The following is a 57,671-nucleotide window of genomic DNA, read 5'->3' as shown; positions in this document are numbered from 1 at the left end:
CCGGCCCAGGAATCGAAAATCTGCACCGCATCGGCCCCGGCATCAATCTGCGCCACAAGGTAGTCGGCGGAAACCTCAGCCAGCAAGGCAAGAAGCTTTTCCATGGCTGCCGGCTCCCGATAACCGAACAACCGCGCCGGCGCCTGATCAGGCGTTCCGTGGCCGGCAATCATGTAGGTTGCAACCGTCCAGGGCGCACCGCAAAAACCGAGAAGCGTCGTCTCATCCGGTAAGGTCTGGCGCAAGCGTGAGACGGTTTCGAAAACGGGCGAAAGATGCGCAATGACATTGCTCGCATCCAGCCTGTCGATGCCATCCGCGTCGATCGGATCCATGGCCGGACCCTTTCCCTCGCTGAAGGAAACATTGCGATCAAGCCCATCCGGTATCACCAGAATATCGGAAAAGAGGATAGCGGCATCAAGACCGAACCGGCGAATGGGCTGAAGGGTCACTTCGGTTGCCAGTTCGGGATTATAACAGAGATCGAGGAAACTGCCGGCGTTCTTTCGCGTTTCCCTGTACTCCGGAAGGTAACGCCCTGCCTGCCGCATCAGCCATATGGGCGGAGGTGTGACCGTCTGCCCGTTCAACACCTTTAAAACCTTACGCTCGCTCATGCCACCCAACTTCCAAAAAATAAAATCTAAGAGATTTAAAAGATTTTCTATTTCTTAGAGTCGGTGAGTAGCAAGGATTAAAATCTTTCCAGTCGATATGCCGCAGTCGGGTGTAAGCGCCAAGACCTAAACACGACATTTCATCACTTCATCGCAATAAATGGGATAATAGATATTTATATAATTTTTTCAGCTATTTAAGTTCTATCCTCTGAAGCCGTTGCCTGTGGATCATCTGTGGACAGTTTTGAACAAGTTCAGAGTTTCCAGACAATTCACAGGCATGCCTGATAGCAAGGACGCCACTTGCGGATTGTGGAAAAAACCCACTTTATCCACGAGGCGGCTCGGCCCGCGGAACAATTCGGAAGTTTGTCCCGGTTTATCAACAGCGAGAGAAAAACAGCGTGGAGAACAAAAAAAGTTTCTTCCATTTGCACCTGATTTCGGACTCAACCGGAGAGACTCTCATGTCGGCCGGTCGTGCCGTCTCGGCGCAGTTCCACGCTTCGATGCCGGTGGAACATGTTTATCCGATGATCAGGAACCAGAAGCAGCTCGCCCAGGTGGTGGATCTGATCGACAAGGAACCGGGCATCGTTCTTTATACGATCGTGGATCAGCAGCTGGCCGAGTTCCTGGATTTGCGCTGTCACGCGATCGGGGTGCCCTGCGTCAACGTCCTCGAGCCGATCATCGGCATTTTCCAGACCTATCTCGGCGCACCTTCGAGACGGCGGGTCGGGGCGCAGCACGCGCTGAACGCGGATTATTTCGCGCGGATCGAAGCGCTCAATTTTGCGATGGACCATGATGACGGGCAAATGCCGGAAAGCTATGACGAAGCCGATATCGTCATCATTGGGATCAGTCGAACGTCGAAAACACCGACAAGCATCTATCTCGCCAACAGAGGCATAAAGACCGCCAATATACCGGTCGTTCCAAACGTGCCGTTGCCGGAAAGCCTTTATGCCGCCACCCGTCCTTTGATCGTTGGTCTCGTCGCGACATCGGACCGCATATCGCAGGTACGTGAAAACCGGGAACTCGGCACGACCGGTGGATTTGACAGCGGGCGCTACACGGATCGCGCCACCATCATGGAAGAGCTGAAATATGCGCGTGCGCTCTGTGCCCGTAACAATTGGCCGCTGATCGATGTTACACGCCGCTCCATAGAGGAAACGGCCGCGGCAATCCTTGCCCTTCGCCCGAGGACACGATAATCCGGATCGCACCATTCGGAGCAGATAGTCGATGAAACAAGAGTTGATCCTCGCCTCGTCCAGCGCATCCCGTCAGATTTTGATGCGCAATGCGGGGCTGACCTTTTCGGCGATCCCGGCGGATATTGACGAGCGCGCGCTCGACGAGCAGCTGGAAAAAAATGGTGCAAAGCCGGAAGAGGTTGCGCTGGAACTGGCCAAGGCCAAGGCGCTCGCGGTAAGTGCCCTGCATCCGCAAGCACTCGTTCTTGGATGCGACCAGACGATGGCGCTCGGTGCCCGGGTGTACCACAAGCCAAAAACCATGGCCGAAGCCGAAGGACATCTGCTCTCATTATCCGGCAAGGTTCATCGATTGAACAGTGCAGCCGTTCTTGCCCGCAGGGGTGATGTCGTATGGCAGACGATCTCCAGTGCCGAACTTTCGGTGCGAAATTTGAGCGCCGAATTCGTCTCTCGCCACCTGCAACGCGTGGGTGAAAAGGCCTTGAGCAGTGTTGGTGCCTATCAGCTCGAGGGCGAAGGAATCCAGCTATTTACTTCGATAGAGGGGGATTATTTCACCATTCTCGGCCTGCCGCTTCTGCCTCTCTTAATGAAACTGCGCGACATGGATGTCATCGATGGCTGATTCACGTGAAACATTAACTATAAACGCCTTCGTTGTCGGTTATCCGATCAAGCACTCCCGGTCGCCGATCATCCATTCCTACTGGCTGAAGAAATTCGGGATACCCGGCTCCTATAGGGCAATAGAGGTTGCCCCCGATGACTTCCCCGATTTCATCACGGCACTAAAGAAACAGGGACGTGGTGCAGCGGTGGGTGGCAATGTCACCATTCCGCACAAGGAAGCGGCCTTTAAGTTGGCGGATAGTCCCGACGAGCTGGCGGAGGAACTGGGTGCAGCCAATACCGTCTGGATGGAAGAGGGCAGGCTGCATGCCACCAACACGGATGGCTATGGCTTCGTTTCCAATCTCGATGAGCGCCATCCTGGATGGGAGAAAACCGACCGGGCGGTGGTGTTCGGAGCCGGCGGTGCAAGCAGGGCCGTCGTTCAGTCGCTGCGGGACCGAGGCATTGCCGAAATCCATGTCCTGAACCGCACGGTCGAACGTGCCCGTGAAATGGCCGACCGTTTCGGTGCACGGGTTTTTTCTCATCCTCAGGGCGCGCTTCATGAAGTCATGCAGGACGCCGGGTTGTTTGTGAACACGACATCACTGGGTATGGACGGAACGGAAGCGCCCGAGATTGATTTTTCGCCGCTCGCTGCAAGTGCTGTTGTAACCGATATCGTCTATGTGCCGTTGAGAACCCCCATCCTCCAGATGGCGCAGACACAGGGTATTGCGACGGTCGATGGGCTTGGCATGCTCCTTCATCAGGCAAAACCCGGCTTTAAAAAATGGTTCGGCAAAACGCCGGAAGTTGATGACACTCTTCGTTCCCTCATCATTGAGGATATGGAGAAACATTGATGATCGTCATCGGTCTCACCGGCTCGATCGGAATGGGAAAAACGACCACGGCGAAACTGTTTGCCGCGGAAGGGATACCGGTTCTCGATTCTGATGCGGTTGTGCACGACCTCTATTCAGCAGAAGCCGTGCCGATGATCGAAGCCGCCTTTCCGGGCACGACCATTTCCGGCACGGTCGACCGTCTTGAACTCGGTAACATCCTCAGGGAGAATCCGGATAATTTTAGAAAGCTGGAAGCAATCGTCCATCCGCTTGTTCGTGAAAGACAGGAAGCTTTTCTCCGTAAGGCGAGAGAGGAAAATCAAAATTTCGCCGTTCTCGATATCCCGCTGCTGTTTGAAACCGGCGCGGAAACGAGGGTCGATAAAATAGTCGTTGTTAGTTGCGCGCCGGAAATACAGCGCCAGCGGGTTTTGTCCCGTCCCGGCATGACGGAAGAGAAATTCGAAATGATATTGGCCCGGCAAATGCCCGATGCCGAAAAGCGCCGGCGCGCCGATTTTATCATCGATAGCGGAAATGGTGTCGAAGCTGCACGGGATCAGGTAAGAGAAATTCTGCAGAGACTAAGTGCCGGTTCGGGCAACGGAGAGAAAAATGCGTGAGATCATTTTCGATACGGAAACCACAGGCCTTGAATCGAAACTGGACCGCGTGATCGAAATCGGCGGAATCGAGCTCAACAACCATTTTCCGACCGGCCGCACGTTGCATATTTATATCAACCCGGAAGATCGCAAGGTTCACCCGGACGCGCTTGCGGTGCACGGCATCACCGACGACTTCCTGAAAGACAAGCCGAAATTCGCCGAAGTCGTCGACGAAATCCGCGAATTTTTTGAAGGTGCCCGCTGGGTGGCGCATAATGCGACATTCGACATGGGTTTCATCAATGCGGAATTTGCCCGCCTCGGCATTGCGCCGGTCTCATCTGAATTGGTGACGGATACGCTTTCGCTTGCACGCCGCAAGCACCCGATGGGTCCGAATTCCCTCGACGCACTTTGCCGGCGTTACGGGATCGACAACTCCCACCGCACCAAACACGGCGCGCTTCTCGACTCCGAACTGCTCGCCGAAGTCTACATAGAAATGATTGGTGGGCGCCAGACAGCGCTCGGTTTCGGTTCCGGCTCCAAACAGCAAGCGGTCACTATCGAGGATGATGATGTCCCGCATGAGCCGTTGCAAAGGCCGCATCCTCTACCATCAAGACTGGATGCGGAGACCATCGCGGCACACGGCAAGCTCGTTCTCGGCATGGGCGACAAGGCGATCTGGAACCGTTACCAGAATTAAGCGCGCCTGGCGCTTAGATGCGCCGTTGAAAACTGACGAGAACCGTCAAATAAATAACCCGGGCGATGAACCCGGGTTGTGTTTTGTCTGAACTCTAAAAAGAGCGGCGTCGCGTGCAATTCAGTTCGGTACGGCCTGAACCTTGGCTCTGGCCTGTTCCTCGGCAACGCGCTGCGAAAACATCTGCGCGAAATCGATCGGATCGATCATCAGCGGCGGGAAGCCACCATTGCGAGTGACATCGGCGATGATCTGGCGTGCGAAGGGGAACAGCAGGCGCGGGCACTCAATGAACAGCACCGGCAGCATATGTTCCTGCGGGAAACCGGCAATGCGGAACACGCCGCCATAAACCAGCTCGGCTGCAAACAGAACCTTGTCGCCATCCTTGGCTTCGGCATTCAGCGTCAGCACAACGTCGAAATCCGAACCAGAAATCGGGTTTGCGTTGACATTGACATTGATGTTGATCGACGGCGCATTGTCACGAGCCTGAAGCGAACGAGGAGCACCCGGATTTTCGAAAGAAAGATCCTTGATGTACTGGGTAAGAATGTTGAGGGAAGGACTAACTGCGCCCTGTGCGCCATTTTCAGCGGTCATTACGTTTCCTCGCGGCGTGATTTCGTGGAAGGCGGTCTATCATTTCGACTTGAGCCTTACAACCCTCGTGCTCTCGCCTCTCTAACCCTTTGCCGTGCTTCAGGGTTTGGGCAGGTTGCGATCATCCGGCTTTTGGGACCAGGGAGAATCCTTGGGCCCTTCGCGGTGAAACTCTTCTTCGTCGAGGTCCACGACCTTGGAGCTACCCTTATTTCTCTGACCGTTGCTGAACCCGGAAAAGTCACCGGGTTGCGGCCCGGTCTGGCCGCCGGGTTGACCCGACTGGCGAAAAGAACCGGCCACGACGACGCGGGGTCCGAGGATATTCCAGAAAAAACGTCTCACCGTTTTCGACAGAAGCAGGAGACCGAGGATATCGGTGATGAAACCCGGGATGATCAGCAGGATGCCCGCCACGACACGCATGGCGCCATTGACCAGCTCATCGGCAGGCTGGGCGCCGGTACGACCTGCGGCCTGAAGATTTCTCACCATGCCGATGCCGCCGAGCCGCAGGATCAGCAACCCCAGAAACGACGTGAACAGGACGAGCGCCAATGTCAGCCACAGACCGATTGTCTTGCCGACGATGATGAAACCGGCAATTTCCAGGATTGGCATCATCAGGATGACAATGGGGAGAAAGGAAAAACGCATCTTCTAGCCTTGCGTGTGCATCTCTGGCAGATTGCCGGTCCCCGAGAACACCGATGATTGAATCTGCACATTTGAATGATGATAAGATGCAGACTATATGATGTTCAGGTTTTTGAATTTAAATGGCGGTTTTGGTAAAAGATGGGCTTTAGCGACTTTATCACATTGTTTTTTCTCGTTGCAGCGGTGCTGATCTTTCTTCAGCTGCGCAGCGTTCTTGGTCGCCGAACCGGCAATGAGAAGCCGCCATTCGACCCTTACACGCCGCGCGATGTCGCGAAAGGCCCCGTCACGGACGATAACAAGGTCGTGACCCTGCCCAAACGCTCTGAGGCGGAGGACGAAAACCGCTTTGCCGAGGCGGATGCTCTGGCACCCGTCGATACTGCCTTGAATACATCCCTGCGCGAGCTGATGACCAAGGACCCGACCTTCCGCCCCAAGGAATTCCTGAACGGCGCCCGCATGGCCTATGAGATGATCGTCATGGGTTTTGCCGATGGTGACCGCAAGACGTTGAAGAACCTTCTGTCGAAGGAAGTTTTCGACGGGTTCGAGGCGGCCATTTCCGAGCGGGAAAGTCGCGGCGAGGTGGTCAAGTCCACTTTCGTGGGAATAGAGAAGGCCGATATCACCCAGGCCGGTATCCGCGATTCCGAAGAGCAGATCACGCTCAGAATAGTCAGCCAGCTGATTTCGGCCACCTATGACAAGGATGGCAAGCTGGTGGACGGCGATCCCGATGCGGTTGCGGAAGTGGACGACATCTGGACCTTCTCGCGTGATGTCCGCTCGCGCGATCCCAACTGGAAGCTGATCGCCACTGAATCCGAGCAATGAATACGCCCTTTTCGTTCGAAGAAGTTTCTTTCGGTGATCTGCCGGGATGGCAGGAGGACGATCCGCGTAAGCTGTTTCCGGCGATGCGGACGATCCTGTCACATCTTCGGAATTCAAAACCCTACAGGACCGGCGCGCTGGGTCTCACCGCCGGCGAACTGGCCTCGCTTCTAGAACTGGCCGATGAGGAACAAGCGGATAGTCCCCAGCAGGCCCGCCGGTTTTTCGAGACGAATTGTGTACCTTTCAAAATTTCACCACCCGGCGGAAAACGCGGTTTTGTAACTGCCTTTTATGAACCGGAGCTTGAGGTATCGTCAGTCCGCGACGATGTCTGGAAGTATCCGGTCTACCGCCGCCCACCGGAGCTGGTGGATATCGATGACGAAAATCGCCCGAGCGGTTTTGATCCGTCCTATGCTTTTGGCAGAGAGGGCGAGGACGGCATTTCCTATTTTCCCGATCGCCGCGCGATCGACGAAGGATATCTGCAGGGCAGGGGGCTTGAGATTGCCTGGGCGAGATCGAAGGTCGATCTGTTTTTCGTCCACGTTCAGGGTGCTGCCCGTCTTCTGTTTCCTGATGGAGAGGTGAAACGCATCACCTATGCCGCCAAGGCCGGGCATCCGTTCTCGCCGATCGGTCGGTTGCTTCTGGATCGTGGGGAACTGGATCCGAAAACGATCTCGATGCAGACAATTCGCAAATGGCTCGCCGACCATCCGGATGAGGTGGATGGGGTGCTATGGCATAATCGCTCCTATATTTTTTTCCGGGAGGCTGATGTTGCCGGCCTGGATATGGGACCGATCGCCGCCGCCAAGGTGCCGCTGGTCGCCGGGCGGGCGCTTGCGGTGGACAGGCTCATCCACACCTTCGGTTTTCCCTTCTTTATCCATGCGCCGTCATTGACCCACCTGGATAATGGCAAGCCCTTCGCGCGGTTGATGCTGGCGCTAGATACCGGCTCGGCCATCGTTGGCCCGGCACGCGGCGACATTTTCACCGGCTCGGGTTTTGAAGCCGGGGAACTTGCAGGCACAGTGCGCAACGACGCCGATTTCTATATGCTGCTGCCGCATGTTGCTGCGAAAAGGTATCGGCGATGAAGGGCAGTCGAAAGCTTGGCAAGGAAGAACGCATTCTGTGGGGTAAGGTCGCAAGAACAGCCCGACCCATCTCCGGCAGGCTGGAGGATTTGCTGGCTTTCGACGATATCGAGGAAGCCGCGGCGGAACCTGTCGTCCCGCAAACGGCAAACGCCGTCTTCCCAAGGATGCTCGCGGAGCCGGTGGACGTTTCGCCCTTTACGCCGGACAAGAAGCCAAAAATTCATCAACCGATGGAAAAGCCGGTTAAGCGCAAGTTGACGCGCGGGCGGTTGCCGCTGGAAGGCCGTATCGATCTGCATGGCATGTTTCAGAGCGAAGCCCATGCGGTTCTGCTCGATTTTCTATTGCGGGCGCACGAACGGGGCCTCCGGCACGTGCTCGTCATCACCGGCAAGGGTCGCTCCATCGGCAGCGATGGTGCGCTGAAAAGGGCCGTGCCCATGTGGTTCGCCAAACCGGAATATCGTTACTTGATTTCATCCTACGAGGACGCATCCGCCAATCACGGCGGCGATGGCGCTCTCTATGTCCGGTTGGCGCGCCGCAAGGGTGAAAAATCATGACGCCCTTTGCAGAAGCCGTGCGGCTGCTTCGTGAGCGCAAGGGCGTGACTCAGAAGGAGATGGCAGCGGCAATCGGCGTTTCCCCCGCTTATCTCTCGGCACTGGAGCACGGCAAACGCGGCAAACCGAGCTTCGATCTCCTCCAGCGCATCGCCGGATATTTCAACATCATCTGGGATGAGGCGGAGGAATTGTTCTTTCTCGCCGGCTCCTCCGACCCCAAGGTGGCGATCGACACGGTCGGTCTGCCGCCGCAATATACGGCTTTTGCCAATCGGCTGGCGCGGGATATTCGCAAGCTGCCGCTGAGTGTGATAGAGGAACTGTCAGCGGTGCTACAAAAAAGCCGTTCTTGCGATTGAAACCCCTCTATCCCCTGCTTTATGCAGCGTTCTGAGGCATGTGGCCTTTGGGATTGAGTGTAGAATTTCTATAGTCGTATGTCGGATTTGAGTGATTCGCGGGCTTCAGGCCTTCTCACTGAAAACTTGGCCAGGAAATTTTGGAAAGAGTACTTATGACCGAAACATCGTCAAGCGAAGTCGGCGCCAACACTGAATACGGAGCCGATTCGATCAAGGTCCTGAAGGGTCTTGATGCTGTGCGCAAACGGCCCGGCATGTATATCGGCGATACCGATGACGGCTCCGGTCTGCATCACATGGTCTACGAGGTGGTTGACAACGCCATCGACGAGGCGCTTGCGGGTCATGCCGATCTGGTGACGGTGACGCTCAACGCCGATGGTTCGGTGACGGTAACGGACAACGGACGCGGCATTCCGACTGATATCCATTCTTCCGAAGGCGTTTCCGCCGCGGAAGTCATCATGACCCAGCTTCATGCGGGTGGAAAATTCGACCAGAACTCCTACAAGGTTTCCGGCGGTCTGCATGGCGTGGGCGTTTCGGTCGTAAATGCGCTCTCGGTTTGGCTGAAGCTCAGAATCCGCCGCAATGGCAAGCTGCACGAAATCGGCTTCACCCATGGGGTTGCCGATGCTCCGCTCTCGGTCATTGGCGAATATGAAGGCCGCTCTGGCACGGAAGTCACCTTCCTGGCGAGCCCCGACACCTTCACCATGACGGATTATGATTTTGGTACGCTGGAGCATCGCCTGCGCGAACTGGCGTTTTTGAATTCCGGTGTTCGTATCGTGCTCACCGACAAGCGTCATTCTGATATCAAACAGGAAGAGTTGCTCTACGATGGTGGTCTTGAAGCCTTCGTGCGTTATCTCGACCGGGCCAAGAAACCGCTGGTGGACAAGCCGGTCGCCATTCATGGCGAAAAGGACGGCATCACGGTTGAGGTCGCGCTCTGGTGGAACGACAGCTACCATGAAAATGTGCTCTGCTTCACCAACAACATTCCGCAGCGCGATGGCGGCACCCATATGGCTGGCTTCCGCGCGGCGCTCACGCGTCAGATGACATCCTATGCCGAGACTTCCGGCATCATGAAAAGGGAAAAGGTCAGCTTGCAGGGTGAGGACTGCCGCGAAGGACTGACTGCAATTCTTTCCGTCAAGGTTCCCGACCCCAAGTTTTCTTCGCAGACGAAGGACAAGCTCGTTTCGTCCGAAGTGCGCCCTGTCGTGGAAAGTCTCGTCAATGAGGCCCTGTCCACCTGGCTAGAGGAACATCCGTCCGACGCCAAGATTCTTGTCGGCAAGGTGGTGGAAGCGGCCATTGCCCGTGAAGCCGCCCGCAAGGCGCGCGAACTGACGCGCCGCAAGGGTGCGCTCGATATCGCCTCTCTGCCCGGCAAGCTCGCCGATTGTTCCGAACGCGATCCGGCGAAATCCGAACTCTTCCTCGTCGAGGGTGACTCCGCAGGCGGTTCGGCCAAGCAGGGCCGCTCGCGCGAAACGCAGGCCATCCTGCCGCTACGCGGTAAGATCCTGAACGTTGAGCGCGCCCGTTTCGACAAGATGCTGTCCAGCCAGGAAATAGGCACGCTGATTACCGCGCTCGGCACGTCGATTGGCAAGGACGAATTCAACGCAGACAAGCTGCGCTACCACAAGATCATCATCATGACGGATGCTGACGTTGATGGCGCCCACATTCGTACCCTGCTGTTGACCTTCTTCTTCCGCCAGATGCCGGAACTGATCGAGCGTGGCCATCTCTATATCGCCCAGCCGCCGCTTTATAAGGTGACGCGCGGCAAATCCGTGCAGTATCTCAAGGATGAGAAGGCGCTGGAAGAATATCTGATCTCGATGGGCATCGAGGATACGTCGCTGACGCTCGGCTCCGGCGAAGTACGCATCGGCGCTGACCTTCGTGAGGTCATTCTCGATGCGGTGCGCATGCGCACGCTGATCGACGGTCTGCATTCCCGCTACAGCCGTTCCATCGTGGAACAGGCCGCCATTGCCGGCGCCCTGAACCCCGAGCTTTCGGCCGATGCTGCCCGTGCCCAGGAAACCGTTGCCGAAGTGGCCCGGCGTCTGGACATGATCGCGGAAGAAACCGAACGCGGCTGGTCCGGCATGGTGCTCGAAGATGGCGGCTTGCGCTTCGAGCGCATGGTACGCGGTGTCAAGGAAATCTCGACGCTCGATATGGGCCTGATCGGTTCGGTCGATGCCCGTCATATCGATCAGCTCGCGGCCCGCACGCGCGATATTTACGTCACTCCGCCGGTTCTGCAACGCAAGGACGGCACTATGGAACTGGCCGGACCGCGTGCGCTTCTGGATGCTATTTTCGCCGCCGGCCGCAAGGGTCTTTCCATGCAGCGTTACAAGGGTCTCGGTGAAATGAACGCCGAGCAGCTGTGGGAAACCACACTCGACGCCAATGTACGTTCGCTGCTGCAGGTCAAGGTCAACGATGCGACGGATGCCGATGGTCTGTTTTCGCGCCTGATGGGCGATGAGGTGGAACCGCGCCGCGACTTCATTCAGGAAAATGCGCTCAGCGTTGCCAATCTCGACATTTAATCCTGTGGGACGTCTCGCGTGACGATTCACGTGAAACGAAACTTTAACGAAAGGCCCGGCGGTCAATTTCCGCCGGGCCTTTTGTCATCTGTGTTGTCGGATATCAATCGGCCTTGCCGGTGAACCGCCCCTTGAAAGCTACGTCCGAAAGGGGGAGGCGCTTGCTGGGTACTTCCCGTTCTGCCAGATCGTCAGGAAGAACAGCCTTGTCGGTCAATGTGCCGATAGCAACTGCGGCCTCCACCTTATATCCATCCGGAACATCAAGCTTTTCCACGATCTGGTCTTTAAATATGCCTGCCATGCCATGGGCGTGGTAACCGAGCAGATGCGCCTGCATGGCGAGTGAAAACCATGCCGCACCGGCATCGAAGGAATGGGTCGCTGAAGGCTTTTTCTCACCCTCTCGTGAAATATTGTAGTCGCGGGAAAGGACGAAGAGTAGGACCGAGGCATTTTTTGCCCAGCGCTGGTTTCCTTCCATCAGCAGTTCCACGAAGAGCGGCCAATCCTCGCTATCCTTGTGCGCGTAGACAAACCGCCACGGCTGCTGGTTGGATGCCGATGGCGCCCAATGCGCGGCATCGAGAATGGTCAGCAGATGCTCGTTTGGCATCGCATCTCCATCGAATGCGCGCGGAGACCAGCGATCGAGGAAGAGTGGATCGACGGGATATTCGGATTGCCGGGAATTGCTATTTGTCACGGGCGTGTCCTTTTGATTGTCGGGAGGGAAAAGGTATTTTTCGAAAGTCGAAGCAGTCAAGGGGTGACAAGTATGAATGTATCGTTCATATATGCATCACCTTGTCTGACAACCGGGAGAGAGTTCCATGAAATTGATGCGCGTTGGCCAGCCTGGCCAGGAAAAACCTGCGATCCTCGACGCGGAAGGAAAAGTCCGCGATCTGTCTGCTCATGTCAAAGACATCGGCGGTGAAGCCATTTCTCCGGAAGGCCTGAAGAAGATTGCCGCCATCGACCTCGGCACTCTTCCCGTTATCTCCGAAGAGCGCATTGGCGCTTGCGTTGCCGGAACCGGAAAATTCATCTGCATCGGCCTCAATTTCTCTGACCACGCCGCTGAAACCGGTGCGACCGTACCGCCGGAACCGGTCATTTTCATGAAGGCGACCTCGGCAATCGTCGGTCCGAACGATGACGTTGTCATTCCGCGCGGTTCTGAGAAGACCGACTGGGAAGTCGAACTCGGCGTCGTCATCGGCAAGACCGCGAAATATGTATCTGAGGCCGATGCTCTCGACTACGTCGCCGGTTATTGCGTTTCGCACGATGTTTCTGAGCGCGCGTTCCAGACGGAGCGTGCAGGACAGTGGACCAAGGGTAAATCCTGCGACACCTTCGGTCCGATCGGCCCCTGGCTGGTCACGAAGGACGAAATCACCGATCCGCAGAACCTCGGAATGTGGCTGAAGGTCAACGGCCAGACAATGCAGGACGGCTCCAGCAAGACCATGGTTTACGGCGTCGCGCATGTCGTTTCCTATCTCAGCCAGTTCATGTCTCTGCATCCCGGCGACGTCATTTCCACCGGCACGCCTCCGGGCGTCGGCATGGGCCAGAAGCCCCCGCGTTACCTCAAGACCGGCGATGTCGTTGAACTCGGCATTGAAGGCCTCGGTTCCCAGAAACAGACCTTCGTTGCCGACATCTGATTATCAACAAACGTTCAACTGAAATTGAGGCGCCGGAGGGAAACCACCGGCGCCTTCGATTTTGTGCAGTTGCGAAAAGCTGCTATGGTCAAAAAAAGAGCTTGATCCGCGAGGAGGCGTAATCAGTGTTCTACCACCTCTATGAAATGAACCATGCGGCGATGGCGCCACTGCGCGCCGGTGCAGATATGATGCGCCAGGCATGCAGCAATCCTTTGAACCCGCTTTCCAGCACCGCCTTCGGGCGAAGCCTCGATGCAGGCTTTGAGGTATTCGAGCGCCTGACGCGCCGTTACATCAAGCCGGAGTTCGGTCTGGCGACTACCACCGTCGATGACCGGACCGTTGCCGTCACTGAAGAGATCATCTGGTCGCGTCCCTTCTGCAATCTCGTTCATTTCAAAAAAGAACTCGATGCGGCCCGCAAACCAGATCCGAAGGTGCTGCTGGTGGCGCCTATGTCAGGCCACTACGCCACATTGCTGCGGGGAACGGTCGAGGCGTTGCTGCCATCGGCGGATATCTATATCACCGATTGGATCGATGCCCGCATGGTGCCAGTTACCGAAGGGACATTCGATCTTGACGATTACATCAGCTACGTCATCGATATGCTGCGCGAGATCGGGCCCGGCGCCCATGTGGTCGCCGTTTGTCAGCCCTCGGTTCCGGTTCTGGCCGCAGTGTCCCTGATGGAAGCCGATGGTGACGGTTTTGCGCCTGCATCCATGACGCTGATGGGCGGTCCGATCGATACGCGCATCAATCCCACGGCTGTCAACGGTCTGGCCACGGCCAAGCCAATCGAATGGTTCCGCGACAATGTCGTCATGCAGGTGCCGTGGCCGCAGCCGGCTTTTGGCCGGAATGTCTATCCCGGCTTCCTGCAATTATCCGGCTTCATGTCCATGAACCTCGACAAGCACATGACGGCACACAAGGATTTCTACCTGAACCTCGTCAAGAACGACGGCGATTCCGCTGAGAAGCATCGCGATTTTTACGATGAATATCTGGCCGTGATGGATTTGACGGCGGAGTTCTACCTGCAGACAGTGGAAACCGTCTTCATCGAACACGCGCTTCCCAAGGGAAACATGCAGCATAGGGGCAGGGCGGTCGATCCCGCTGCCATTCGTAACGTCGCGCTGTTCACCGTGGAAGGCGAAAACGACGATATTTCCGGTGTGGGCCAGACCAAAGCCGCACACGATCTTTGCCGGAACATCCCCGATGAAAAGCGTGGGCACTACATGCAGCCCGACGTCGGTCACTACGGCGTTTTCAACGGGTCGCGTTTCCGCAAGGAGATTGTGCCGCGCATGGTGGAATTCATCCGCAAGAACCAAACTGTCTAGCGCTGGAAGCTAGGCGATGCCGCGCATTTGCGTGGCCAAGCCGGTGTCGAATCGGCTATGAACAGTCCATGTTTTCGTTCCTCAGAAAATCCGTGAAGTCGCCGGCGCCGAAAAAGGTAGCGCCCAGCCAGCGCACCGTCGAGGTGGCTGGCCGTCATGTGCCCATTACGGTGAAGGAAAATCCGCGCGCCACGCGCATCACCTTGCGCATCGAACCCGGCGGCCGGGCCATGAAGCTGACGATCCCGATGGGGCTTCACCATGGCCAGGTGGATGATTTTCTCGAAAGGCATCAGGGTTGGATTGAAGGCAAGCTTTCGAAAATCACCCCAGATGACGGTTTGTGTCATGGTGCGTCGGTTGATATTCGCGGCGTATCCCATCGTATCCATCACACTGGCAGCCTGCGTGGCCTGACTCATATCTCCAAAGACGAGGACGGCACGGCGGTATTGAAAGTCAGCGGAGCGCCCGAACACCTGCGCAGACGGGTGGCCATGTTTTTGAAAAAGGAAGCGAAGGCTGATCTGGAGAGGCTTGTTGCGGTTCACGCGAGCGCGGCCGGAAAGCCAGTGCGATCCATCAGCATGAAGGACACCCGCAGCCGCTGGGGTTCGTGTTCCCATGATGGAAATCTGAGTTTCTCGTGGCGTATCGTCATGGCTCCGGAAAAGGTCATCGATTATCTCGCAGCCCACGAGGTTGCGCATCTGCGGGAAATGAACCACGGCCCGAAATTCTGGGCCCTGTGCGAAAAACTCTGCCCGCATACGCAGGAAGCCAAGGAATGGCTGAAGCGTCACGGCTCTAAACTCCACGCCATCGATTTTGATTGAAAGTGGAGGCGTGCATCGCCATCTGGATTCACGTGAAACATTCCATGGAAAACGGGTGCGATTTGGCTCGACTCTTGTCGCATTTCGTGTCAGGTCGCGGGTATGAAACCGGATATCAAGATTTGCGGATTGAAGACACCGGAAGCGCTGGAGCGTGCCGTCAGGCGCGGCGCCTCCCATGTCGGCTTTATTTTCTTTGAAAAGAGCCCCCGCAACATCGAGCCCGATATCGCCGGCAGGCTGGCAGAAGCCGCCCGTGGCGCCGCAAAGGTTGTCGCCGTTACCGTCAATGCCGACAATGATGATCTGGACGAGATCGTTGATCTGCTGAGACCGGATATTCTGCAATTGCACGGCAGTGAAAGCCCGGAGAGGGTGCTGAACATCAAAGCACTCTACGGCCTTCCGGTAATGAAGGCGCTTTCCGTTCGCGACGCCGCTGATCTTGCCAAGATTGATCCCTATATAGGTATAGCCGACCGTTTCCTGCTGGATGCCAAGGCGCCTGCGGGTTCCGATTTGCCGGGCGGCAACGGAGTATCCTTCGACTGGACCATCCTGCGCTCTCTTGACGGAAGTATCGATTACATGCTTTCCGGGGGATTGAACAAGGACAATGTCGCGGAGGCTCTGGCCGAAACCGGAGCTGGCGGACTGGATTTGTCGTCCGGTGTGGAGAGCGCGCCGGGCGTCAAGGATCTTGCGATGATTGATGCATTCTTCGATGTGGTGAATGATTGGTCGAAAGGCCCAAAGGGAGCTTGAAGTGAACGACGCGCCAACACCCAATTCTTTCCGCGCCGGTCCCGATGAGGACGGCCGTTTTGGCATTTACGGAGGCCGCTTCGTTGCCGAAACGCTGATGCCGCTCATTCTGGATTTGCAGGCGGAGTGGGACAAGGCAAAGACCGATCCCGAATTTCAGGCAGAACTCAAATATCTCGGCGCTCATTACACTGGCCGCCCGAGCCCGCTTTATTTCGCGGAACGCCTGACGGCCGAACTGGGCGGCGCCAAGATCTATTTCAAGCGCGAAGAGCTGAATCACACCGGCTCGCACAAGATCAACAATTGCCTTGGCCAGATCCTGCTTGCCAAGCGCATGGGCAAGACCCGTATCATTGCCGAAACCGGTGCCGGCCAGCACGGCGTTGCCTCGGCGACCGTCGCCGCACGCTTCGGCCTGCCCTGCGTCGTTTATATGGGCGCGACGGATGTTGCCCGTCAGGCGCCGAATGTTTTCCGCATGAAGCTTCTGGGCGCTGAGGTAAAGCCGGTAACGGCTGGCCACGGCACTCTGAAAGACGCCATGAACGAGGCGCTGCGCGATTGGGTTACCAATGTCGATGACACCTATTACCTGATCGGCACAGCTGCCGGCCCGCATCCCTATCCGGAAATGGTTCGCGATTTCCAGGCCGTCATCGGTGAGGAAGCAAAGGCACAGATGCTGGAGGCGGAGGGCCGTCTTCCGGATATGGTCATTGCGGCTGTTGGCGGTGGCTCGAATGCCATCGGCATCTTCCATCCTTTCCTTGATGACAAGAGTGTCCGTATCGTCGGCGTCGAGGCTGGCGGCAGGGGTCTTTCGGGTGAGGAGCATTGCGCTTCGATCACGGCCGGTTCGCCGGGGGTTCTGCACGGAAACCGCACCTACCTTCTTCAGGATGCGGATGGCCAGATCAAGGAAGGCCATTCCATCTCCGCAGGTCTCGATTATCCCGGCATCGGCCCTGAGCATTCCTGGCTGAACGATATCGGCCGCGTGGAATATGTACCGATCATGGACCACGAGGCGCTGGACGCCTTCCAGATGCTGACCCGCCTCGAAGGCATCATTCCCGCTCTGGAGCCAAGCCACGCGCTGGCAGAAGTCATCAAGCGCGCACCGAAGATGGGCAAGGATGAGATCATCCTGATGAATCTTTCGGGTCGTGGGGACAAGGATGTCCACACCGTCAGCAAGTTCCTCGGAATGGAAATGTAAGACCATGACTGCACGTATGGACAAGCGCTTTGCCGATCTGCGCGCTGAAAACCGCCCGGCTCTGATTACCTATTTCATGGGCGGCGACCCGGATTTCGAAACCTCGCTCGGCATCATGAAGGCACTGCCGGAAGCAGGCGCCGACGTTATCGAGCTCGGCATGCCGTTTTCCGACCCCATGGCGGATGGCCCGGCGATTCAGCTGGCAGGACAGCGCGCGCTGAAAGGCGGCCAGACGCTGAAAACCACGCTCGATCTCGCCCGCGAGTTCCGCAAGGAAGACGACGCGACCCCGATCGTGATGATGGGATATTACAATCCGATCTACATTTACGGCGTCGACAAATTTCTGGACGATGCGTTGGCGGCTGGCGTCGATGGTCTGATCGTGGTCGATCTGCCGCCTGAAATGGATGATGAGCTCTGCGTGCCCGCCTTGGCGCGCGGCGTGAATTTCATCCGTCTCGCCACGCCGACGACGGATGGCAAGCGCTTGCCGACCGTTCTTAAAAATACCTCAGGTTTCGTTTATTACGTATCGATGAACGGTATTACCGGTTCCGCACTGCCCGATCCCTCGTTGATCTCTGGCGCGGTCGGTCGTATCAAGGCGCATACGGAACTGCCGGTTTGCGTCGGTTTTGGTGTCAAGACGGCCGATCATGCCAAAGCGATCGGTGCCGTGGCGGATGGCGTGGTGGTCGGTTCGGCCATCGTCAACCAGATTGCCGGCAGTCTGACGAAGGACGGGCAGGCAACCGCCGATACCGTGCCATCCGTCACGACGCTGGTAAAAGGACTTTCAACGGGCGTGCGTGCGTCGCGCCTTGCCGCTGCGGAATAAGCGCGCGGCCCAGTCAGGAGTAGTCAGTTGAACTGGATCACCAATTACGTACGGCCCCGGATCAATTCCATGCTTGGCCGCCGCCCGGAGGTTCCTGAGAACCTGTGGATCAAGTGCCCGGAAACGGGCGAGATGGTCTTCCACAAGGATCTGGAAGATAACAAGTGGGTCATTCCCGCTTCCGGTTACCACATGAAGATGCCGGCAAAGGCGCGTCTCGTCGATCTTTTCGATGGTGGCGTCTATGAGGCCTTGCCGCAGCCGAAGGTAGCGCAGGATCCGCTGAAGTTCCGCGATTCCAAGAAATACACCGACCGTCTGCGCGACAGCCGCACGAAGACCGAGCAAGAAGATACCATCCTTGCCGGCGTTGGCCTCCTGAAAGGCCTGAAGATCGTTGCCGTTGTGCATGAATTCCAGTTCATGGGCGGTTCTCTCGGCATCGCGGCCGGAGAAGCCATCGTCAAGGCATTCGAGCGCGCCATTTCAGAGCGTTGCCCGCTGGTCATGTTCCCGGCCTCCGGTGGCGCCCGCATGCAGGAAGGCATTCTGTCGCTGATGCAGCTGCCGCGCACCACGGTTGCTGTCAATATGCTGAAAGAAGCAGGCATGCCCTACATCGTGGTTCTGACGAACCCGACGACGGGTGGTGTCACTGCTTCCTACGCCATGCTGGGCGACGTGCATATTGCCGAGCCGGGCGCCGAAATCTGCTTTGCGGGCAAGCGCGTGATCGAACAGACCATTCGCGAAAAGCTGCCTGAAGGCTTCCAGACATCGGAATACCTGCTGGAGCACGGCATGGTGGATATGGTGATCGATCGCCGCGAAATTCCCGATACGCTGGCAAGCCTTCTCAAGATCATGACGAAGGCTCCGGCAGAAGCAAACGCGGTCATTCCGCTTGCGGCTTCGGCCTGACGGAAAAATATGTCGCCCGGAGGCAGGAAGCGCCTTCGGGATGACGTTACACGTTGCATGATTTCATCTCGGGTGCGGCGGACAAATGGCTAATACAACGCCTGAAAGGCGAACAGAAGATATGACGAAGCCCGCAATCGGCGAGGCCGAACAGATCATCGAAAAGCTGATGCAGCTTCACCCCAAGGGTTTTGATCTTTCACTGGACAGAATTTCCCGTCTTCTGGAAAAACTAGGCAGCCCTCAGAAAAGGTTACCGCCGGTTATTCATGTCGCAGGCACCAACGGCAAGGGTTCGGTTACGGCCTTTTGCCGCGCATTACTGGAGGCGGCAGGACTTTCCGTGCACGTTCACACCTCTCCGCATCTCGTGAACTGGCATGAACGTTATCGCATCAGCGTTTCCGGCGAAAAAGGCCGTTATGTCGATGATGCCGTCTTTGCGGATGCGCTGCGCCGCATCGAAGCTGCCAACGGCGGCCAGATGATAACGGTTTTCGAAATTCTGACCGCCGCGATGTTTCTGCTCTTCGCGGAGCATCCGGCAGATGCTGCCGTGGTCGAGGTTGGGCTCGGTGGGCGCTTCGATGCGACCAATGTGATCAACAACCCGGCCGTTTCCGTTATCATGCCGATATCGCTCGATCATCAGGCCTATCTCGGCGACCGGGTGGAACTGATTGCCGCTGAAAAGGCCGGCATCATGAAGTCGGGTTCCCCTGTCGTTATTGGTCATCAGCAGTATGATGCGGCGCTGGATACCCTCGTTTCCACGGCTGAGCGTCTTGGTTGCCCGGCATCAGTCTATGGGCAGGATTTTTCCGCCCATGAAGAATTCGGCCGTATGGTCTACCAGGATGAATTCGGCCTGACCGACGCGCCGCTGCCACGTCTTCCCGGTCGACACCAGCTTGCCAATGCCGCTGCCGCGATCCGGGCCGTCAAGGCTGCCGGTTTTGAGGTGACGGAGCGGATGATCGAAAAGGCCATGACAACAGTGGAATGGCCCGGCCGTCTTCAGCGTGTCCTAACCGGAAAAATCGCTGAAATCGCTCCGAAGGATGCGGAAATCTGGATCGATGGTGGTCACAACCCAGGCGCGGGCGAAGTCATTGCCGAGGCAATGGCGGGGTTTGAAGAAAAGACACCGCGCCCGCTCTTCATCATTGCCGGCATGATCAACACCAAGGATCCGGTGGGCTATTTCAAGGCTTTCGCCGATATCGCGGAGTATGTCTTCACGGTTCCAATCGGCGGTACAGATGCCGCGATCGATCCCGTCGTGCTTGCCCATGCGGCCTTTGATGCCGGTCTGGTTGCGGCGCCTACATCTTCGCTGACCGAGGCGCTGGACGAGCTATCGCGTCGCTTCGATCCCGAAGGGCCGCCGCCGCGCATCCTGATCGGCGGCTCGCTTTATCTTGCCGGAAACGCGCTTGCATTGAACGGTACGGCTCCCGAATAAAAAAGCCCGGCATCGCTGCCGGGCTTTTCTTTATTCCACGGAAAATCGCTTACGCGGCGCCGGAAATCCAGGCCGAAAGCGCTGTCTTGGGCGCAGCGCCGACCTTGATGTCAGCCACTTCGCCGCTCTTGAAGATGGCAAGAGTCGGGATGGAGCGAACGCCGAACTGGGCAGCCAGTTCCGGGTTTTCGTCGATGTTGAGCTTCGCGACCTTGACCTTGCCGGCAAGCTCGGACGAAATTTCTTCGAGGCTCGGCGCGATCATTTTGCACGGGCCGCACCATTCGGCCCAGAAATCCACCACGACTGGTTCGGAGGATTCGAGGACTTCGGACTGGAAGTTGGCGGCGTCGACTTTTACGGTAGCCATATCTGGCTCTCCTTTCAGTGAATCTTTTCCACTATCGATGTGATGCGGGCGCGTCGAAATTTCAATGCCCCGGTATCTCACTTTGTCTTTATTGCGGCAAGGGCTTGCATCATGGCATCGTCACCAACCGCCATAAAAGCGGCATTTTCCGTATAAATCAGCGCGCAGACAAATTCCTTGCCGGGATAAAGCGGTGACAGAATTTCGCGATAGATGGCAAGCTGTGCCGTGTGGGAGAAGGGTATCTCGTGCGCGTCGCGCGGCGGAACTCGGTTCGTCTTGTAATCGACCAGAATGACGCGGTCGCCATCCACTGCCAGCCGGTCGATACGGCCGGAAACCGCATAATGCTGCCTGCCGATCGTCATGGTCCCCATAATGGAAACTTCTGCGCGGCTATTGGGCGAAAATGCCGGCTGTACAGATGGTTCGGACATGACCCGCAAAACCGCCCGTATCAGATGTTCGCGCTCGGCAGACGGCCAGAACCGTGCGGCACGTTCGGCATAACGGCGGGCTGCCTCTTCCCGCTCACTCTCGGCAAAATCCGGCAGGGCCTGCAGCATGCGATGCACCAACCGACCGCGTTGCAATGCCAGCGAGGAGACATCGGCTTTTTCGCCGAAAAGCGGCGAACGCACGGCAAGATCGTCCGCACCGTCATCAATGATGGTGCCCGCGCCGGAAGGGCTGAGTGGCCTCGGCAATGATGGCGGGGCGGGCAAGGGGGTAAGAAGCCCCGCCGGGAGAGCATATTCTTCTTGCGTCTGTGGTTCAGGCAGCCTTTTCGGAGCGGGGGTCGAACGAGCATCGGACTTGCGCCAGACAAGCCCCTGCCACTCTTCACCATCGGCCATAAACTGTTGCGGCTGGCAGTGCTTTTCATTGTCGGCAAGTGCTGCCTTGACGATGGCGTGCCAGCATTCGGGATTTTCCTTCTGGCCGCGATAACCGCAAACGACGAGATGATCGGCGGCACGTGTCATCGCCACATAAAGCAGCCGACGATATTCGTCTTCCGCGGCCGTCTTCAGGCGTTCCTCATCGGCGCGAATGAGATGATTGGAAAAACCGCTGCCAGGCAGCCAGACGGGGAAGGCATCCCCGTCTGCTTCAACGAAGCGCAGTTTCGGGACATGGCTGTGGTTGAAGGCCTTCGAACCGCCATCGACCACAAAAACAACCGGCGCTTCTAGACCCTTGGAGGCGTGCACGGTCATGATCCGCACTTCACCGCGATCCTTGTCCTGTTCGCGTTTCACCTCCGGCGAATCCGTTTCCAGAACGGATAGGAAGGCTTGCAGGCCGGGCAAGCCGGTCCTTTCATGGTCAAGCGCAAAGGACAGGAACTCGTCCAGGACATCGCTCGCCTCGTTGCCGAGACGACCCAGGAACTTTTTGCGCCCGTCATGCAGGGTCAGAACCGCAGCGAAGAAATCATGCACCGTTGCCGTTTTCGAAAGCGCGATGAAGTTCTTGAGCTTGTTGGCGACTGCGAAGAAGCGGCTGTTCTCGTCTTGCGAAAGCGTCTGCAATCTTTGCCACACGCTCTCCGTATCGGATCGTGTGGCAGCGACGTCGAAAACATCGTCTTCGGAGAGATTGAAAAGCGGGCTTTTCAACAGCGCGGCCAGAGAAAGGTCATCCTCAGGCAGCACGACAAAACGGCCAAGCGCCAGAAGGTCCTGCACGGCGATGTGATCGGTCAGGCGAAGACGGTCGGCACCGGCGACTGGAATATTCTTGCGCCGTTTCAGCTCACGGGTCAGCGCATTGACGAAAGCATGGCGTTTTCTGACCAACACAAGAATATCGCCGGGCTCAATAGCGCGTTCCACGCCCTTTTCGACGATTGTCTGGTTGCCGATCATGCCGGCAATGCGCGCGGCGATCCGGCGGGCAACGATGGTGGCCGGCGCGCTTTCCCGAAGTGCATCGAAAGGTGCCGTCCAGTCTTCTTCGTCCTCGGCGGTTTCCGGCGCCACCATATCCCAGACTTCCACGGTGCCGGGGTGGCCGGCGCGGTTGGAGCGGTGTTCGACTGGCTCGTTATCGGCGCTGAGGCCGCTGGCATTTTTAGGGTCCGAAAAGACCTGATCGACGGCGGCCAGCACATCTTCCGTGGAACGGAAGGACAGCGGCAGGCGGATGCGGTGAAATGCCTGCTCCACCGAATCGACACGCCTTTTGGTCTCGTCGCGCTCCTGCGAAAACCGCTCCGGTCGTGCGCCCTGGAACGAATAGATCGATTGCTTTTCATCACCGACGGCAAAAAGCGTGCGCCGCCCCATGCGGGCGCTCTCGCCGCTGAAGAAGTCCGCCGCCAGCGACTGGATGATCGACCATTGCACAGGGCTGGTATCCTGCGCCTCATCGACGAGAATATGGTCGATACCCTGATCTAGCTTGTAATGCACCCAGGCGCCCGCCGTATCGCGGTTGAGGAGATTGGCGGCGCGCTCGATCAGATCCTCAAAATCGAGCTGGCTTCGCTGCTTTTTCAGATCCTCGAAATCGCCGATCAGTCTCTCAGCCAGAACAAGCGCGCATTTCGTCGCCTCCAGCATTCGCACCAGACGATAGCGGTTGCGACAGGCCACGACATGGTCCCGCGCAAGCGTCAGCGCGTCGACGAGATCGGGTGCGGATTTCTGCATGCCCTTGTTGATGACATAGGCATCGGATTTTTTTTCGCCCTTGGCTGTCAAAAGCGCAGCTTCGATGAATTCCATGCGCCGCACGGAATCCGTCTGCCGTTTCGCTTCCCGCAGGGCATAAGCGACATCTATGACGCGCGATCCGCCCACTTCGTCGGCAAGCGTCAGATAGGTATCGAGGGAAAGCCCCGAGAGACCGGGCAAGGGCCAGAATGACGCCGCTGCCGTTTCTTCGGTTTCACCCGCGTCTATCTGCATTGCCTGCCGCAATTGGGCATCGATGCCATCAGCCTGTTTTGCATCGATCAAAAAGGCACGAAGGGCGCTGCGATTGGCGATGATGGCGGTGAGTAGCGATTCGAGCCCGCTTTCGTCCGCCAAATCAAGCACATAAGCGAGAGACTGCGCGAGATCGGTGTCTCCCTCCGTCGAAACCGCCGTTAAAAGCGACCGACGTGCCTCGGCCAGCAGGGTTGTTGCGGCGCGGTCATCAAGGACGGAGAAGTGGCCGGCGACATTGGCCTCCAGCGGGAACTGATGCAACAAGGCTTCGCAGAAGGCGTGGATCGTCTGGATTTTCAGCCCACCGGGCGTTTCCAGCGCCTTGGCGAACAGCCGCCGCGCTTCGGCCAGCTTGATGCGATCCGGCATCTTTCCTTCGATGGCAGCGACGCGATCCCCAAGATCGTTATCCGGCAACGTAGCCCATTCCGCCAGACGGTCGAAAACGCGGCTCGACATTTCGGACGCCGCTGCCTTGGTATAGGTGAGGCACAGAATTGCGGAAGGTCGGCACCCGGCCAGAAGCAGGCGGATGACGCGCTGGGTCAGCACATGGGTCTTGCCGGAGCCGGCATTGGCCGAAACCCAGGCGGAACTTGCCGGATCGGAGGCGAGCCGCTGCCGGTCGCTCGTCCAGTCTATCCAGCTTTGCGGGGTGTCCGTGGCAGGCCCGTGATCGATAGGGTCAATCATCATCGCCGTCTCCCGGTTCTGCCGTCGACCATTCCGAAACGCGGGCGAGGTGGTCATATTCCCCCCCATAGGACTGCTGCTCCTCCGGCACCAGCCGCGAGGCAAAACCGTTCTCGCCATCACGCAGCGAACGCACGAACTTGGCCAGCTGATCGATTGATTCGGTTGCCAGCTCAATTGCCGATTTCGGTGCTTTTTTGCCACCCCGGTTGGAGTGTTCGTTATTCACCTGGTCGGCAAAAAAACGGGTACCCGGCCGCAGGCGCACATAGATAAGGTTTTCCGGTGTCTGCGAACCCGCCTCGCGGAAGGCGCCCCGCATCAGTGCTGCCGCTTCCAGCGCGAGCTGCGGGTCGAGCAGCGCGCGCGCCTGATTGACTGAAGGCGCAAGCCCCGTTTTGTAGTCGATAATATCCGCCTGACCGCCGGTCTTGATATCTATGCGGTCGGCGATGCCGGTCAGCCTTATGCCTGCCTCGGGGATTTCCTGTCCGGCACGCGCCTCGAAAAAGCTGCGGCGGATGGATGGATGTCGTTCTTTCTCCCAGTCGATAAAGGCGCGTGCCACCGCCTCGAATCGCGGGCGCCAGATGACATCGACATGTGCAGGAAGATCTTCCGCGTCGAAACTCTCATCCAGAATACGCTGCATGGCCTCGAGCGATGCCGGTGTGCCGGGAATATGCCCCTCGCGGGAATAGCGCTCAATGATTGCATGATAGAGCGTGCCACGGTCGGCGGCATTGGGATCGCGGTTGAAGCCATCAAGCGGGTTGAGCTTCAGGATACGCCGCGCGTAGATCGAATAGGGGTCACGGCGCAGCCTGCCCACTTCGCTGAAGGAATAGCTCTTCGGCTGCAAGTCGGCCGGCGGTTTGGGGGCAGGGCGCTTTGCTGCTTCCTGGTCGATGGTCGCATCCATCAGGGCTGCCCAGTGGCGATAGGTCTCGCCGCGCTTCTTCAGCTGTTCGGCAAAATCCTCGCCGCCGAGTGCCAGCAATCGCTGCAGCCAGCGCGATGCGACTGCGGGTGTCGAGCCCTGTCTGAGCGCGCGGCTGTAGAAAATCTGCCGTGTCCCGTTCGCCATCTCGAAATCGTGCGCCAGCTGGCCGATGCGCCGCTCCGGCGGTTCCAGACCGATGGCTGTCTTCATGTTGCGGGACAGAAACGGGTTGTTTGCCGTCTGGCCCGGCCAAAGCCCTTCATTGAGACCGCCGATCACGACAGTGTCGACGCTTTGCAGTCGTGCCTCAAGGGCACCGAAAATGAAAATGCGCGGATGGCGCATGGATCGCGGCTTGATCGATTCGCCAGCCACCAGTGCCGCGAAGATATCAGCCCATTGCGGACCATCCGCATCCAGGATTTCGCCGCTTTCCATCAATTCGCCAAACAGGCCGGAAAGCTTGTCGCCTGCCTCGCCGGACCAGAGAGTGGCAAGATCGTTGTTGTCATCCGCGCAGATGGCTTCGATCACCCGGCCCGTCCGCTCGGCCCAATCGGAAAGCGGCAATTTGTCCGTGAAAGACCGGCCTGAGCGGTCGCTACGAACGAATGCGCTGCCAAGCGGCTCTGTCGAAACGGCGATCCGGCGTGCCAGATCGCGCGCGGCGTCTACGCTTCCCTCGGGCAGTGCCAGCCTCCAGGCAGGCGGATGCCGGTCATCACGCTGCGCCGCCAGTTGCGCATCGAGAACCGCCTCCAGATTGCCGATTTCCGTTTCGACGCGGCCGCCTCTAAGTGCGATCAATTCCAGCGCCTTTGATGCTTTTGTAAAAGCCTCCAGCGAAAGCCCGAAACGGCTGAGCGGATGTTTCAGAAGGGAAATGACCGGCACCGGATCTCCGGGCCTGAGGATAGCTTCCAGTGCGAGTTGCGTCAGTCCGGCCTGCGGCGTGGCGGAAAGCGGCGTACCGGCGGAATCGTCGGCTTCGATACCGAAGCGTTGCAATTCCGTCGCCACGCGCCTGGCCAGTCCGCGATCGGGCGTGATCAGCGCGGCCTGAGACGGGCGGCCAGCGCCCGGCGCTTCAAGCGCCAGCCGCAGCGCCACCGCAATTGCGGTTGCCTCTTCGCGCTCGTTTGCAGCTTCTATCAGGGTCGCTGCCGCAAAAGCATCGTCGAAAAATCCGGGTTGCTTGTCCTCACGCCAGCGGTTCCAGTCGCTGGTGGATTTGGCAGGAGCAAGTGCTGCCGAAAAAACCGCCGCGCGTTTTTCAAGATCGCTATCGATAGCGCCAATCTGAACGACATCGTCTCGCATGATATCGAGCTTCTGCAACAGCATGTAGAGTCCGTATTGCGAATGGGTGCGGCTTGAAGGATCGGTAGGGTCCTCGGCAATAGCCTCCCATTGTTCCTCCGGCATCGTAAGATCGAGGCCCGGAAGCACGACGACGCCCTGGGGCAGGGAGGCGACAGAGGCGATAAGGTCTGCTGCTGCCGGAATTGAGCCCGTGGAGCCCGCAACGATGATTGGTCCGGTGTCCGGCAGGTTGGCAAGCCGGTTCGCCTCTGCCCTCAGGATGCCGTTGCGATGTCGGCCTGCGGAAGTTCGATTGAGTTCGGCAAGACGGGCGGGCCAGAACACGCTGGCGATTTTCAGGAAATCCGCCGTCAGCTGCCACCATTGGGCGTGATCGCCGGTATCGAGATGCGCGAGCGCCTCCCATTCTTTTTCTTCCGTATCCATCGCATCGATCACTTCGCCAAGCGCGCGCGCCAGCCATATGGCGTCGGCAGGGCTGGCGGGGGCGACAAGTGGTGAGTCCGAATGGATGGCCCTGATGGCGTCGGGCAGGCTGTTGCGCCATGCCAGAATGAGGCGCGCCAGCTCGATTTGCCGGCCGGTGCCGGAAATCGGCGGCGCCAGATCCATGATCTCAGGATTTTCGATCTCGAAGAAGCCGCTGTCGTCATCGGTTTCGCCGAGCGGCCGGATCAGTGGCAAAATGGCGGAACGGCCGCCCAGAAGATCGACAAACTCTGAGCGCAGCACGCGGGCGGAGCGCCGGGTCGGAACATAGATCGTCACCTTGGCAAGCGAAAGCGGATCCGCAGGGTCGTATTTATAGCCGGCTGTCAGTGTCCCGTCACACAGCGTTTCCGCGAGCGTTTTGAGGAACGGTGTTCCCGCAGCGATCGTCAGGACGCGCTTTGCGTGATGGGTGAAAGTCATGCAGAGCGCTTTTCCCTGTATTGCCGGATGATACTTTCGGCATCGTCTATCGCATCGGGAGTGCCGACGGTTATCCAGTGGCCATCCAGTGAAAGCCCGAAAAGCCGTTCTTTCTCGATGGCGCGGTCGAAATAGATATTCAGGTTGAAAGCATCCCCCGGCGCATCGTCCAGCAGGTGCGAATCCATGGCAATGGCCCCGGCATAAACCACCGGGTTCGTGTCCCCGTCGCGATACCGCGCCAGTCTACCATCCGAAGAGAGGTTGAAATCCCTCTTGCCGTTATGACCGGTGGTACGGTCCATATCGACGCAGAGCATCGCCATATCCATGCGCGTCGCATCGAAGAATTGCGCAAGCTTGCGCAGGTTGCTGACGGCATTCAGCTGTTCGCCAATCCAGAAAAGATCGGCATTCATGACGAAGACGGGGCCTGGCTCCAGAAGTTTCAGGCCCTTGGCAAGCCCGCCACCGGAATTCATCAGCTGCGACCGCTCGTCGGAAATCAAGATTTCGGCGTCGTTACGGGTTTCAAGATGGGCGATCATCTGATCGGCATGGTGATGGACGTTGACGACGATCTTCTCGGCGCCGGCCTCGACAAGGGCGTCGAGCGCGTAGTCGATCATCGGTTTGCCGGCGATCTTGACGAGCGGTTTCGGGGTCGTATCCGTGATCGGGCGCATCCGGGTGCCGAGCCCGGCGGCCAGCACCATCGCGTTCTTGATCGTCATCGTGGTCAACCGTCTTTCAGTCTTTAAAATTCCATGCCCATATGGACGCACCAGTCTTTGAGCGGTGCCAGTTCGGGATGCGAAAGCGCTGCGGAAAGATAGCGAAACGTCCTTGGCATATGTTTCATATAACCGGGTTTTCCATCGCGTTCCAACAGCCTTACCCAGATACCGGCCAGCTTGCAGTTGCGCTGCGCCGACATGATGGCGAAAGCCTTGAGAAAAGACGTCTCATCGAAGGATGGCTCGTCTCGTCTAATGTCGAGATAGTGCGAAAGCAGGCGTTCCTGCAGTTCGGGCGAAATGGTAACCCGCGCATCCTGCACGATGGAGGCGAGATCGTAGGCCGTCGGGCCGATCATCGCGTCTTGAAAATCGATCAGTCCGACTTGCCGGATGCCTGCATTATGCTCTTGCCAGAGAATGTTCGGCGAATGGAAATCGCGCAGAAGTAGCCCGCTTTCGCAGCCACTGAGCGCGTCTATCAGGCCGTCCCAGAGAGCATAATAGTCACGCTTCTCGGTATCGGACAGTGATTTGCCGCGTTTGTGGGGCAGATACCATTCCACCAGCAGCGACACCTCGATCTTCATCGCCGGTCGATCGAAAGGAGGCACTTCGTAGGTGCTGCCGTCACCGACCGGCAGCTTGCGCGGTTCCGGAGATTTGTGAAGGGCGGCGAGGCAGGCGACGCTTTGCAGATAACGTTCCTCAATCGGCGTTCCGTCACGCGCAAGCACCCCATCTCGCCCGAGGTCCTCCAGGAGGAGAATGCCCTGATCGGTATCCGCCGCCAGTATTTCAGGCGCGCAAAAGCCGCTATTTCGCAGATAATTGCCGATCGCCACGAAGGAACGGGCATCCTGGGCAAGATGGGCGATTTCCGCATAGGTCTTGCCGTCAGCAACGATCGCACCTCTCAAAGGGCGTCGCCAGTCCATCAGGATAAGGTCCGGACCATCGGTGGAAATGGTCTCATAGGCGCGTGTGGAAGCATCGCCGCTTAGAAAATGGCGTGTCGCATCGCCCTTGCCATTTTTCGCAAGAAAATCGCGAATGGCAAAAACGCGCTCAAGCCGTGCTTTCTGTTTCTCGGGAGCATCGATTACGGCCAGACGCCCGTCACCGGAGTGCTCCAGCCGCAGGCTGATGGTCTGGTTTGGCGGGAGGATTTCGGCGGCGATATCAGGCCACTCGATCAGGCAGATACCGTCTTCCAGCATCTCGTCGATGCCGAGTTCGTCCAGTTCCGAGACGTCAGACAGTCGGTACAGATCAAGATGGGCAACGGGAATACGTGTTGGATAGGTCTGGATGATCGTGAATGTGGGGCTTGGAACTTCAAGATCAGGTGCATCCGCCATCGCCCGGATGAAGGCGCGGGCGAGAGTGGATTTGCCCGCGCCGAGATCTCCGATCAGCGCGAGGCAATCGCCAGCTCCCAAAGCCAGCGCCAGATCTTCGCCTAACCGGATGGTGTCCTTTTCCCCATTGAGGGAAAGGGTGATCGGCAGGATATCGTCACTCATTCTGCGGCGATGGAATGCGGGTGCACACCCGAAGGAATGCGGCAGGTAACGATTGTGCCGTTGCCGGGCCGGCTGTCGATGCTGACAGTGCCGTGATGCAGGCTGACGAAGCTTTCCACGATAGAAAGGCCAAGGCCAGCGCCGGTCCGCCGCCCGCCGTTGCCGCGCGTCTCGAAGCGGTCAAACACGGCCTTGAGCATGTCTTCGGGGATACCCGGTCCCTTGTCCGCCACCGAGAACAGGAAGTCACCCTCGCTGCGCTGGCATGAAAGTTGAACGGAAGACCCTTCCGGCGCAAAATTGATTGCATTGGTGAGGAGCTTGATGAGGATCTGCTTCAGGCGCTGGTGATCCGCCACCAGACTGCCGAGATGCGCGGGTGCGACGATCTCGAGCGAAATACCGCTTTCCTGTAGCCGGTCGGCAATCTGCACCGAAACGTCATCGAGCAATTCGTTGAGATCGTTTTCCGAATAGTTCAGCTGCATGATGCCAGCATCGACGGTCGCGAGATCGAGGATGTCGTTGACGATGGTCAGAAGAACCGAAGACGAGGTGGAAATATGGTCGAGATATTCCGCCTGCCGGTCCGTCAATTCTCCAATACCCGGGGTCTTCAGGAGATCGGTGAAGCCAATGATATTGGTCAGCGGCGAGCGCAACTCATAAGAGACGTGCTGTACGAAATCGTTCTTCAGCTCGTCGGCCTTGAGCAGTGCGTCGTTCTTTTCCTTGAGCGCCCGCTCGGCCCGCACGCTGTCAGTCATGTTGACGAATGTCAGCATGGTCTGCGCATCCGGCAGCGGAATAATGGCGTAGTCGAGGACCAGGCCGGAGAGTAGTTCCAGCGTTCCCTGTCTCGACGGGCGTTCATCGTCAAAGCTGGTGATGAACTGGCTGAAAGAGCGCCAGCCATCCGGCTTGTCGTAGGATTGCGTGCAGGCGGCCTCCACGGCGCGGATGTGGGTTCCAGTTTCCGCCTGCTCGGCGGTAACGCCCCAGAGGGCCCTGAATGCCGGGTTGGAAAGGCGAATACGTCCGTCCGCACCAAACACGGCGACACCTTCGGCCAGATGGTCGATGGTTTCGCCCTGCACCTTCACCAAGGTGTTGTAACGCATCTGCAGATCGACCTGTTCGGTCAGGTTCTCGAAGACCCATGTCGCGCCACCCTGCGGGTGGGCGGTCGCGATAACCCGCAACGTCTGGCCGTTGGGCAGGTGCCACAGATCGGTCTTGGTATCGAGAGAGCGGTAAACGGAGAGTGCCGTCTCTTTCCAGTTTTTCCAGTTCAGCTGCTCGGGCAATTTGCCGGCGGTGCGCAGCCTGTCGAGAAGCTCGGAATTATCGGGGCCGGATTCCAGAAAAACCAGATCGAAGCCCCACAGGGTGGCAAAGGCCTGATTGTAGAATTGCAGCCGCTGCCGGCCGTCGAAAATGGCGACGGGCGTTGCGAGATGATCCAGCGTTTCGGCGTGGCTTTTCAGAACCCGCTTCATTTCCTCGCGGGTGGTTTCCGCTTCGGTGGCATCGATGGCGATGCCTGCAGAACCGCCCGCCGTCTTGATATCCACAACGTCGAAGAAGGTACGGTTTCCTGAAACCACCGTCGAAATGCGATCATGGTAGGGGGAGCTCGGCGTCGCGGCCGCACGTATCTTCTGCCGGGTAACGGTGTTCAGAAGCTCGCGTTTCTCCTGAATGGTCTGTTCGGCATCGCGCGCATCCACAGCGTGCGCATAGGCGTGGTTCACCCATATGAGTTCGCCTTCGCCATTGCGCCGCCAGACGGGCTGTTCGATCGAATCGAGAAGTTCCTGAAAGGTGGAGACCGAGGCGATCAGGCGCTCGCGCTCCACCTGCAATTCGGCCAGTTCGGCGCGCAGGTTGTTGAGGGCGACGAAACGCGCGAAGGCATTGCCGCCGGAAACCCGGCCTTGAACTTCAATGACTTCGCCGCGCTGCGTCTCGATGGTCAGATCGAAACTCTGTGCGTGGCTGCGAAGTTTTTCGAGGGATTTTTCAAGCTGGCTCGCGGATGATGGCTTCAGCCAGCGCCCGAAGGCCAGAAAATCGTGATCCGCCTGCGGTGCGCCCGTCTCTACGGGCAGCTGCCCCAGAAATTCGGGGCGATTGTCCACGCCGTCCCAGATGACGATGCGCCGGCTCTTGTCGGAGATAAGCGCCTCGTATTTCGCGATCTTGTGGTGGGATTCTGCCAGCGCCTTGCGGTATTCACCGCTCTCCGCCTCGATATTACCGCGCTGGCGCACCAGCCAGACGACGGAAAACAGCGTTGCCGAAAGCATGCCGACAAAAAGCGAATAGGTGATGGTTTCTCCGGATGAAAACAGCCGCGCTCCGGTCTTTGCGACAAGACCGTCCTGCGCCAGCGCCACATTTGCAGAGCCGGCGAGAACCGTGCCGGACATCAGGACGGGAAGCCGTGAAAAGCCTGTCCGCACAGCACTGATCGCCAGCCGGCAACGCGCCATGGCCGCGCCCAATGCCACGCCAGCATGCGTGTTTTCAACGCGTTGAACTGTCTGCTCGCGCAGATCCGAATTGTGAACCGTCATCCCCGGTCTGTCTCCGTCCTATGTGCCGCATCTTCGACAAGACATCCCATTTCGTCCCCGCCGCCCTTTGGCGTGTCCGAATCAAGTTCGATGACAATACCGTCTTCATAAATTTGCGGAAAGGGAGCGCGCAAAAAAGATGCCGCGCGCTTTGTCAAGCGCACGGCATCTACATATTGTGTAATTTCAGTGGATATTAACTATGAAATTAATATCTGTAGTGTTCTGCCTTGAACGGACCCTGCTTCGAGATGCCGATATAATCAGCCTGAAGGTCGGAAAGTTCTGTCAGGCGCACGCCAAGCTTATCGAGATGAAGGCGTGCAACCTTTTCGTCGAGGTGCTTCGGCAGCACGTAGACTTCATTCTTGTATTCACCCGGCTTGGTGAAAAGCTCGATCTGGCCCAGCACCTGGTTGGTGAACGACGCCGACATGACGAAGGAAGGGTGACCTGTGGCATTGCCAAGGTTCAGCAGGCGGCCTTCGGACAGCAGGATGATGCGGTTGCCCTTCGGGAACTCGATCATGTCGACCTGCGGCTTGATGTTTGTCCACTTGAGGTTACGCAGCGAAGCGACCTGAATTTCATTGTCGAAATGGCCGATATTGCCGACGATGGCCATGTCCTTCATTTCGCGCATGTGCTCGATGCGGATGACGTCCTTGTTGCCGGTGGTGGTGATGAAGATGTCAGCGGAAGACACAACGTCTTCCAGGCGAACGACCTCGAAACCGTCCATGGCGGCCTGAAGCGCGCAGATCGGGTCGATTTCCGTGACCTTCACGCGGGCGCCAGCGCCCTGCAGCGAGGCGGCGGAACCCTTGCCGACATCGCCGTAACCGCAGACCACAGCAACCTTGCCAGCCATCATCACGTCGGTTGCGCGGCGAATGCCGTCTACCAGCGATTCCTTGCAGCCGTATTTGTTGTCGAACTTGGACTTGGTGACACTGTCGTTGACGTTGATGGCCGGGAAGGGCAGGAGGCCCTTCTTGGCAAGATCGTAGAGACGATGAACGCCTGTCGTCGTTTCTTCCGTCACGCCCTTCAGCGCGTCACGCTGCTTGGTGAACCAGCCGGGGGAAGCCTTGAGGCGCTTGTTGATCTGCGCGAAAAGAATTTCCTCTTCTTCCGAACCGGGGTTGGAAAGAACGTCCTCACCGGCTTCGGCGCGCGCGCCGAGCAGAATGTACATGGTGGCATCGCCGCCATCGTCGAGGATCATGTTGGAGAGGCCGCCATCGGTCCACTGGAAGATCTTGTCGGTATATTCCCAATATTCCGTCAGGCTCTCACCCTTGACCGCGAAAACAGGAATGCCGGCCGCTGCAATGGCTGCTGCGGCATGGTCCTGCGTCGAGAAGATGTTGCAGGACGCCCAGCGGATGTCCGCGCCCAGTTCCTTCAGCGTCTCGATGAGGACACCGGTCTGGATCGTCATGTGAAGAGAACCGGTGATACGTGCGCCCTTCAGGGGCTTGCTCTCGCCGAATTCCTTGCGGCAGGACATAAGGCCAGGCATTTCGGTTTCGGCGATGTCCAGTTCCTTGCGGCCGAATGCGGCAAGGTTGATATCGGCGATGATGTAGTCCTTCTCAAGGCTCATGAAGTTCTCCAGATCAGAAATGCCATGCCTGCTGGCCCGGCTTTTAAACGTAGCAGCGGTTTAGCAGGCCAAAAACGATCTGGCAATAACGATATAAAGAAGTCTTTATGTCTTTATATGGGGGTGGGGGTCAGGCTTCTTCGCCGAAGCGGTCGGCAACAAGTGCCTCAAGTGCGGCGAGCGCCTCTTCCGCCTGGTTGCCGCTCGCCTCGACATAGACACTGCATCCCGGGCTGGCCGCCAGCATCATCAGACCCATGATGGAGGTGCCGCCAACGGTCATTCCGTCCTTCGACACCGTAATCGTCGCGTCGAAACCCTCGACCATCTGCACGAATTTTGCAGATGCCCGGGCGTGGAGACCGCGCTTGTTGATGATCGGCAATTCCCGGGAGTGAGGCGACATGGGGCTGACTTCTTATTTGCCGCTTAAAACGCGGCTGGCGACGTTGATGTATTTGCGACCGGCGTCGGATGCGTCCTGGAGCGCCTTGTCCATGTTGTCTTCGCTGCGAACGCCTGCGAGTTTTATCAGCATGGGAAGATTGACCCCGGCGATGACTTCGACATTACCGTTGTTCATGACGGAGATGGCAAGATTGGACGGTGTGCCACCGAACATATCCGTCAGAATAATAACGCCATTTCCATCATTGACGCGCGTAACGGCGTCGATGATATCCTGCCGGCGCTGATCCATGTCGTCTTCGGGACCGATACAAACCGTCTCGATCAATTTCTGGGGACCGACGACATGCTCCAACGCATGGCGAAACTCCTCAGCCAGCTTGCCATGGGTGACAAGCACTAGTCCGATCATGAAATGCTCCCTTGCACACGCACTCTCATTGCCGACTATCGCAACGCGGCAATCCTGTCCATCGGTGGGATTTCATCTTGATGAGGAAAATGCGAATCGCAAGCCTAAAATCGCCTGAATCGTGGTCACTTCACGTTCGTTTTAAAAAGATTTTGAGCAAGTGCAGCAAATTTTCCATAGGGCGTAAGACTGGAAAGCGGAATACGCAGAAGCGGAAGATGCCCGCCGCAGGGCAGCAACAACACCTCGTCATCTTCCGGAAGTCTTGGATTTTCCGGTGAAAGAACTGTCGTAACGGCGAAATTTAGTCCGGCGCTCGGGACGCTGTTGACGTTAACGATGCCGCTGCCGCGCAATTCCAGTAGTCCTGCAATCGCTTCCGGCCGCTCGGCGATAATGTTTTCGCCGTCGCGATACACGAAAATCTGATCATCCGCGACCAGTGCCGCCGGCAATCCGCACCGTTGCGCCTCCGTCAGAAAGCTGAAAGCAAGCTCGCTTTTGCCGCTGCCGGACGGTCCGGTGAAGAGAATGCCGGTGTTGTCGACGACAATGGCGGTTGCGTGCAGGTTGAAGCGTTCAGCGTTCATGGGTTTCGGCCGCCGGCAGCGACAGGGTGAAGCGCGCGCCTGATATCACGCCGTATTTGTCGACGACATTTTCTGCCCTCAGGCTGCCGCCATGGGCTTCGGCGATCTGGCGGCTGATGGAAAGGCCAAGGCCGGAATTCTGGCCGAAACCTTCGCTTGCCGGTCGGTCGGTGTAGAAGCGCTCGAAAATCCGGTCGATATCCTCGGCCTGAATGCCGGGGCCATTGTCTTCCACCTGCACGATGCAGCGGTCCTTGTGACGGGAAAGGCGCACGGTGATGCGGCCGCTTTCCTCGGAAACGAAAGAGCGCGCATTCTCGATCAGGTTGGTGACGATCTGCCCGATGCGAAGATCGTGACCGTTCACGACGAAGGAGGTTTTGGCTCCCGCCTTCCGGTCGGCGACATAGTCGATCGCCACGCTCTTTTTCTTTGTGCTGATCTGGCGGGAGATATCCACCAGACCCTTCATAAGAACGTCGAGATCCAGCGGCGATGCATCGACGCGCGCCAGTTCGGCATCGAGCCGCGAGGCATCCGAAATATCGCTGATGAGGCGGTCGAGGCGGCGGACATCGTGGAAGATGATCTCGGTCAGCCGCTGTTTGGACTCTTCCGTCTTGGCACGCGGCAGGGTTTCCACGGCGCTGCGCAGCGAAGTCAGCGGGTTCTTGAGCTCGTGGCTGACATCGGCGGCGAAACTTTCGATTGCGTCGATACGGTCGTAGAGCGCCGTCGTCATTTCACGAAGCGCTATGGAAAGGTTGCCGATTTCATCCTGACGCGCCGAAAAGTCCGGTATCTCCTCGCGGGTTCTGGCCCCGCGACGCACGCGGATAGCAGCCGCCGAAAGCCGCCGGAGCGGCGTGGCGATGGTGGAAGACAACAAGAGGGAAAGTACGATGTTGACGAGCGTGGCGATGCCGAACACGCGCATGATGGCGAGGCGCTCCGCACGCACGATCTTGTCGATATCGCCGGCCTGCGTGGACAGGAGCAGAACCCCGAGCACGGCCCGGAAGCGCTGCACCGGCACGGCGACCGAAACGATCAGCTCACCCTTTTCGGTAACGCGAACGACTGCGCCGCGCACGCCGGTCAGCGCATTCATCACCTCCGGATAGATCGAGCCGTCGCCTCCTGGCGCTTCCTTGTATTGCGGCAGGCTGCTCGGTTGCAGCATGCGGTTGAACATGCTGGTGAACCATTCACCCCAGGTCTGGGTTTCCGGCGTCACCGGCGGCAGATCGAAGCGCAGGACCTGGCCGCGGGAATAGAGATGGCGAGAATCGAGAAGCAGGTTGGCATCGGCGTCGAAAAGCCGAGCGCGGGTCCGTGTCGGCGAAATCAGCCGGCGCAGCACCGGCGCCACCCGTTCCGGATTGATCGGGAAACTCAAGTCCTCGTCATTGGGGGCGGGCGTGATGCTTTGCCCCGCCTGCAATTCCAGCAGCTTTTCCGGATTGATGGTGATGGAGTTGGTATCCACCGAGGCGGAGGCCGAGATGGCACCGGCGATGATCTCGCCCTGCGTCAAAAGGCTTTCCACCCGCGCATCGATCAGCCCCTCGCGGAACTGGTTGAGGTAGAGAATGCCACCGACCAGAACGACCGTCGCGGCCACGTTGAAGAACAGGATGCGGCGCGTGAGGCTGGAAAACACAGCATTGCCAAAAATGCGTCGGACGATCGTCAGCGGATGGATACGATGGCGGCGTTCGCTGCCGCGATCTTCGGCATCGTCACTGTCCGAGACGGTTTCCGGCGTTTTCTTCAACAAGTCTATGTCCTCGCCACCACAATTCCGGTGGTCTCTCCCGATTGCGGCTCGTTCAAGCCGCTTCGCGGAAGCGATATCCTACGCCATAAAGCGTTTCAATCATATCGAAGTCACCATCGACCAGTTTGAACTTCTTGCGAAGGCGCTTGATGTGGCTGTCGATCGTGCGGTCGTCAACATAGACCTGTTCGTCGTAGGCTGCATCCATCAGCGCGTCGCGGCTTTTCACCACGCCTGGCCGCTGTGCAAGCGAATGCAGGATAAGGAATTCGGTAACGGTCAGCGTCACCGGCTCGCCCTTCCAGGTGCAGGTGTGGCGTTCCTGATCCATGGCCAGCTGGCCGCGTTCGAGCGTGCGCGCCTGTTGATCAGCCGTCGGCTTCAGCGTGCTGCCGCCGGTCGCAGCGGAAGCCTCGCGGCTGCTGGCGCGGCGCAGGATGGCCTTGACGCGTTCCACCAGAAGGCGCTGCGAGAAGGGTTTTGTGATGAAATCGTCAGCACCCATCTTCAGGCCGAACAATTCGTCGATCTCTTCATCCTTGGAGGTCAGGAAGATAACCGGAATATCCGATTTCTGGCGAAGACGCCGCAAAAGCTCCATGCCGTCCATGCGCGGCATTTTGATGTCGAAAATGGCGAGCTGCGGCGGACGGGCAATCAGTCCGTCAAGCGCGGAGGCGCCGTCCGTATACGTTTCGACCCGGTAGCCTTCGGCTTCGAGCGCGATCGATACCGAAGTGAGAATATTCCGGTCGTCGTCGACAAGCGCGATCGTCTGCATGTAGTTGGTCTCCATCGTCATTTTCTCGTAACTCCCGACATCCACCCAGCCAAGGTTGCGCGCCGCGAGCCACTCTCATGAGTATAAAGGTGGAACAAATTGTGGCAAAGGAAAACTCACAACCAAATCGCCTAGTATGACTAGGGCAATTCCGGGAAAACGCCGCAGCTGGATTCTAATGCGTCTTCAACCGATTTAAAAAGAAATAAAATCTTTTAAATCGATTAATATATTGAAATCACTAAGTTATTTAAAGTTTCACTCTTGCGTTTCTAAAAGCCGCCACGTATTTTCCGTGAAAATTTCAACGGCCTTATCGTCATTTACAAGGAACGCGTCATGAACGAGCTTGGGGTTCATAATCCTGCCAATGGAGTTGCGGAACTCGGACTGGGCGAGGCCTCCCGCGTCTTTTATAACCTCAACGAAAGCGAATTGTACGAAGAGGCGATCCGCAACGGCGAAGCCGAGCTGACGGCGGATGGCGCACTTCGTGCCGTTACCGGTCAGCATACGGGCCGTTCTCCGAAGGACAAATTCGTCGTCCGCGACGCTTCCACCGAAGACACTATCTGGTGGGACAACAACAAGCCGCTGTCGCCGGAAAACTTCGAGTTGCTGCGTCAGGACATGCTTGCGCACGCCGCCGGCAAGACGCTCTATGTTCAGGATCTGATCGGCGGTGCCGATGAGGAAAACGCCCTGTCGACCCGTGTCGTCACTGAGCTTGCCTGGCATTCGCTGTTCATCCGCAACCTGCTCATCCGCCCGAAGCGGGAGAAACTGGCAGGCTTCAAACAGAGGCTGACCATTATCAATCTGCCGAGCTTCAAGGCTGATCCGGCGCGTCACGGCGTCCGTTCGGAAACCGTCATCGCGTGCGATCTCACCAATGGTCTCGTCCTCATCGGCGGTACCTCCTATGCCGGCGAGAACAAGAAGTCGGTCTTCACTGTGCTGAACTACCTGCTGCCGGCCAAGGGCGTCATGCCGATGCATTGCTCGGCCAATGTCGGTCCCGAGGGTGATTCCGCCGTGTTCTTCGGCCTGTCCGGCACCGGCAAGACCACGCTGTCGGCTGATCCGTCGCGTACGCTGATCGGCGACGATGAGCACGGCTGGGGCGAACACGGCATCTTCAATTTCGAAGGCGGCTGCTACGCCAAGGCGATCAAGCTGTCGGCCGAAGCTGAGCCGGAAATCTATGCCGCGACCCGCCGTTTCGGCACCGTTCTCGAAAACGTCGTGCTGGACGAAAACCGTGTTCCGGATTTCAACGACAACTCGCTGACGGAAAACACCCGCAGTGCCTATCCGCTGCACTTCATTCCGAATGCATCGGAAACGGGCATTGCCGGTCATCCGAAGACCATCATCATGCTGACTGCGGATGCCTTCGGCGTGCTGCCGCCCATTGCCCGGCTGACGCCGGAACAGGCCATGTACCACTTCCTTTCCGGCTACACGGCAAAGGTCGCCGGCACGGAAAAAGGCGTGACTGAGCCGGAAGCGACATTCTCCACCTGCTTCGGCGCACCCTTCATGCCGCGCCACCCGGCGGAATACGGCAACCTGCTGCGTGAGCTGATCGGCAAGCATGGCGTGGACTGCTGGCTGGTCAACACCGGCTGGACCGGCGGTGCTTACGGCATCGGCAAGCGTATGCCCATCAAGGCGACCCGCGCGCTTCTGACGGCAGCCCTCACCGGCGAGCTGAAGGGTGCCGAATTCCGCACCGATGCGAATTTCGGTTTCGCCGTGCCCCTGTCGCTGGAAGGCGTCGATGCCGCGATCCTCGATCCGCGTTCGACCTGGGCCGACGGCGCAGCTTATGACGCGCAGGCGAAGAAGCTTGTGTCGATGTTCGTTACGAACTTCACCAAGTTCGAAGATCACGTCGACAGCAAGGTGCGCGATGCAGCACCGGGTCTGCTGCTTGCTGCAGAATGAATAAGCCTCGTTTATGAGGAGGAGGGGAACCCGGCCTTGTGCCGGGTTCTTTCGTTTCGTGCCTTGTTTTCATTTTTCCCGATCTGTGGCATCACCGGCGCGGAGAAAAAACATGGCCAGCGCCCCGCTTTACATCAGCAACCGAATTACCATCGCCGGCTGGGAGCTGACGGAGCAATTCGTGCTTGCCGGCGGGCCTGGTGGCCAGAATGTCAACAAGGTCTCGACGGCGGTTCAGCTGTTTTTCGACATCGCCAATTCTCCCTCACTGCCGGAACGGGTGAAGGCGAATGCCCTGCGTCTGGGCGGGCGGCGTGTTTCGAAAGAAGGCGTGCTCATGATCGAGGCGAGCCGGTTTCGAAGCCAGGAGCGCAATCGCGAAGACGCGCGTGAACGGCTGAAGGAACTGATTCTTGAAGCGGCAGCGCCGCCGCCGCCGGTGCGCAAGGCCACCAAGCCGACCAAGGGTTCCGTCGAGCGCCGCCTCAAGGCAAAATCCGGCCGGTCGGATGTCAAGAAAATGCGTGGCAAGCCATCAGGCGACTAGGTCGCAGCTGGATGGCAAAATGTTTCGCACTTGTCATAGACCTTCAGATATCGTCTGGTAGACCTCCTACAACCAAGGAGGGTGCTATGGGTCTGTTCAATTTCATCAAGGAAGCGGGAAAGAAGCTTGGTATCGGTGGAGATGATGCCCCCGATGTCGAAGCCGTCAAAAAAGAACTCGCTTCCCACGATCTCGGCACCGACAAGGTTCAGGTCGAGGTGGTGAACGATAAGGTCGTTCTGAAGGGCGAAGTGGCCGACCAGTCGATTTTCGAAAAGGCGGTCATCGCCGTTGGCAATACGCTCGGCATTTCCAAGGTCGAGGCCGGCGAACTGACGGTGGCAGAAGCGCCGGCGAAGGAACCCGTTTTCTACACGGTCAAGAAAGGCGATAATCTCTGGAAGATCGCTGAAGCCCAGTACGGCAAGGCAAATGGCGGCAAGAACAACATCATCTTCGAAGCCAACAAGCCGATGCTGACCCATCCCGATAAAATCTACCCCGGTCAGGTTCTGCGCATTCCTGACCTTGCCTAATAACGGATTTTAACCGCTGCGATGGAGATGCCGCTTTTGCGGCATCTTTCACAACTTGCGAAGCGCAACCGTGTCGATCAGGTGGTTTTTGCCCTTGCGCAGGATAAGATCGGCGCGTGGACGCGTGGGCACGATGTTCTGGCGCAGGTTCTTCAGGTTGATGTTCTGCCAGAGGCCCTCGGCAATGCTGAGCGCCGCCTCTTCGCTGATCGACGCATAGCGATTGAAGAATGAATTCGGGTCCCGGAAGGCGGTTTGTCGCAGATTCATGAACCGGTTCACATACCAGTTGTGAATGAAGTCCTCATCCGCATCGATGTAGATCGAGAAATCGAAGAAGTCGGAAACGATCGGCACGATCCGCCCGCCCGCCGGCAGGTCGCGTGATTGCAGCACGTTGATGCCTTCGAAGATGAGGATATCCGGCTGGTCGATGACAGTGAATTCGTTCGGCAGCACGTCATAGGTCAGATGCGAGTAGCGTGGCGCCTTCACATTCGGCTGGCCCGCCTTGATCGCCGAGAGGAAACGCAGCAGCGCACCGATGTCGTAGCTTTCCGGAAAGCCCTTGCGCTCCATCAGGTTTTCGCGCCGCAGCACCTCGTTCGGGTAAAGAAACCCGTCGGTGGTGATGAGATCGACCTTCGGGCTGGAAGGCCAGCGGGCCAGAAGCTCCTTCAAAATACGCGCCGTTGTCGATTTTCCAACCGCCACCGACCCGGCAATGCCGATGACGAAGGGCGTTTTGTTGACATCCGCCATGTTCAGGAAGCGGTTGCGCTGTTCGAACAGCAGCTGCGATGCTTCCACATGCGATGACAGGAGGCGCGACAGCGACAGGTAGATACGCCGCACTTCGTCCAGATCGATCGGGTCGTCCAGCGAACGCAGTCTTTTGACCTCGTCGGCGGAAAGGGTGAGTGGTGTGTCGGCGCGAAACTTTGCCCATTCTTCCGAGCTGAAGAAGTGATAGGGCGAATATTCATCCGGGCGGAAATGATCGAGTGTGCTCGGCATGCCTCTCTCCCCGCTGCCTGCCTTGACATTCATGATGTCGGCCTCGCTGCCTTTTCCGCAAGTCCGGTCTGTCCGGTCCGGCGCTCCAGCTCCGCAAACACGTCGGCAAGGGGAATGTCGGCGATCTTCAACACCACCAGCAGGTGATAAAGCAGATCGGCGGCCTCGTTTTTCAGCCCGTCGCGGTCTTTCGCGATGGCGGCGATCACGGCCTCAACAGCCTCTTCGCCCAGTTTTTTTGCCGCACGTTCCTGGCCCGCCGCAACAAGTTTGGCCGTCCAGGATTCATCGGGAGAGGCGGCGGCGCGTGTCGCGACGATGCGTTCCAGATCGGAAAGGGAAAATGCGCTCATGGAAAGGTTCCTGCAATCAGTCGAGACGCATGGCGATGCCATGCTCGGCCATGTAGCTCTTGGCTTGCCCGATCGAATAGGTGCCGAAGTGGAAGATGGAAGCGGCAAGCACTGCGGTCGCATGGCCATCGCGAACGCCGGCTACCAGATCATCCAGCGTTCCGACGCCACCCGAGGCGATGACGGGCACGCGAACCTGATCGGCAATGCTGCGTGTCAGGCCGATATCGTATCCGCTTTTGGTGCCATCGCGGTCCATCGAGGTGACGAGCAATTCGCCGGCACCGCGTTCGACCATCTTGATGGCAAATTCCACGGCGTCGATTCCGGTTGGCTGACGTCCGCCATGGGTGAAGATTTCCCAGCGGCCGTCTTCCCCGTCCTTCGAAACCCGCTTGGCGTCGATGGAGACGACGATACACTGGTTGCCGAATTTGTCGGCAGCCTGCGCGACGAAATCAGGATCTTTCACCGCTGCGGAATTGATGGAGACCTTGTCTGCACCGCAGAGAAGCAGCTTGCGGATGTCAGCCACGGCGCGTACGCCGCCGCCGACGGTCAGCGGCATGAAGCAATGGTCGGCCGTGCGCGATACCACGTCGAAAATCGTGTCGCGATTGTCGGACGAGGCGGTGATGTCGAGAAAGCAGAGTTCGTCCGCTCCCGCCGCATCATAGGCCTTCGCCGCCTCGACTGGGTCGCCGGCGTCGATAAGATCGACGAAGTTCACACCCTTGACGACTCGGCCGTCTTTTACATCGAGGCAGGGAATAACGCGGGCTTTGAGGGTCATGCGCTTATCTCCTTGGCAGCCTTGATGAGGGCGAGCGCCTCGGCAGGATCGATGCGCCCGTCATAAAGCGCGCGGCCCGAAATTGCGCCCTCTATCTTTGCGGCATCCGGCTGCAACATGCGCTTGATGTCTTCGATGGAAGCAAGGCCGCCGGAGGCGATGACCGGGATCGACACGGCATCTGCCAGTTCGAGTGTAGAGGCCCAGTTGATGCCAGCCAGAATGCCGTCGCGATCGATATCGGTGTAGATGATGGCGGCAACGCCGGCACCTTCGAAACGTTTGGCAAGTTCGATGACGCCGAGTTCTGAGGCTTCCGCCCAGCCCTCAACAGCAACCTTGCCGCCTTTGGCGTCGATGCCGACGGCGACCTGACCGGGGAAACGCTTGCAGGCTTCGATAACCAGAACGGGATCGCGCACCGCCACGGTGCCGAGAATGACGCGGGCAAGCCCACGGCTGAGCCACGCCTCAATATGATCGAGAGTGCGGATGCCGCCGCCAAGCTGCACCGGGTTTGTCGTGGCCTTGAGAATGGCATCTACCGCTTCGCCATTCACCGTCTGGCCAGCGAAGGCGCCGTTGAGATCGACGACATGCAGCCACTCGAAGCCTTGGTCCTCGAAGGATTTCGCCTGCGCGCCGGGGTCCGTATTGTAAACGGTTGCCTGCTCCATATCGCCGAGTTTCAGGCGAACGCACTGGCCGTCTTTAAGATCGATTGCGGGAAAAAGAATCATGTCAGGGCTTCCAGCGCAGGAAATTGGAAATCAGGGCGAGGCCGAGCGTCTGGCTTTTTTCCGGGTGGAACTGCGCGCCAGCCATATTGTCGCGACCAACGAAAGCCGTCATCGCGCCACCGTAATTGGTGGTGGCGATGACATCCGCCGGATGTTTCGCCGCCAGATGATATGAATGCACGAAATAGGCATGCAAGCCGTCAGCGCCGGTTCTGATACCGTTGAACAGGGGATGCTGATGCCGGATTTCCAGCGTATTCCAGCCAATCTGCGGGATTTTAAGCGTCGGATCGGAGGGCGTCATTTCAATGACATCGCCTTCGATCCAGCCAAGCCCCGTGCTGACAGTCTTTTCGAGACCGCGCGAAGACATCAGCTGCATTCCGACGCAGATGCCGAGGAAGGGATGAGCTTTTTTCTCGACGGCTTCGATAAGCGCCTCATGCATGCCGGGCACAGCTTCGAGACCGGCGCGGCAATCGGCATAGGCGCCGACGCCTGGCAGGACGATGCGGTCCGCAGATGCGACGTGATCCGGCTTATCGGTCAGGTCAATGGTTGCATTGATGCCGGCTTCGCGGGCGGCGCGCTCGAAAGCCTTGGTGGCCGAACGCAGGTTGCCAGAACCGTAGTCGATAATCGCGACGCGCATGTCAGCGCCTTCCATTCAAGTCGAAAAGAAACGATCCGGAGGGATCGTTGACGAAGTTTTTGTCACCGCTCTTCTGCGGCGAGGGGGTCCATACCGGCTGCGACAGCTGTCCCGACGGCTCGGTATTTTCGGAAAGATCGGAGAAATATATCTCTTCGGCACTCGAAAGATCAGGGGCGGAAATGACCGAAGTCATCTTCCAGCCCTTGCCTATCAGGTGCCGGACGAGAAAATCGCGCCCCTCCAGTGCAGTGATGAGGGCAATGGCGACGCTGCACAAAATGCCCACCGGTTCGAATCCGGGTAACATTGATGCCCAACCGGCCAGAACAAGAACTGCAAATACGACGATCGCGGCCAGCCACAGCCGGTTTACGGCCAGCCACAGCCAGGGCGCAATAAGTGCCAGCCAGACGAAACGGTCTGCTATGAAGCGGGTCGTCTTGTGGTCCCTGTCCGGCCCGTTGGGGGCTTCCAGAACGAGATAGCTTGTCATGGGCTTCCTGACAGCTTTGGCGGTCAGGCCAGCATGCCCTTTGTCGAGGGAACGCGGCCTGCCTGCCGGGGGTCGATCTCGGTTGCCGCGCGAAGAACGCGGGCAACGGCCTTGAAGCATGTTTCGGCGATATGATGGTTGTTGGCGCCGTAATGGTTCAGGATATGCAGCGTGATGCCGGCATTCTGGGCCAGCGCCTGAAAGAATTCGCGCACAAGCTCGGTGTCGAATGTGCCGATCTTCGGCGCGGAGAAGTTGACATTCCACACGAGGAAGGGACGGCCGGAAATATCCACGGCAGCCTTGGTCATCGTCTCATCCATGGCAAGATCGAGCGAGGCGTAGCGGGTAATGCCGCGCCTGTCACCCAACGCCTTCGCGATGGCCTGGCCGATGGCGATGCCGGTATCTTCCACCGTATGATGATCATCGATATGCAGGTCACCTTGAACCTCGATATCCATGTCGATCAGCGAATGGCGGCTCAGCTGGTCCAGCATATGATCGAAAAATCCCACCCCGGTGGAAATTGTCGACTTGCCGGTGCCGTCGATATCCACGCGCACCGAAACCGAGGTTTCGTTGGTCTTGCGGATAATCTCGCCTTTACGTTCTGCCATCTGTGGCCGCTCCGTGAAAATGTCGCCGTTCCTTATCAGCACGAGACACAAATATCCAGTTGTTCCATCGTCTTGCATGATCTGCGCAAAACAGTGCAGTGCGGGCAGGATTTGCAATCGTGAAAAGCAAACTTACATAGATGCCGAGAAGGGCCGGATGCCGGTCCGTTAACCGCAGGCCCGGTAGGGCAGACAGGTGTTTGATGACAACGATTATTACAGTCAGGAAGGGCGGCAAGGTCGTCATGGCTGGCGATGGTCAGGTAAGTCTTGGCCAGACCGTCATGAAGGGCAATGCCCGCAAGGTTCGACGCATTGGCAAGGGTGAAGTGATTGCCGGTTTTGCCGGCGCAACGGCGGATGCCTTCACGCTGCTCGACCGTCTCGAAAAGAAACTCGAGCAATATCCCGGTCAGCTAATGCGCGCGGCCGTAGAGCTTGCAAAGGACTGGCGCACGGATAAATATCTGCGCAACCTCGAAGCCATGATGCTGGTGGCCGACAAATCCACGACACTCGCCATCACCGGTAATGGTGACGTGCTGGAACCCGAACATGGCGCGATCGCCATCGGCTCCGGCGGCAACTACGCCTTTGCGGCTGCCCGCGCCATGATGGATACGGACAAGTCGGCAGAGGAGGTAGCGCGCAAGTCGCTCGATATCGCCGCCGATATCTGTGTTTACACCAACCATAACCTCGTCATCGAAACTCTCGACGCCGAGTAAGCATATTTCTCACCCCCATTTCTCACCCAAGGGTCCTGTGGGCCGGGCCAGAATGGCCGGCCGGAACAGGAAAGCCGAGAGGACAGAATGACCACTTTTTCTCCCCGGGAAATTGTCTCGGAACTGGATCGCCACATCATCGGCCAGCATGATGCGAAACGTGCGGTCGCGATTGCGCTGCGCAACCGTTGGCGTCGCCAGCAGCTCGATGAGAGCCTGCGCGACGAGGTGATGCCGAAAAACATCCTGATGATCGGACCGACCGGTGTCGGCAAGACGGAGATTTCCCGCCGTCTCGCCAAGCTTGCCGGCGCGCCCTTCATCAAGGTCGAAGCGACCAAATTTACCGAAGTCGGTTATGTCGGTCGCGATGTCGAGCAGATCATCCGCGATCTGGTCGAGATCGGCATTGGCCTCGTGCGTGAAAAGAAGCGCGCGGAAGTACAGGCCAAGGCGCATCAGAGCGCCGAAGAGCGGGTGCTCGACGCACTGGTCGGATCGACCGCGTCACCCGCGACACGTGAGAGCTTCCGCAAGAAGCTGCGCGATGGCGAGCTGGACGACAAGGAAATCGACATCGAAGTGGCCGACAGCGGTTCGGGCATGCCCGGCTTTGAAATACCCGGCATGCCGGGCGCCAATATCGGCGTTCTCAACCTGTCGGAAATGTTTGGCAAGGCGATGGGCGGACGTACCAAGAAGGTGCGCACCACCGTCTCGAAATCCTATACTGATCTCGTTCGCGACGAATCCGACAAGCTGCTCGACAATGACATGATCCAGCGTGAAGCGGTGAAGTCGGTGGAAAATGACGGCATCGTCTTCCTCGATGAGATCGACAAGATTGCCGCCCGCGACGGCGGCATGGGTGCCGGCGTCTCGCGTGAAGGCGTGCAGCGCGATCTTCTGCCGCTCGTTGAAGGCACGACTGTCTCGACCAAATACGGGCCGGTTAAAACCGACCACGTTCTGTTCATCGCTTCCGGCGCGTTCCATGTGGCAAAGCCGTCCGACCTTCTGCCGGAGCTTCAGGGCCGCCTGCCGATCCGTGTCGAGCTTAAGCCGCTGACGAAGGAGGATTTCCGCCGTATCCTGACCGAGACGGAAGCAAGCCTCATCCGCCAGTACAAGGCGCTGATGGCGACGGAAGAACTCGATCTCGACTTCACGGACGATGCGATCGACGCTCTGGCCGACGTGGCTGTTCATCTCAACTCGTCGGTCGAGAATATCGGTGCGCGCCGCCTTCAGACAGTGATGGAGCGTGTTCTCGACGAGATTTCCTTCAACGCACCCGATCGTGGTGGCTCTGCCGTCAAGATCGATCAGGAATATGTCAAAAAGCACGTCGGCGATCTTGCCGCCGATACGGATTTGTCCCGCTATATTCTCTGAATATCTTGGAGAGCAAAGACACGAGAGTGCGGCCACATTTGCCGCACTCTTTTATTTTACGGCCTTGTCTCGCATTCAGCCCCCTTTTTGTTTATGGGAAAGGCTGCATTCCGGTTGGAACCGCTTTATGGAATGGTCCGGTTTTCTCTTGGTTCGGGAGAGGTCGGCTTGAGAAAAGGCATTCGCTCGTGCGCAAAACTCTTCTGGCATTTGCCGCCGCTTTGACGTTCACCGTCGTCTCGTCTTCTTATGCCGAGGCCGCGACGGTCGTCCCGCCTGGCAATCGCAATGCCGAACAGCCGGGCATTCCGGGGGCTTCCGCACGTCGAACCAAGGGTTCCAATACGTCTTTCGAGCGTAAATACCAGAAGGTGATCGACCTCCTGTCTTCCGACAAGGCACTGATCGGCAAGATCAAGTCTACCGCCGGGCGCTACGGTATCGATCCGATCCACATGATCGGGGCGATTGTCGGCGAGCATACCTATAACGTCGACGCCTATGACCGCCTGCAATCCTACTACGTCAAGGCCGCCTCCTATGCCGGCAGCAGCTTCCGTTTCGGCTACAAGGACGAAACCATCGCGCAGTTTCTGACGCATTCGCAATTCGCCAGGTGCCAGTCGAAAAAGGATTCCTATAGCCTTTGGAACTGTCGGGAAGACGTCTGGGACGACAGCTTCCGCGGCAAGACGGTAGATGGCGTTGCCTATCCGAACAATCGTTTCAGCGCTGTATTTTTCCAGCCCTTTTATGCCGGACAGACCTTCGGTCTCGGCCAGATCAATCCGCTCACGGCATTGATGTTGTCCGACATGGTGTCGAAAACCTCAGGTTATGAGAAGCTCGACGAAAACGATGCGACCGCCGTTTATACCGCCATCATGGACCCGGATCGCTCGCTCGCCTTCATGGCAGCCTCCATCCGCAAATCGATCGACGACTACAGGTCGATTGCCGACATGGATGTTTCCAAAAATCCTGGTGTAACGTCCACGCTTTATAATGTCGGCGGATCCGCGCAGCGCGCTGCCGCTCTCGCCCAGAAAAATCGTCAGCGCGCCGCAGGTGGGGAACAGCCGCTTTTGCCGGAAGAAAACTATTACGGCTGGCTGGTGAACGATCGCATCAAGGATTTGCAGGCGCTTTTGTAGAAAAAGACGATTATCGTCGGTATTCTTTCCAAAACGGAAATAATATTTGGTTGCCTCTCGCAATTGACGAGCGCCTGCCTCAGCGTCCAATCTGCGCCCTTAAGATGAAGAGGAGGCGCATGTGAGCCGCACCAATAAATTCGGTCTTTCCATTGATGACAGGCTTTATGCTTTTTTGACGGATGACGTTCTGCCGGGCACGGGTCTTGATGCAGAAACTTTCTTCGAAGGCTTTTCCGCCATCGTCCACGAGCTTTCCCCCAAGAATCGTGAATTGCTCGCAAAGCGCGACGCCTTGCAGGAAAAACTGGATGGCTGGTACCGGCAGAATGGCGCCCCGACGGATTTTGATGTCTATGAGGGCTTCCTGGAGGAAATCGGCTATCTGCTGCCGGAAGGACCCGGCTTCAAGGTCGAAACCAGCAACGTCGATTCGGAAATTGCCGCTGTCGCAGGCCCGCAGCTTGTCGTGCCGGTCATGAATGCCCGTTATGCGCTGAACGCCGCCAATGCCCGCTGGGGTTCGCTTTACGATGCGCTTTACGGCACGGATGCCATTTCTGACGCCGATGGTGCGGAAAAGGGCAGGGGCTATAATCCGAAACGCGGCGAAAAGGTCATTGCCTGGGCGCGGAACTTCCTCAACGAATCAGCTCCGCTCGAAACGGCAGGCTGGTCGGATGTGACCGGATTCAAGATCGTTGACGGCCTCTTGCAGCTTGCAATCGGTGACAGCAAAACGGGCCTGAAAGATGCCGAGCAATTCAAGGGCTTTACCGGCGATGCGGAAAAGCCGGCAACGATCCTGCTTGGCAAGAATGGTCTGCACACCGAGATCGTCATCGATCCCTCGACGGAAATCGGCAAGGGTGACAAGGCGGGCATCTCGGATGTCATTCTCGAATCGGCGCTGACAACCATCATGGACTGCGAGGATTCCGTTGCCGCTGTTGATGCCGAGGACAAGGTGCTGGTTTATGGCAACTGGCTTGGCCTGATGCGCGGCGACCTGACGGAGAAGGTGTCCAAGGGTGGTAACACCTTCACCCGTAGTCTCAACCCGGATCGTTATTACACCGCCCCCGATGGTGGAGCACTTACTCTGCCGGGGCGCTCCCTGATGCTGGTGCGTAATGTCGGTCACCTCATGACCAATCCGGCGATCATTGACAAGGATGGCCGCGAGGTGCCGGAAGGCATCATGGACGCCGTCGTCACAGCGCTGATTGCGCTTTACGATGTCGGCCCCTCCGGCCGTCGCCAGAATTCCCGTGCCGGTTCCATGTATGTCGTCAAGCCGAAGATGCACGGGCCGGAGGAAGTCGCCTTCGCCAACGAGATTTTCACGCGGGCCGAAAAGCTTGTCGGCATGGCGCCGAACACCATGAAAATGGGCATCATGGACGAGGAACGCCGCACCACGGTCAACCTCAAGGAAAGCATTCGCGCGGCAAAAGACCGGGTCGTCTTCATCAATACCGGCTTCCTCGACCGCACGGGCGACGAAATTCATACCTCGATGGAAGCGGGTCCGATGATCCGCAAAGGCGATATGAAACAGGCGGCCTGGATTGCGGCTTACGAGAACTGGAACGTCGATATCGGTCTGGAATGCGGCCTTTCCGGCCATGCGCAGATCGGTAAGGGCATGTGGGCCATGCCTGACCTGATGGCCGCCATGCTGGAGCAGAAGATCGCGCATCCGAAGGCAGGCGCCAACACCGCCTGGGTACCTTCACCCACGGCTGCGACGCTACATGCAACGCATTATCACAAGGTCGATGTCGCAGCCGTTCAGGACGACCTGAAAAGCCGGGGCCGGGCAAAACTCTCCGATATTCTATCGGTGCCGGTCGTGCCGCGTCCCAATTGGACGCCCGAGGAAATCCAGCGCGAACTCGACAACAACGCGCAGGGTATTCTGGGATATGTCGTGCGCTGGGTCGATCAGGGCGTCGGCTGCTCCAAGGTGCCTGATATCAACAATGTCGGACTGATGGAGGACCGCGCCACGCTGCGCATCTCCGCGCAGCATATGGCAAACTGGCTACGCCATGGCGTGGTTACGCAAGAGCAGATCGTTGAGACCATGAAACGCATGGCCGCCGTGGTCGATAGCCAAAATGCCGGAGATCCGGCCTATCTGCCGATGGCGTCCAACTTTGAAGGATCGGTCGCTTTTCAGGCCGCCGTCGAACTTGTGCTGAAAGGCCGGGAGCAGCCTAACGGTTATACGGAACCGGTTCTGCACCGCCGTCGCCTCGAACTGAAGGCGAAGCAGGCGGCTTGAGGCCGACAGGCACTCCAGAGCACGTCTTGTCTGAACGGAATGTTCGACGTGCTCTACCTTAAAACCGCTATGCACTTTTACTGGGAATGCTCCAGAAACAAAAAAGCCGCCGGGAATTCCACGGCGGCTTTTTCTTTGTCTGGTATCTGATCTTACTGGATCACGACAACCTTGGTGCTGCGGCCGGGACGGACGCGGCTGTAAAGGTCGATGACGTCCTGGTTGATCATGCGGATGCAGCCGGAAGAGGCGGCGGTGCCGATCGATGCCCATTCAGGCGAACCGTGGATACGGAACAGCGTGTCCTGTCCCTTTTCGTTGAAGAGATACATGGCGCGCGCGCCGAGCGGGTTGGAAAGACCCGGACCCATGCCTGCCTCGACATACTTTGCGACTTCCGGCTTGCGGTCAGCCATTTCCTTCGGCGGATGCCACATCGGCCATTCCTGCTTCCAGGCGACATAGGCTTCGCCGGCCCAGGCAAAACCAGCCTTGCCAACGCCGATGCCGTAACGAACTGCGCGGTTGCCGGGCAGGATATAATAAAGGAAACGCTCACGCGTATTGACGATGATCGTGCCCGGCCGTTCGTTATTCTGGAATTCGACGATCTGACGACGGAACTTCTCGTTCACACGATTGATCGGGATGGCGGGCAGCGCATAGCCCGCGTCGGTCACAGGGCCGTAAACATCGTTGAAGATCTGGACGGTTTCGACCTTTGCCGGAACCGGGTTAGCGACCGGCACTGACGCCGCTACCTGGCCGGATGATTGGGATGTGGTTTCGGCGCAGCCGGCCAGAGCCAGTGCTGCCGTCAGACCGAGTGCAGTCAATGAGGTACGGATGCGCATATCGTTCTCGCGGAAAATTCGCCAAATTGTGCGAAGGAGTAGGCTTAATTGGATAAATCGGTTATTTTCCATTAAGCCGTTCTTGGCAAGCCGATACGCTGCTGCAGGACGAATGTGACTTTAAAATTGCCGGTTGATTGCCTTTTTGCAACAATAGGCCAAACGCCTCAGTAGCCTTTATCCATGACTATTCTTTCGCTTACCAACAATAATCCGTTAATCGACGGTCGCCAGTCGGACAAGGCGATGCTGGTGCGCCGCGGCGTTCAGGTGCTTTTGCACGAGATGCGACATTCGGTTTTGCCGGAACTGCCGCTTGCAAGCGGACGACGGGCCGATCTCATCAGCCTTTCGGCAAAGGGTGAAATCTGGATTATCGAAATCAAATCCTCGATCGAGGACTTCCGCGTCGATCGCAAATGGCCGGAATACCGCCTGCATTGCGACCGGCTGTTTTTCGCCACCCATCCGGAAGTGCCGGTCGAAATCTTTCCGGAAGAATGTGGGCTTATCCTGTCGGATGGCTACGGCGCCCATATGCTTCGCGATGCGCCGGAGCATAAATTACCGCCCGCAACCCGCAAATCGGTGATGCTGGATTTCTCGAGAACCGCTGCAACCCGGCTGATGCTGGCGGAGTGGACGACCGGGCGCAGCTTCGGAGAGTGATACCCGGTTTCAGACCATATCCAGACGTAAAACCGCTTCTCACTTGTACTGTAAATGCTCTACTTCGGCGCGCGTTTCGCCAGAATGCGCTGCAGCGTTCTCCGGTGCATGTTAAGCCGGCGGGCGGTTTCCGAGACGTTGCGCTCGCACATTTCATAAACGCGCTGAATATGCTCCCAACGAACCCGGTCGGCCGACATCGGGTTTTCGGGCACTTCAGTCTTTTCACCCTTGCGCTGCGTCAGCGCATTGAAGACATCGTCCGCATCGGCCGGTTTGGCAAGATAATCCAGCGCCCCAAGCTTCACGGCGGTAACGGCGGTTGCGATATTGCCGTAGCCCGTCAGGACGACAATCTGCGTATCGTCCCGGTACTGCCGGATGGCTTCGATGACCTCGAGACCATTGCCATCCGTAAGCCGCAAATCAACGACCGCATATTTGGGCGGCGCAGCCTTGGAACGGGCAATGCCTTCGCTGACCGTCTCGGCGGTATCGACGATAAATCCGCGTGTTTCCATGGCCCGGGCAAGCCGGCGCAGGAAGGGACCGTCGTCATCGACGATCAGCAGCGATCTGTCAGCTCCGATCGGGTCGTCGTCATCCGTTGTCGCGCTGATGGGGGTCTGGTCTTCTGTCGTCATGTCTCAGGCCTTTCGGCAACTTAGTCGGCTTTTTCTTCTTATCGCCGCTTCCACGTGGATGGTAAAGTCAACGGTCTCTTTTATCGTCCATAAGCGCTCGAGGCCAGACGATTGTGACCCGCGCTCCGGTTCCGCTCAAACCGCGATTTTCGAAGGTAACGGTGGCGCCGGAGCGTTCCAGCAATGTCTTTGCAATGAAAAGCCCGAGTCCCAGCCCTCCCGCCCGGGTATCGTTGTGACGTTCGGTCACATAGGGTTCACCAATGCGGGCAAGCACGTCATGGGCATAACCCGGTCCATCATCCTCAATGGTGACGGCGACATTCTGCGAATCGTAGTCCACGGTCACGGTCACTTTTTCCCGCGCATAGTCCACGCCGTTTTCGATGAGATTGCCCAGCCCGTAAATAACGCCGGCATTCCGGATGCCAACCGGCTCGTCGATCCGGTTGTTCTTTTCGACGAGATCGAGACGGATTCCGAATTCCCGGTGCGGCGCCATCACCTCCTCAATCAGCGAGGAGAGCGGCAGGCGGCGCATATGCTCCTCATCATCGGTGGAAAGCGATGTGAGGCGGCGCAGAATATCACGGCATCTTTCGCTCTGGCTGCGCAGCAGCGCTATGTCTTCGCCAAACCTTTCATCATTTCCGAGTTCCCGTTCCATTTCCTTGGCGACGACGCTGATTGTCGCCAGCGGCGTGCCCAACTCGTGTGCCGCAGCGGCGGCCAGACCGTCTAGCTGCGAGAGATGTTTTTCCCGCTCCAGCACCAGTTCGGTCGCAGCCAGCGCATCGGCCAGCTGATTGGCCTCGTGTGAAACGCGATAGGCATAAAAGGCCGCGAAAGAGGTCGTGGCAATGATCGCGACCCAGGTGCCCACATGTAGCAGAAGCTGGATCGGCAGCACCTCACCGGGATACCACGGAACCGGAAACGGCGAAAAAGCGATTGCCGTCGAGCAGATGACGGCAAAGGCGAGCAGAATAAGCGAGTGCCGAAGCGGCTGCGACGCGAAGGCGATGATGACCTGCACGCAGATCAGCGGTGCGAAAGGATTGGAAAGACCACCGGTGATGTAGATGAGCGCCGTCAATTGCAGCAGGTCGAATGCCAGCAGCAATGTCGCTTCCCAGGGCTCCAGACGATAGGTGGAGGGAAAACGCGCAGTGAGAAACAGGTTGGCAAGCGCCAGTGCACCGATCAAAAGGCTGCAAGCCAGAAGTGGCAGGGGGAAGTTCAAGCCGAAAGCAACAAGCAGGATCGTCGCACTTTGCCCGGCCACCGCCAGCCAGCGCAACCATACGATGGTTTGCAGCCTTATCCTGCGGCTGGCGCGGCCAAGCCTTGTTGTTTCGATCGGATGGCCAGCCACCTTCATCTCCTTTGTGCTTTTCATCGTCATCACGTTCCGCGCGGTTTTGCGCGGCTGGTCGGCAATGCCGATGCCGGGTCCTCAGGCCATGGATGGCGCGGATACCTCCCGCGCATGTCCGCCCGCACATCTTTCCACGATCCTGCCCAGAAACCGGGAAGATCGCGTGTCGTCTGTATCGGCCTGTGCGCCGGCGAGGTCAATTCCAGCAGCAGCGGCAACCGCCCCTGCGCGATGGCGGGATGAGCCGTCAGCCCGAAAAGCTCCTGCACACGAATGGAAAGCGTCGGTTCGCTGGCATCGTAACGAATAGGATGTCGCTGGCCCGTCGGCGCTTCGAAATGCGTCGGCGCAAGCCTGCCGAGATCGCGTGCGACCTCATAAGGCACCAGGGCTAAAAGTCCCTCGGAAAGGCTGCCGGGCCGGATATCCTGAAGGCTGCGGGCGCCGTGCTGGAAGGGCACGAACCATTCATCCAGCCGTAAAAGCAATGCAGCATCGCTGACATCCGGCCAGGGGTCGCCGATGCTGGCATTCAGAAAGCCTATCCTGTCGCGCAACTGCTGGGTTTCTTTTGTGAACGGAAGAATTCCGACACCAAATTCCCGAACGCCGTTGGCAAGTGCCTGCGCCGCCTGTTCACCCTCCGGGCGGGGCAGGGGCGTTTCGTCGAGGATGATGGCGCCTAGGCGCGTGACGCGGCGTGCACGCGCCTGACCGCTTGCCTTGTCAAACAGCAGCTGGTCCTGCTGCACAATAAGATGCGGCATCCGCTCTTCTATATCGGTGCGCTCGATGCTTGCTGCGGAAAGGATGCGCGGCTGTGCCGCACGCCCGGTAATATCGGCAACCACCAGCATCCTGCTCGCCGCCAGCCGTTCGGTTTCGGCAAGTTCTGCACCCCGGCCGTTCGCCATCACATAACGACCGCGCGCTCCTCGCTGAAGCGCAATCCGGTCCGGATAGGCGTGGAGCAGCAAGGGGCCGGCCTCGCTTGGCTGTTCGTTCATAGTCTGCGCATCGCCGATCGCATCTAGAAGTCTCGAAGCCAGCTTGCGTGCCGCTTGCGCCCTTTCGCTTCTCTCGGAAAGAAAGCGCCGCAATCTTTCATCGAGATCGATGTCGGTTCCGCCCAGTCCCTGTTCCGTCAGCATGACGGCGAGCATCGCCGCCTTTTTTCCCGCACCTTCGCTCCCCGCTGCAATTACCATTGCCGCAAGCCGTGGCGGTAGTGAGAGGCTGCGCATCAGGTGGCCGCGTCGCGTCAACGCGCCGCTTTCATCGAGTGCGCCCAGATTTTTGAGAAGCGCGATCGATTCCTTCAATGCCGCTTCGGGAGGGGCATCCAGAAATGAAAGCGCGGAAGGATCATGAACGCCCCAATGGGCGAGGTCGAGTGCAAGGCCGGAAAGATCACTCGCCAGAATTTGCGGTGGCGTGAAGGCGTTGAGCGCTGCCGTCTGTCCCGAATGCCACAGGCGGATCGCAACGCCGGGTTCCGTTCGTCCGGCTCGGCCCGCCCGCTGGTCGGCGGAGGCGCGCGAAACCCGCACTGTCTCCAGTCTCGTGATTCCCGTTGCCGGTTCGAAAACCGGTAGTCGCTGCAACCCGCTGTCAATCACCACACGCACGCCGTCTATGGTGATCGATGTTTCTGCGATCGACGTGGCAAGCACGATCTTGCGCCGTCCGGCCGGTGCCGGCTTGATCGCCGCATCCTGCTCCTTTTGCGAAAGATTGCCGTAAAGCGGGATGATATCTGTATCGTCGGAAAAACGCCCCTCCAGCCGGTTAGCCGTGCGAGTAATTTCTGCCTGCCCCGGAAGGAAGGCAAGAATGGAGCCTGTTTCCGATGCATGAGCTTCGGTAATCGCCTTTGTGACTTTCTCTTCGACAGGCACACCCTGCCAGCGGTCCTCGTAGCGTATGTCGATTGGATATGTGCGGCCGAGGCTCTGAATGACAGGGGCATCGCCCATCAGCGCACTGATGCGTTCCACATCAAGGGTGGCGGACATCACGAGGATGCGCAGATCGTCTCTCAGTCCCTCCTGAACGTCGAGCGCAAGTGCGAGTCCGAAATCGCCATCGAGTGAGCGTTCGTGAAACTCGTCGAAAATCACCGTCGAAACGCCGGCAAGTTCCGGGTCGTCCAGAACCATCCGGGCAAAGACACCCTCAGTCACCACTTCAATCCGGGTTCTTGAGGAGATGCGATTGTCGAGCCGCATACGATAGCCGACGGTTTCTCCAACATTCTCCTGAAGAAGATCAGCCATGCGTCCAGCCGCGGCCCGGGCGGCAAGCCGGCGTGGTTCTAGAAGAATGATCTTGCCGTCGCCCCGCCATTCCATACGCAGGAGATGAAGCGGCACCAGCGTTGTTTTGCCCGCACCCGGCGGAGCCGAGAGAACGGCACGCTTTGACCCGTCCAACGCTTGGGCAATCTCGGCCAGAACGTCGCTGACGGGAAGTACGGGCAGATCGATCTTTATATGGGCTGGCGTTCTGGTCATGCAAACAGGCCTGGGGCAATCGGGTTGATGTCTAAGCGTCTCTTTTGCCGTTTCTAAAGCACGGCCCGGTGCTTTGACAGCCGGCGGAGAGGGTTTCGCAAGAGCTCTTCCGGCAAAATTGCGGTTCTTCGCAAGCTATCTGTCGTGAAGGGTGGGAAGGGGTTCCCGCATGCGCCGCCAAAAGAGACGAGGATTCCGCCCTTTCTATGCCTCCCTGGCGGTCCGCCTTGAAACTATCTTTTATTTTCATAGGTTTAGCAAAAATGTCAGTTTTTTGACGATAGGTGTGT

Annotated in this window: 53 protein-coding genes (1 of these 53 running past the window's edge); 26 read left to right on the top strand and 27 right to left on the bottom strand. The window is 58.1% G+C overall.

Going from position 1 to position 57,671, the window contains the following annotated elements:
* Positions 1 to 620, bottom strand: partial view of a uroporphyrinogen decarboxylase gene (hemE, locus tag T18_RS14475; protein WP_038492613.1) — the 5' portion only. 415 nt of this gene lie to the left of the window's left edge; only the first 620 of its 1,035 coding nucleotides appear in the window; its start codon is at positions 618 to 620; its stop codon lies off the left edge, out of view.
* A 407-nt stretch (positions 621 to 1,027) separates the two neighbouring features.
* Between hemE and T18_RS14470 the strand changes: the two genes are divergently transcribed.
* From T18_RS14470 to dnaQ, 5 genes are read left to right on the top strand one after another with little or no spacing between them, the layout of a single operon-like run.
* Entirely contained in the window at positions 1,028 to 1,849 is an 822-nt protein-coding gene (locus tag T18_RS14470; RefSeq protein WP_003516369.1) for a pyruvate, water dikinase regulatory protein, read from the top strand.
* A gap of 31 nt (positions 1,850 to 1,880) precedes the next feature.
* Positions 1,881 to 2,480: a Maf-like protein gene (locus T18_RS14465; RefSeq protein WP_038489200.1), complete on the top strand. Its 600-nt coding sequence runs from the start codon at positions 1,881 to 1,883 to the stop codon at positions 2,478 to 2,480.
* Positions 2,473 to 3,333 (top strand): shikimate dehydrogenase, encoded by an 861-nt coding sequence (locus T18_RS14460; RefSeq protein WP_038489203.1) that lies wholly within the window; start codon positions 2,473 to 2,475, stop codon positions 3,331 to 3,333. Before T18_RS14465 ends, T18_RS14460 begins: the two co-directional genes overlap by 8 nt.
* A complete protein-coding gene (gene coaE / locus T18_RS14455) occupies positions 3,333 to 3,941 on the top strand; it encodes a dephospho-CoA kinase (protein ID WP_038489206.1) in 609 nt (202 codons plus the stop codon). Before T18_RS14460 ends, coaE begins: the two co-directional genes overlap by 1 nt.
* Entirely contained in the window at positions 3,934 to 4,635 is a 702-nt protein-coding gene (gene dnaQ, locus T18_RS14450; protein ID WP_013635174.1) for a DNA polymerase III subunit epsilon, read from the top strand. The genes coaE and dnaQ overlap by 8 nt, the downstream gene beginning before the upstream one ends.
* A 120-nt stretch (positions 4,636 to 4,755) precedes the next feature.
* Here dnaQ and secB read toward each other — a convergent pair whose 3' ends face one another.
* A complete protein-coding gene (secB, locus tag T18_RS14445) occupies positions 4,756 to 5,238 on the bottom strand; it encodes a protein-export chaperone SecB (protein ID WP_003516359.1) in 483 nt (160 codons plus the stop codon).
* A 99-nt stretch (positions 5,239 to 5,337) separates the two neighbouring features.
* Positions 5,338 to 5,895, bottom strand: coding sequence for an FxsA family protein (locus T18_RS14440; protein WP_038489211.1), 558 nt, complete (start codon positions 5,893 to 5,895; stop codon positions 5,338 to 5,340).
* A 141-nt stretch (positions 5,896 to 6,036) separates the two neighbouring features.
* Between T18_RS14440 and T18_RS14435 the strand changes: the two genes are divergently transcribed.
* The 5 genes from T18_RS14435 to gyrB all read left to right on the top strand — a co-directional run bounded on the left by T18_RS14435 (position 6,037) and on the right by gyrB (position 11,363).
* Entirely contained in the window at positions 6,037 to 6,735 is a 699-nt protein-coding gene (locus tag T18_RS14435) for a Tim44/TimA family putative adaptor protein (protein ID WP_003516349.1), read from the top strand.
* Positions 6,732 to 7,844: a murein transglycosylase A gene (locus T18_RS14430; protein WP_038489214.1), complete on the top strand. Its 1,113-nt coding sequence runs from the start codon at positions 6,732 to 6,734 to the stop codon at positions 7,842 to 7,844. Before T18_RS14435 ends, T18_RS14430 begins: the two co-directional genes overlap by 4 nt.
* Entirely contained in the window at positions 7,841 to 8,410 is a 570-nt protein-coding gene (locus T18_RS14425; RefSeq protein ID WP_013635178.1) for a Smr/MutS family protein, read from the top strand. Before T18_RS14430 ends, T18_RS14425 begins: the two co-directional genes overlap by 4 nt.
* Positions 8,407 to 8,772 (top strand): helix-turn-helix domain-containing protein, encoded by a 366-nt coding sequence (locus T18_RS14420; protein ID WP_003516346.1) that lies wholly within the window; start codon positions 8,407 to 8,409, stop codon positions 8,770 to 8,772. Before T18_RS14425 ends, T18_RS14420 begins: the two co-directional genes overlap by 4 nt.
* Before the next feature lie 155 nt (positions 8,773 to 8,927).
* Positions 8,928 to 11,363, top strand: coding sequence for a DNA topoisomerase (ATP-hydrolyzing) subunit B (gyrB, locus tag T18_RS14415; protein WP_003516345.1), 2,436 nt, complete (start codon positions 8,928 to 8,930; stop codon positions 11,361 to 11,363).
* A 103-nt stretch (positions 11,364 to 11,466) separates the two neighbouring features.
* Here the strand turns inward: gyrB and T18_RS14410 are convergent, their stop codons facing one another.
* Positions 11,467 to 12,069, bottom strand: a complete 603-nt coding sequence (locus tag T18_RS14410) for a nitroreductase family protein (RefSeq protein WP_038492616.1) — start codon at positions 12,067 to 12,069, stop codon at positions 11,467 to 11,469.
* A 127-nt stretch (positions 12,070 to 12,196) separates the two neighbouring features.
* Here T18_RS14410 and T18_RS14405 point away from each other — a divergent pair, with 127 nt between their 5' ends.
* From T18_RS14405 to T18_RS14370, 8 genes are all read left to right on the top strand, one after another.
* Positions 12,197 to 13,039 (top strand): fumarylacetoacetate hydrolase family protein, encoded by an 843-nt coding sequence (locus T18_RS14405; protein ID WP_038489218.1) that lies wholly within the window; start codon positions 12,197 to 12,199, stop codon positions 13,037 to 13,039.
* Between the two features lie 125 nt (positions 13,040 to 13,164).
* A complete protein-coding gene (locus tag T18_RS14400; protein ID WP_038489221.1) occupies positions 13,165 to 14,397 on the top strand; it encodes a polyhydroxyalkanoate depolymerase in 1,233 nt (410 codons plus the stop codon).
* A 68-nt stretch (positions 14,398 to 14,465) separates the two neighbouring features.
* Positions 14,466 to 15,233 carry a M48 family metallopeptidase gene (locus T18_RS14395; RefSeq protein ID WP_038489224.1) on the top strand — a complete coding sequence of 256 codons (768 nt, stop codon included), beginning with the start codon at positions 14,466 to 14,468 and terminating at the stop codon, positions 15,231 to 15,233.
* A 102-nt stretch (positions 15,234 to 15,335) separates the two neighbouring features.
* Positions 15,336 to 15,998: a phosphoribosylanthranilate isomerase gene (locus T18_RS14390; protein WP_038489227.1), complete on the top strand. Its 663-nt coding sequence runs from the start codon at positions 15,336 to 15,338 to the stop codon at positions 15,996 to 15,998.
* A gap of 1 nt (position 15,999) precedes the next feature.
* Complete coding sequence (gene trpB / locus T18_RS14385; RefSeq protein ID WP_038489230.1) at positions 16,000 to 17,220, top strand: tryptophan synthase subunit beta; 1,221 nt, start codon at positions 16,000 to 16,002, stop codon at positions 17,218 to 17,220.
* Positions 17,221 to 17,224: 4 nt separating this feature from the next.
* On the top strand, positions 17,225 to 18,064 hold the full coding sequence (trpA, locus tag T18_RS14380) for a tryptophan synthase subunit alpha (protein WP_003516338.1): 840 nt from the start codon (positions 17,225 to 17,227) through the stop codon (positions 18,062 to 18,064).
* A 27-nt stretch (positions 18,065 to 18,091) separates the two neighbouring features.
* Complete coding sequence (gene accD / locus T18_RS14375) at positions 18,092 to 18,985, top strand: acetyl-CoA carboxylase, carboxyltransferase subunit beta (RefSeq protein ID WP_013635186.1); 894 nt, start codon at positions 18,092 to 18,094, stop codon at positions 18,983 to 18,985.
* Positions 18,986 to 19,070: 85 nt separating this feature from the next.
* Positions 19,071 to 20,450: a bifunctional folylpolyglutamate synthase/dihydrofolate synthase gene (locus T18_RS14370; protein ID WP_173865424.1), complete on the top strand. Its 1,380-nt coding sequence runs from the start codon at positions 19,071 to 19,073 to the stop codon at positions 20,448 to 20,450.
* A gap of 49 nt (positions 20,451 to 20,499) precedes the next feature.
* Here T18_RS14370 and trxA read toward each other — a convergent pair whose 3' ends face one another.
* From trxA to chvI, 12 genes are all read right to left on the bottom strand, one after another.
* Positions 20,500 to 20,820 carry a thioredoxin gene (gene trxA, locus T18_RS14365; protein ID WP_003516334.1) on the bottom strand — a complete coding sequence of 107 codons (321 nt, stop codon included), beginning with the start codon at positions 20,818 to 20,820 and terminating at the stop codon, positions 20,500 to 20,502.
* A 77-nt stretch (positions 20,821 to 20,897) separates the two neighbouring features.
* Positions 20,898 to 24,455, bottom strand: coding sequence for a double-strand break repair helicase AddA (gene addA, locus T18_RS14360; RefSeq protein WP_038489237.1), 3,558 nt, complete (start codon positions 24,453 to 24,455; stop codon positions 20,898 to 20,900).
* Positions 24,445 to 27,630 (bottom strand): double-strand break repair protein AddB, encoded by a 3,186-nt coding sequence (gene addB / locus T18_RS14355; protein WP_038489240.1) that lies wholly within the window; start codon positions 27,628 to 27,630, stop codon positions 24,445 to 24,447. Before addB ends, addA begins: the two co-directional genes overlap by 11 nt.
* A complete protein-coding gene (locus T18_RS14350) occupies positions 27,627 to 28,364 on the bottom strand; it encodes a nucleotidyltransferase family protein (protein ID WP_038489243.1) in 738 nt (245 codons plus the stop codon). The genes addB and T18_RS14350 overlap by 4 nt, the downstream gene beginning before the upstream one ends.
* 23 nt (positions 28,365 to 28,387) lie before the next feature.
* Complete coding sequence (gene tsaE, locus T18_RS14345) at positions 28,388 to 29,893, bottom strand: tRNA (adenosine(37)-N6)-threonylcarbamoyltransferase complex ATPase subunit type 1 TsaE (RefSeq protein ID WP_038489246.1); 1,506 nt, start codon at positions 29,891 to 29,893, stop codon at positions 28,388 to 28,390.
* Positions 29,890 to 32,472 carry a sensor histidine kinase gene (locus T18_RS14340; RefSeq protein ID WP_038489250.1) on the bottom strand — a complete coding sequence of 861 codons (2,583 nt, stop codon included), beginning with the start codon at positions 32,470 to 32,472 and terminating at the stop codon, positions 29,890 to 29,892. Before T18_RS14340 ends, tsaE begins: the two co-directional genes overlap by 4 nt.
* A gap of 208 nt (positions 32,473 to 32,680) precedes the next feature.
* A complete protein-coding gene (ahcY, locus tag T18_RS14330) occupies positions 32,681 to 34,081 on the bottom strand; it encodes an adenosylhomocysteinase (protein ID WP_038489254.1) in 1,401 nt (466 codons plus the stop codon).
* 130 nt (positions 34,082 to 34,211) lie between these two features.
* Positions 34,212 to 34,487 (bottom strand): HPr family phosphocarrier protein, encoded by a 276-nt coding sequence (locus T18_RS14325; RefSeq protein ID WP_003516321.1) that lies wholly within the window; start codon positions 34,485 to 34,487, stop codon positions 34,212 to 34,214.
* A gap of 12 nt (positions 34,488 to 34,499) precedes the next feature.
* The gene (locus T18_RS14320) at positions 34,500 to 34,901 is read right to left on the bottom strand and encodes a PTS sugar transporter subunit IIA (protein ID WP_003516318.1); all 402 of its coding nucleotides are present in this window, start codon (positions 34,899 to 34,901) and stop codon (positions 34,500 to 34,502) included.
* 125 nt (positions 34,902 to 35,026) lie between these two features.
* On the bottom strand, positions 35,027 to 35,491 hold the full coding sequence (locus tag T18_RS14315) for an HPr kinase/phosphorylase (RefSeq protein WP_038489257.1): 465 nt from the start codon (positions 35,489 to 35,491) through the stop codon (positions 35,027 to 35,029).
* Positions 35,481 to 37,271, bottom strand: a complete 1,791-nt coding sequence (gene chvG / locus T18_RS14310; protein ID WP_038489260.1) for a two-component system sensor histidine kinase ChvG — start codon at positions 37,269 to 37,271, stop codon at positions 35,481 to 35,483. Before chvG ends, T18_RS14315 begins: the two co-directional genes overlap by 11 nt.
* Before the next feature lie 52 nt (positions 37,272 to 37,323).
* Positions 37,324 to 38,052, bottom strand: a complete 729-nt coding sequence (gene chvI, locus T18_RS14305) for a two-component system response regulator ChvI (protein ID WP_003516307.1) — start codon at positions 38,050 to 38,052, stop codon at positions 37,324 to 37,326.
* Positions 38,053 to 38,391: 339 nt separating this feature from the next.
* Between chvI and T18_RS14300 the strand changes: the two genes are divergently transcribed.
* The 3 genes from T18_RS14300 (at position 38,392) to lysM (ending at position 41,085) form a co-directional block, all read left to right on the top strand.
* A complete protein-coding gene (locus T18_RS14300; RefSeq protein ID WP_038489263.1) occupies positions 38,392 to 40,002 on the top strand; it encodes a phosphoenolpyruvate carboxykinase in 1,611 nt (536 codons plus the stop codon).
* Positions 40,003 to 40,114: 112 nt separating this feature from the next.
* Positions 40,115 to 40,549 carry an alternative ribosome rescue aminoacyl-tRNA hydrolase ArfB gene (gene arfB / locus T18_RS14295; RefSeq protein WP_019565930.1) on the top strand — a complete coding sequence of 145 codons (435 nt, stop codon included), beginning with the start codon at positions 40,115 to 40,117 and terminating at the stop codon, positions 40,547 to 40,549.
* An 86-nt stretch (positions 40,550 to 40,635) separates the two neighbouring features.
* Positions 40,636 to 41,085 (top strand): peptidoglycan-binding protein LysM, encoded by a 450-nt coding sequence (lysM, locus tag T18_RS14290; RefSeq protein WP_003516300.1) that lies wholly within the window; start codon positions 40,636 to 40,638, stop codon positions 41,083 to 41,085.
* 48 nt (positions 41,086 to 41,133) lie between these two features.
* Here the strand turns inward: lysM and coaA are convergent, their stop codons facing one another.
* From coaA to hisB, 7 genes are read right to left on the bottom strand one after another with little or no spacing between them, the layout of a single operon-like run.
* Complete coding sequence (gene coaA, locus T18_RS14285) at positions 41,134 to 42,135, bottom strand: type I pantothenate kinase (RefSeq protein ID WP_019565929.1); 1,002 nt, start codon at positions 42,133 to 42,135, stop codon at positions 41,134 to 41,136.
* Positions 42,132 to 42,455, bottom strand: coding sequence for a phosphoribosyl-ATP diphosphatase (locus tag T18_RS14280; RefSeq protein ID WP_003516295.1), 324 nt, complete (start codon positions 42,453 to 42,455; stop codon positions 42,132 to 42,134). The genes coaA and T18_RS14280 overlap by 4 nt, the downstream gene beginning before the upstream one ends.
* A gap of 16 nt (positions 42,456 to 42,471) precedes the next feature.
* Positions 42,472 to 43,248 (bottom strand): imidazole glycerol phosphate synthase subunit HisF, encoded by a 777-nt coding sequence (hisF, locus tag T18_RS14275; RefSeq protein WP_003516294.1) that lies wholly within the window; start codon positions 43,246 to 43,248, stop codon positions 42,472 to 42,474.
* A complete protein-coding gene (hisA, locus tag T18_RS14270; protein WP_038489274.1) occupies positions 43,245 to 43,988 on the bottom strand; it encodes a 1-(5-phosphoribosyl)-5-[(5-phosphoribosylamino)methylideneamino]imidazole-4-carboxamide isomerase in 744 nt (247 codons plus the stop codon). Before hisA ends, hisF begins: the two co-directional genes overlap by 4 nt.
* Position 43,989: 1 nt before the next feature.
* Positions 43,990 to 44,640, bottom strand: a complete 651-nt coding sequence (hisH, locus tag T18_RS14265; RefSeq protein ID WP_038489277.1) for an imidazole glycerol phosphate synthase subunit HisH — start codon at positions 44,638 to 44,640, stop codon at positions 43,990 to 43,992.
* A 1-nt stretch (position 44,641) separates the two neighbouring features.
* Entirely contained in the window at positions 44,642 to 45,136 is a 495-nt protein-coding gene (locus T18_RS14260) for a DUF2628 domain-containing protein (RefSeq protein ID WP_025594749.1), read from the bottom strand.
* A gap of 23 nt (positions 45,137 to 45,159) precedes the next feature.
* A complete protein-coding gene (hisB, locus tag T18_RS14255; protein WP_003516285.1) occupies positions 45,160 to 45,756 on the bottom strand; it encodes an imidazoleglycerol-phosphate dehydratase HisB in 597 nt (198 codons plus the stop codon).
* 203 nt (positions 45,757 to 45,959) lie between these two features.
* Here hisB and hslV point away from each other — a divergent pair, with 203 nt between their 5' ends.
* From hslV to T18_RS14235, 4 genes are all read left to right on the top strand, one after another.
* A complete protein-coding gene (gene hslV / locus T18_RS14250) occupies positions 45,960 to 46,484 on the top strand; it encodes an ATP-dependent protease subunit HslV (protein ID WP_003516283.1) in 525 nt (174 codons plus the stop codon).
* 87 nt (positions 46,485 to 46,571) lie between these two features.
* Complete coding sequence (gene hslU / locus T18_RS14245) at positions 46,572 to 47,879, top strand: ATP-dependent protease ATPase subunit HslU (protein ID WP_003516274.1); 1,308 nt, start codon at positions 46,572 to 46,574, stop codon at positions 47,877 to 47,879.
* Between the two features lie 188 nt (positions 47,880 to 48,067).
* A complete protein-coding gene (locus T18_RS14240) occupies positions 48,068 to 49,033 on the top strand; it encodes a DUF1402 family protein (protein WP_003516272.1) in 966 nt (321 codons plus the stop codon).
* A gap of 121 nt (positions 49,034 to 49,154) precedes the next feature.
* Positions 49,155 to 51,323: a malate synthase G gene (locus T18_RS14235; protein ID WP_038489284.1), complete on the top strand. Its 2,169-nt coding sequence runs from the start codon at positions 49,155 to 49,157 to the stop codon at positions 51,321 to 51,323.
* A gap of 152 nt (positions 51,324 to 51,475) precedes the next feature.
* Here T18_RS14235 and T18_RS14230 read toward each other — a convergent pair whose 3' ends face one another.
* Positions 51,476 to 52,177 (bottom strand): L,D-transpeptidase, encoded by a 702-nt coding sequence (locus tag T18_RS14230; protein WP_003516268.1) that lies wholly within the window; start codon positions 52,175 to 52,177, stop codon positions 51,476 to 51,478.
* A 183-nt stretch (positions 52,178 to 52,360) separates the two neighbouring features.
* On the opposite strand from T18_RS14230, the gene T18_RS14225 reads away from it, so the two are divergent.
* Complete coding sequence (locus T18_RS14225; protein ID WP_013635204.1) at positions 52,361 to 52,846, top strand: MmcB family DNA repair protein; 486 nt, start codon at positions 52,361 to 52,363, stop codon at positions 52,844 to 52,846.
* 59 nt (positions 52,847 to 52,905) lie between these two features.
* Here the strand turns inward: T18_RS14225 and T18_RS14220 are convergent, their stop codons facing one another.
* From T18_RS14220 to hrpB, 3 genes are all read right to left on the bottom strand, one after another.
* Positions 52,906 to 53,490 (bottom strand): ActR/PrrA/RegA family redox response regulator transcription factor, encoded by a 585-nt coding sequence (locus tag T18_RS14220; protein WP_003516258.1) that lies wholly within the window; start codon positions 53,488 to 53,490, stop codon positions 52,906 to 52,908.
* 67 nt (positions 53,491 to 53,557) lie between these two features.
* Entirely contained in the window at positions 53,558 to 54,865 is a 1,308-nt protein-coding gene (locus tag T18_RS14215; protein WP_075807707.1) for an ActS/PrrB/RegB family redox-sensitive histidine kinase, read from the bottom strand.
* A 29-nt stretch (positions 54,866 to 54,894) separates the two neighbouring features.
* A complete protein-coding gene (hrpB, locus tag T18_RS14210; protein WP_038489288.1) occupies positions 54,895 to 57,381 on the bottom strand; it encodes an ATP-dependent helicase HrpB in 2,487 nt (828 codons plus the stop codon).
* Positions 57,382 to 57,671: the final 290 nt, after the last annotated feature.

The organism is Rhizobium sp. TBD182 (assembly GCF_001950375.1).
Lineage (GTDB): Bacteria > Pseudomonadota > Alphaproteobacteria > Rhizobiales > Rhizobiaceae > Agrobacterium > Agrobacterium tumefaciens.
This window is presented reverse-complemented; position numbering and strand designations above follow the sequence as displayed.

Coding starts and splice junctions, on each gene's coding strand:
- T18_RS14465 (WP_038489200.1), top strand. CDS start 1,881: ATGAAACAAGAGTTGATCCTCGCCTCGTCCAGCGCATCCCGTCAGATT.
- T18_RS14460 (WP_038489203.1), top strand. CDS start 2,473: ATGGCTGATTCACGTGAAACATTAACTATAAACGCCTTCGTTGTCGGT.
- coaE (WP_038489206.1), top strand. CDS start 3,333: ATGATCGTCATCGGTCTCACCGGCTCGATCGGAATGGGAAAAACGACC.
- dnaQ (WP_013635174.1), top strand. CDS start 3,934: ATGCGTGAGATCATTTTCGATACGGAAACCACAGGCCTTGAATCGAAA.
- secB (WP_003516359.1), bottom strand. CDS start 5,238: ATGACCGCTGAAAATGGCGCACAGGGCGCAGTTAGTCCTTCCCTCAAC.
- T18_RS14440 (WP_038489211.1), bottom strand. CDS start 5,895: ATGCGTTTTTCCTTTCTCCCCATTGTCATCCTGATGATGCCAATCCTG.
- T18_RS14435 (WP_003516349.1), top strand. CDS start 6,037: ATGGGCTTTAGCGACTTTATCACATTGTTTTTTCTCGTTGCAGCGGTG.
- T18_RS14430 (WP_038489214.1), top strand. CDS start 6,732: ATGAATACGCCCTTTTCGTTCGAAGAAGTTTCTTTCGGTGATCTGCCG.
- T18_RS14425 (WP_013635178.1), top strand. CDS start 7,841: ATGAAGGGCAGTCGAAAGCTTGGCAAGGAAGAACGCATTCTGTGGGGT.
- T18_RS14420 (WP_003516346.1), top strand. CDS start 8,407: ATGACGCCCTTTGCAGAAGCCGTGCGGCTGCTTCGTGAGCGCAAGGGC.
- gyrB (WP_003516345.1), top strand. CDS start 8,928: ATGACCGAAACATCGTCAAGCGAAGTCGGCGCCAACACTGAATACGGA.
- T18_RS14405 (WP_038489218.1), top strand. CDS start 12,197: ATGAAATTGATGCGCGTTGGCCAGCCTGGCCAGGAAAAACCTGCGATC.
- T18_RS14395 (WP_038489224.1), top strand. CDS start 14,466: ATGTTTTCGTTCCTCAGAAAATCCGTGAAGTCGCCGGCGCCGAAAAAG.
- T18_RS14390 (WP_038489227.1), top strand. CDS start 15,336: ATGAAACCGGATATCAAGATTTGCGGATTGAAGACACCGGAAGCGCTG.
- trpA (WP_003516338.1), top strand. CDS start 17,225: ATGACTGCACGTATGGACAAGCGCTTTGCCGATCTGCGCGCTGAAAAC.
- T18_RS14370 (WP_173865424.1), top strand. CDS start 19,071: ATGGCTAATACAACGCCTGAAAGGCGAACAGAAGATATGACGAAGCCC.
- trxA (WP_003516334.1), bottom strand. CDS start 20,820: ATGGCTACCGTAAAAGTCGACGCCGCCAACTTCCAGTCCGAAGTCCTC.
- addA (WP_038489237.1), bottom strand. CDS start 24,455: ATGATGATTGACCCTATCGATCACGGGCCTGCCACGGACACCCCGCAA.
- addB (WP_038489240.1), bottom strand. CDS start 27,630: ATGACTTTCACCCATCACGCAAAGCGCGTCCTGACGATCGCTGCGGGA.
- T18_RS14350 (WP_038489243.1), bottom strand. CDS start 28,364: ATGACGATCAAGAACGCGATGGTGCTGGCCGCCGGGCTCGGCACCCGG.
- tsaE (WP_038489246.1), bottom strand. CDS start 29,893: ATGAGTGACGATATCCTGCCGATCACCCTTTCCCTCAATGGGGAAAAG.
- T18_RS14340 (WP_038489250.1), bottom strand. CDS start 32,472: ATGACGGTTCACAATTCGGATCTGCGCGAGCAGACAGTTCAACGCGTT.
- ahcY (WP_038489254.1), bottom strand. CDS start 34,081: ATGAGCCTTGAGAAGGACTACATCATCGCCGATATCAACCTTGCCGCA.
- T18_RS14325 (WP_003516321.1), bottom strand. CDS start 34,487: ATGTCGCCTCACTCCCGGGAATTGCCGATCATCAACAAGCGCGGTCTC.
- T18_RS14320 (WP_003516318.1), bottom strand. CDS start 34,901: ATGATCGGACTAGTGCTTGTCACCCATGGCAAGCTGGCTGAGGAGTTT.
- T18_RS14315 (WP_038489257.1), bottom strand. CDS start 35,491: ATGAACGCTGAACGCTTCAACCTGCACGCAACCGCCATTGTCGTCGAC.
- chvI (WP_003516307.1), bottom strand. CDS start 38,052: ATGCAGACGATCGCGCTTGTCGACGACGACCGGAATATTCTCACTTCG.
- T18_RS14300 (WP_038489263.1), top strand. CDS start 38,392: ATGAACGAGCTTGGGGTTCATAATCCTGCCAATGGAGTTGCGGAACTC.
- arfB (WP_019565930.1), top strand. CDS start 40,115: ATGGCCAGCGCCCCGCTTTACATCAGCAACCGAATTACCATCGCCGGC.
- lysM (WP_003516300.1), top strand. CDS start 40,636: ATGGGTCTGTTCAATTTCATCAAGGAAGCGGGAAAGAAGCTTGGTATC.
- coaA (WP_019565929.1), bottom strand. CDS start 42,135: ATGAATGTCAAGGCAGGCAGCGGGGAGAGAGGCATGCCGAGCACACTC.
- T18_RS14280 (WP_003516295.1), bottom strand. CDS start 42,455: ATGAGCGCATTTTCCCTTTCCGATCTGGAACGCATCGTCGCGACACGC.
- hisF (WP_003516294.1), bottom strand. CDS start 43,248: ATGACCCTCAAAGCCCGCGTTATTCCCTGCCTCGATGTAAAAGACGGC.
- hisA (WP_038489274.1), bottom strand. CDS start 43,988: ATGATTCTTTTTCCCGCAATCGATCTTAAAGACGGCCAGTGCGTTCGC.
- hisH (WP_038489277.1), bottom strand. CDS start 44,640: ATGCGCGTCGCGATTATCGACTACGGTTCTGGCAACCTGCGTTCGGCC.
- T18_RS14260 (WP_025594749.1), bottom strand. CDS start 45,136: ATGACAAGCTATCTCGTTCTGGAAGCCCCCAACGGGCCGGACAGGGAC.
- hisB (WP_003516285.1), bottom strand. CDS start 45,756: ATGGCAGAACGTAAAGGCGAGATTATCCGCAAGACCAACGAAACCTCG.
- hslV (WP_003516283.1), top strand. CDS start 45,960: ATGACAACGATTATTACAGTCAGGAAGGGCGGCAAGGTCGTCATGGCT.
- hslU (WP_003516274.1), top strand. CDS start 46,572: ATGACCACTTTTTCTCCCCGGGAAATTGTCTCGGAACTGGATCGCCAC.
- T18_RS14230 (WP_003516268.1), bottom strand. CDS start 52,177: ATGCGCATCCGTACCTCATTGACTGCACTCGGTCTGACGGCAGCACTG.
- T18_RS14225 (WP_013635204.1), top strand. CDS start 52,361: ATGACTATTCTTTCGCTTACCAACAATAATCCGTTAATCGACGGTCGC.
- T18_RS14220 (WP_003516258.1), bottom strand. CDS start 53,490: ATGACGACAGAAGACCAGACCCCCATCAGCGCGACAACGGATGACGAC.
- hrpB (WP_038489288.1), bottom strand. CDS start 57,381: ATGACCAGAACGCCAGCCCATATAAAGATCGATCTGCCCGTACTTCCC.